This is a genomic window from Porphyromonas endodontalis ATCC 35406, assembly GCF_000174815.1.
GTDB lineage: Bacteria > Bacteroidota > Bacteroidia > Bacteroidales > Porphyromonadaceae > Porphyromonas > Porphyromonas endodontalis.
On record NZ_ACNN01000024.1, the window covers coordinates 1 to 56,932 of the forward strand.

General features: G+C 44.5%; 59 protein-coding genes and 1 tRNA gene (1 of these 60 cut by a window edge). 24 read left to right on the forward strand and 36 right to left on the reverse strand.

What is annotated here, in order from left to right; all coding sequences use genetic code 11:
• Positions 1–70: 70 nt before the first annotated feature.
• Positions 71–931 carry a ferredoxin reductase domain-containing protein gene (locus tag POREN0001_RS09035; RefSeq protein WP_004333993.1) on the reverse strand — a complete coding sequence of 287 codons (861 nt, stop codon included), beginning with the start codon at positions 929–931 and terminating at the stop codon, positions 71–73.
• 447 nt (positions 932–1,378) lie between these two features.
• Between POREN0001_RS09035 and POREN0001_RS05540 the strand changes: the two genes are divergently transcribed.
• The 4 genes from POREN0001_RS05540 (at position 1,379) to POREN0001_RS05555 (ending at position 6,199) form a co-directional block, all read left to right on the forward strand.
• On the forward strand, positions 1,379–1,633 hold the full coding sequence (locus tag POREN0001_RS05540) for a type B 50S ribosomal protein L31 (protein ID WP_004333980.1): 255 nt from the start codon (positions 1,379–1,381) through the stop codon (positions 1,631–1,633).
• Positions 1,634–2,027: 394 nt separating this feature from the next.
• Positions 2,028–3,515 carry a Do family serine endopeptidase gene (locus tag POREN0001_RS05545; RefSeq protein WP_004334013.1) on the forward strand — a complete coding sequence of 496 codons (1,488 nt, stop codon included), beginning with the start codon at positions 2,028–2,030 and terminating at the stop codon, positions 3,513–3,515.
• 270 nt (positions 3,516–3,785) lie between these two features.
• A complete protein-coding gene (locus tag POREN0001_RS05550; RefSeq protein WP_004333914.1) occupies positions 3,786–4,649 on the forward strand; it encodes a sigma-70 family RNA polymerase sigma factor in 864 nt (287 codons plus the stop codon).
• A 353-nt stretch (positions 4,650–5,002) separates the two neighbouring features.
• Positions 5,003–6,199, forward strand: a complete 1,197-nt coding sequence (locus POREN0001_RS05555; RefSeq protein WP_004333976.1) for an ImmA/IrrE family metallo-endopeptidase — start codon at positions 5,003–5,005, stop codon at positions 6,197–6,199.
• Positions 6,200–6,475: 276 nt separating this feature from the next.
• On the opposite strand, the gene aroC is transcribed toward POREN0001_RS05555, so the two are convergent.
• The 10 genes from aroC to POREN0001_RS05605 form a co-directional block, all read right to left on the reverse strand.
• Entirely contained in the window at positions 6,476–7,546 is a 1,071-nt protein-coding gene (gene aroC / locus POREN0001_RS05560) for a chorismate synthase (protein ID WP_004333960.1), read from the reverse strand.
• A gap of 84 nt (positions 7,547–7,630) precedes the next feature.
• Positions 7,631–8,212, reverse strand: coding sequence for an FKBP-type peptidyl-prolyl cis-trans isomerase (locus tag POREN0001_RS05565; RefSeq protein WP_004333892.1), 582 nt, complete (start codon positions 8,210–8,212; stop codon positions 7,631–7,633).
• A 67-nt stretch (positions 8,213–8,279) separates the two neighbouring features.
• The gene (locus tag POREN0001_RS05570; RefSeq protein WP_004333893.1) at positions 8,280–8,729 is read right to left on the reverse strand and encodes a hypothetical protein; all 450 of its coding nucleotides are present in this window, start codon (positions 8,727–8,729) and stop codon (positions 8,280–8,282) included.
• A 13-nt stretch (positions 8,730–8,742) separates the two neighbouring features.
• The gene (locus POREN0001_RS09040) at positions 8,743–9,147 is read right to left on the reverse strand and encodes a hypothetical protein (RefSeq protein ID WP_004334004.1); all 405 of its coding nucleotides are present in this window, start codon (positions 9,145–9,147) and stop codon (positions 8,743–8,745) included.
• 72 nt (positions 9,148–9,219) lie between these two features.
• A complete protein-coding gene (locus POREN0001_RS05580; RefSeq protein ID WP_004333998.1) occupies positions 9,220–9,792 on the reverse strand; it encodes an RNA polymerase sigma factor in 573 nt (190 codons plus the stop codon).
• Positions 9,793–9,916: 124 nt separating this feature from the next.
• Positions 9,917–11,221: an MFS transporter gene (locus POREN0001_RS05585; protein WP_004333995.1), complete on the reverse strand. Its 1,305-nt coding sequence runs from the start codon at positions 11,219–11,221 to the stop codon at positions 9,917–9,919.
• A 321-nt stretch (positions 11,222–11,542) separates the two neighbouring features.
• Positions 11,543–11,689, reverse strand: a complete 147-nt coding sequence (gene rpmH / locus POREN0001_RS05590) for a 50S ribosomal protein L34 (protein WP_004333961.1) — start codon at positions 11,687–11,689, stop codon at positions 11,543–11,545.
• Positions 11,690–11,707: 18 nt separating this feature from the next.
• On the reverse strand, positions 11,708–12,325 hold the full coding sequence (locus POREN0001_RS05595) for a Maf family nucleotide pyrophosphatase (protein ID WP_004333907.1): 618 nt from the start codon (positions 12,323–12,325) through the stop codon (positions 11,708–11,710).
• 28 nt (positions 12,326–12,353) lie between these two features.
• Positions 12,354–12,878 carry a KdsC family phosphatase gene (locus POREN0001_RS05600; RefSeq protein WP_004333899.1) on the reverse strand — a complete coding sequence of 175 codons (525 nt, stop codon included), beginning with the start codon at positions 12,876–12,878 and terminating at the stop codon, positions 12,354–12,356.
• Positions 12,871–13,668: a Rossmann-like and DUF2520 domain-containing protein gene (locus POREN0001_RS05605; protein ID WP_004333888.1), complete on the reverse strand. Its 798-nt coding sequence runs from the start codon at positions 13,666–13,668 to the stop codon at positions 12,871–12,873. The genes POREN0001_RS05600 and POREN0001_RS05605 overlap by 8 nt, the downstream gene beginning before the upstream one ends.
• A 302-nt stretch (positions 13,669–13,970) precedes the next feature.
• Here POREN0001_RS05605 and POREN0001_RS09045 point away from each other — a divergent pair, with 302 nt between their 5' ends.
• The 3 genes from POREN0001_RS09045 (at position 13,971) to POREN0001_RS09380 (ending at position 15,770) form a co-directional block, all read left to right on the forward strand.
• Positions 13,971–14,948, forward strand: coding sequence for a L,D-transpeptidase (locus POREN0001_RS09045; protein ID WP_052296689.1), 978 nt, complete (start codon positions 13,971–13,973; stop codon positions 14,946–14,948).
• Between the two features lie 10 nt (positions 14,949–14,958).
• On the forward strand, positions 14,959–15,534 hold the full coding sequence (locus POREN0001_RS05615; RefSeq protein ID WP_004333943.1) for a hypothetical protein: 576 nt from the start codon (positions 14,959–14,961) through the stop codon (positions 15,532–15,534).
• Between the two features lie 148 nt (positions 15,535–15,682).
• A tRNA-Ser gene (locus POREN0001_RS09380) sits at positions 15,683–15,770 on the forward strand.
• Between the two features lie 62 nt (positions 15,771–15,832).
• Here the strand turns inward: POREN0001_RS09380 and POREN0001_RS05620 are convergent.
• Genes POREN0001_RS05620 through POREN0001_RS05635 form a run of 5 tightly spaced genes read right to left on the reverse strand, consistent with a single transcriptional unit; the run spans position 15,833 to position 23,910 of the window.
• Positions 15,833–17,320, reverse strand: coding sequence for a UvrD-helicase domain-containing protein (locus tag POREN0001_RS05620; protein ID WP_040580899.1), 1,488 nt, complete (start codon positions 17,318–17,320; stop codon positions 15,833–15,835).
• Positions 17,313–18,383 (reverse strand): ATP-dependent nuclease, encoded by a 1,071-nt coding sequence (locus tag POREN0001_RS09050; RefSeq protein WP_004334011.1) that lies wholly within the window; start codon positions 18,381–18,383, stop codon positions 17,313–17,315. The genes POREN0001_RS05620 and POREN0001_RS09050 overlap by 8 nt, the downstream gene beginning before the upstream one ends.
• An 8-nt stretch (positions 18,384–18,391) precedes the next feature.
• Positions 18,392–18,997 (reverse strand): AAA family ATPase, encoded by a 606-nt coding sequence (locus tag POREN0001_RS09055; protein ID WP_004333946.1) that lies wholly within the window; start codon positions 18,995–18,997, stop codon positions 18,392–18,394.
• Between the two features lie 3 nt (positions 18,998–19,000).
• Positions 19,001–22,942, reverse strand: coding sequence for an Eco57I restriction-modification methylase domain-containing protein (locus tag POREN0001_RS05630; protein ID WP_004333927.1), 3,942 nt, complete (start codon positions 22,940–22,942; stop codon positions 19,001–19,003).
• Positions 22,942–23,910: a hypothetical protein gene (locus tag POREN0001_RS05635; protein ID WP_004333982.1), complete on the reverse strand. Its 969-nt coding sequence runs from the start codon at positions 23,908–23,910 to the stop codon at positions 22,942–22,944. Before POREN0001_RS05635 ends, POREN0001_RS05630 begins: the two co-directional genes overlap by 1 nt.
• Positions 23,911–24,590: 680 nt before the next feature.
• Here POREN0001_RS05635 and POREN0001_RS05640 point away from each other — a divergent pair.
• Positions 24,591–25,505 (forward strand): hypothetical protein, encoded by a 915-nt coding sequence (locus POREN0001_RS05640; protein WP_004333931.1) that lies wholly within the window; start codon positions 24,591–24,593, stop codon positions 25,503–25,505.
• Positions 25,492–25,953, forward strand: coding sequence for a hypothetical protein (locus POREN0001_RS05645; RefSeq protein ID WP_040580902.1), 462 nt, complete (start codon positions 25,492–25,494; stop codon positions 25,951–25,953). Before POREN0001_RS05640 ends, POREN0001_RS05645 begins: the two co-directional genes overlap by 14 nt.
• Before the next feature lie 472 nt (positions 25,954–26,425).
• Here POREN0001_RS05645 and tssR read toward each other — a convergent pair whose 3' ends face one another.
• From tssR to POREN0001_RS05715, 14 genes are all read right to left on the reverse strand, one after another.
• Positions 26,426–28,879, reverse strand: coding sequence for a type VI secretion system protein TssR domain-containing protein (gene tssR, locus POREN0001_RS05650; RefSeq protein ID WP_004333937.1), 2,454 nt, complete (start codon positions 28,877–28,879; stop codon positions 26,426–26,428).
• Positions 28,880–28,899: 20 nt separating this feature from the next.
• On the reverse strand, positions 28,900–29,772 hold the full coding sequence (locus POREN0001_RS05655) for a PKD domain-containing protein (RefSeq protein ID WP_004333882.1): 873 nt from the start codon (positions 29,770–29,772) through the stop codon (positions 28,900–28,902).
• 8 nt (positions 29,773–29,780) lie between these two features.
• Positions 29,781–30,281: a type VI secretion system transmembrane protein TssO gene (locus POREN0001_RS05660; RefSeq protein WP_004333923.1), complete on the reverse strand. Its 501-nt coding sequence runs from the start codon at positions 30,279–30,281 to the stop codon at positions 29,781–29,783.
• 5 nt (positions 30,282–30,286) lie between these two features.
• The gene (locus tag POREN0001_RS05665) at positions 30,287–30,736 is read right to left on the reverse strand and encodes a hypothetical protein (RefSeq protein ID WP_083797846.1); all 450 of its coding nucleotides are present in this window, start codon (positions 30,734–30,736) and stop codon (positions 30,287–30,289) included.
• A gap of 59 nt (positions 30,737–30,795) precedes the next feature.
• Positions 30,796–31,752, reverse strand: a complete 957-nt coding sequence (locus tag POREN0001_RS05670; RefSeq protein ID WP_004333952.1) for a type VI secretion system baseplate subunit TssG — start codon at positions 31,750–31,752, stop codon at positions 30,796–30,798.
• A gap of 13 nt (positions 31,753–31,765) precedes the next feature.
• Positions 31,766–32,899 carry a type VI secretion system baseplate subunit TssK gene (tssK, locus tag POREN0001_RS05675; protein WP_004333967.1) on the reverse strand — a complete coding sequence of 378 codons (1,134 nt, stop codon included), beginning with the start codon at positions 32,897–32,899 and terminating at the stop codon, positions 31,766–31,768.
• An 11-nt stretch (positions 32,900–32,910) separates the two neighbouring features.
• Positions 32,911–33,777, reverse strand: coding sequence for a TssN family type VI secretion system protein (locus POREN0001_RS05680; protein WP_004333974.1), 867 nt, complete (start codon positions 33,775–33,777; stop codon positions 32,911–32,913).
• Position 33,778: 1 nt separating this feature from the next.
• Positions 33,779–35,608: a type VI secretion system baseplate subunit TssF gene (locus POREN0001_RS05685; protein WP_004333921.1), complete on the reverse strand. Its 1,830-nt coding sequence runs from the start codon at positions 35,606–35,608 to the stop codon at positions 33,779–33,781.
• 21 nt (positions 35,609–35,629) lie between these two features.
• Positions 35,630–36,073, reverse strand: a complete 444-nt coding sequence (locus tag POREN0001_RS05690) for a GPW/gp25 family protein (RefSeq protein WP_040580907.1) — start codon at positions 36,071–36,073, stop codon at positions 35,630–35,632.
• A gap of 575 nt (positions 36,074–36,648) precedes the next feature.
• Positions 36,649–37,056, reverse strand: coding sequence for a type VI secretion system tube protein TssD (gene tssD, locus POREN0001_RS05695; protein WP_004333897.1), 408 nt, complete (start codon positions 37,054–37,056; stop codon positions 36,649–36,651).
• 20 nt (positions 37,057–37,076) lie between these two features.
• On the reverse strand, positions 37,077–37,502 hold the full coding sequence (gene tssD, locus POREN0001_RS05700; RefSeq protein ID WP_004333887.1) for a type VI secretion system tube protein TssD: 426 nt from the start codon (positions 37,500–37,502) through the stop codon (positions 37,077–37,079).
• Between the two features lie 5 nt (positions 37,503–37,507).
• Positions 37,508–40,003 (reverse strand): ATP-dependent Clp protease ATP-binding subunit, encoded by a 2,496-nt coding sequence (locus tag POREN0001_RS05705; RefSeq protein ID WP_004334000.1) that lies wholly within the window; start codon positions 40,001–40,003, stop codon positions 37,508–37,510.
• Between the two features lie 287 nt (positions 40,004–40,290).
• A complete protein-coding gene (locus tag POREN0001_RS09730) occupies positions 40,291–40,506 on the reverse strand; it encodes a DUF8188 family protein (RefSeq protein ID WP_040580910.1) in 216 nt (71 codons plus the stop codon).
• Between the two features lie 1,003 nt (positions 40,507–41,509).
• Positions 41,510–42,190, reverse strand: a complete 681-nt coding sequence (locus POREN0001_RS05715) for a S24 family peptidase (protein ID WP_004334020.1) — start codon at positions 42,188–42,190, stop codon at positions 41,510–41,512.
• Positions 42,191–42,268: 78 nt separating this feature from the next.
• Between POREN0001_RS05715 and POREN0001_RS05720 the strand changes: the two genes are divergently transcribed.
• The 15 genes from POREN0001_RS05720 (at position 42,269) to POREN0001_RS05790 (ending at position 51,579) form a co-directional block, all read left to right on the forward strand.
• Positions 42,269–42,625, forward strand: coding sequence for a hypothetical protein (locus tag POREN0001_RS05720; protein WP_004333965.1), 357 nt, complete (start codon positions 42,269–42,271; stop codon positions 42,623–42,625).
• Between the two features lie 9 nt (positions 42,626–42,634).
• On the forward strand, positions 42,635–44,653 hold the full coding sequence (locus POREN0001_RS05725; RefSeq protein ID WP_004333949.1) for a hypothetical protein: 2,019 nt from the start codon (positions 42,635–42,637) through the stop codon (positions 44,651–44,653).
• Positions 44,654–44,687: 34 nt separating this feature from the next.
• Positions 44,688–44,900, forward strand: a complete 213-nt coding sequence (locus POREN0001_RS05730; RefSeq protein ID WP_004333883.1) for a hypothetical protein — start codon at positions 44,688–44,690, stop codon at positions 44,898–44,900.
• An 11-nt stretch (positions 44,901–44,911) separates the two neighbouring features.
• Positions 44,912–45,754, forward strand: coding sequence for an AAA family ATPase (locus POREN0001_RS05735; RefSeq protein WP_004334008.1), 843 nt, complete (start codon positions 44,912–44,914; stop codon positions 45,752–45,754).
• A 4-nt stretch (positions 45,755–45,758) separates the two neighbouring features.
• The gene (locus POREN0001_RS05740; RefSeq protein ID WP_004334001.1) at positions 45,759–46,400 is read left to right on the forward strand and encodes a P-loop NTPase family protein; all 642 of its coding nucleotides are present in this window, start codon (positions 45,759–45,761) and stop codon (positions 46,398–46,400) included.
• 2 nt (positions 46,401–46,402) lie between these two features.
• Entirely contained in the window at positions 46,403–46,780 is a 378-nt protein-coding gene (locus POREN0001_RS05745; RefSeq protein ID WP_040580912.1) for an ASCH domain-containing protein, read from the forward strand.
• Between the two features lie 11 nt (positions 46,781–46,791).
• On the forward strand, positions 46,792–47,046 hold the full coding sequence (locus tag POREN0001_RS05750) for a hypothetical protein (protein ID WP_040580916.1): 255 nt from the start codon (positions 46,792–46,794) through the stop codon (positions 47,044–47,046).
• Positions 47,043–47,471 carry a hypothetical protein gene (locus tag POREN0001_RS05755; protein ID WP_004333939.1) on the forward strand — a complete coding sequence of 143 codons (429 nt, stop codon included), beginning with the start codon at positions 47,043–47,045 and terminating at the stop codon, positions 47,469–47,471. The genes POREN0001_RS05750 and POREN0001_RS05755 overlap by 4 nt, the downstream gene beginning before the upstream one ends.
• Positions 47,458–47,901 carry a hypothetical protein gene (locus tag POREN0001_RS05760; protein WP_115321422.1) on the forward strand — a complete coding sequence of 148 codons (444 nt, stop codon included), beginning with the start codon at positions 47,458–47,460 and terminating at the stop codon, positions 47,899–47,901. Before POREN0001_RS05755 ends, POREN0001_RS05760 begins: the two co-directional genes overlap by 14 nt.
• A 197-nt stretch (positions 47,902–48,098) precedes the next feature.
• On the forward strand, positions 48,099–48,530 hold the full coding sequence (locus POREN0001_RS05770) for a DUF4494 family protein (RefSeq protein ID WP_004333884.1): 432 nt from the start codon (positions 48,099–48,101) through the stop codon (positions 48,528–48,530).
• Positions 48,527–48,832, forward strand: a complete 306-nt coding sequence (locus POREN0001_RS05775; protein WP_147286689.1) for a hypothetical protein — start codon at positions 48,527–48,529, stop codon at positions 48,830–48,832. Before POREN0001_RS05770 ends, POREN0001_RS05775 begins: the two co-directional genes overlap by 4 nt.
• Positions 48,833–48,845: 13 nt before the next feature.
• On the forward strand, positions 48,846–49,304 hold the full coding sequence (locus tag POREN0001_RS05780) for a hypothetical protein (protein WP_004333909.1): 459 nt from the start codon (positions 48,846–48,848) through the stop codon (positions 49,302–49,304).
• Between the two features lie 15 nt (positions 49,305–49,319).
• A complete protein-coding gene (locus tag POREN0001_RS05785; protein ID WP_004333889.1) occupies positions 49,320–49,973 on the forward strand; it encodes a DUF3164 family protein in 654 nt (217 codons plus the stop codon).
• Positions 49,970–50,128: a hypothetical protein gene (locus POREN0001_RS09385; RefSeq protein WP_004333985.1), complete on the forward strand. Its 159-nt coding sequence runs from the start codon at positions 49,970–49,972 to the stop codon at positions 50,126–50,128. The genes POREN0001_RS05785 and POREN0001_RS09385 overlap by 4 nt, the downstream gene beginning before the upstream one ends.
• 143 nt (positions 50,129–50,271) lie before the next feature.
• Complete coding sequence (locus tag POREN0001_RS05790; protein WP_169307831.1) at positions 50,272–51,579, forward strand: SNIPE associated domain-containing protein; 1,308 nt, start codon at positions 50,272–50,274, stop codon at positions 51,577–51,579.
• Positions 51,580–51,636: 57 nt separating this feature from the next.
• Here the strand turns inward: POREN0001_RS05790 and POREN0001_RS05795 are convergent, their stop codons facing one another.
• From POREN0001_RS05795 to POREN0001_RS05820, 6 genes are all read right to left on the reverse strand, one after another.
• Positions 51,637–52,134, reverse strand: coding sequence for a phage virion morphogenesis family protein (locus tag POREN0001_RS05795; protein WP_004333997.1), 498 nt, complete (start codon positions 52,132–52,134; stop codon positions 51,637–51,639).
• Between the two features lie 117 nt (positions 52,135–52,251).
• Positions 52,252–53,625, reverse strand: coding sequence for a phage head morphogenesis protein (locus POREN0001_RS09060; protein ID WP_004333911.1), 1,374 nt, complete (start codon positions 53,623–53,625; stop codon positions 52,252–52,254).
• Positions 53,622–54,788 carry a phage portal protein family protein gene (locus POREN0001_RS05805; RefSeq protein ID WP_004333891.1) on the reverse strand — a complete coding sequence of 389 codons (1,167 nt, stop codon included), beginning with the start codon at positions 54,786–54,788 and terminating at the stop codon, positions 53,622–53,624. Before POREN0001_RS05805 ends, POREN0001_RS09060 begins: the two co-directional genes overlap by 4 nt.
• A gap of 18 nt (positions 54,789–54,806) precedes the next feature.
• On the reverse strand, positions 54,807–55,229 hold the full coding sequence (locus POREN0001_RS05810; RefSeq protein WP_004333895.1) for a phage protein Gp36 family protein: 423 nt from the start codon (positions 55,227–55,229) through the stop codon (positions 54,807–54,809).
• 45 nt (positions 55,230–55,274) lie between these two features.
• Positions 55,275–56,804 (reverse strand): hypothetical protein, encoded by a 1,530-nt coding sequence (locus POREN0001_RS05815; protein WP_040580922.1) that lies wholly within the window; start codon positions 56,802–56,804, stop codon positions 55,275–55,277.
• Positions 56,797–56,932, reverse strand: the end of a protein-coding gene (locus POREN0001_RS05820; protein ID WP_004333928.1) for a helix-turn-helix domain-containing protein. It continues 347 nt past the right edge of the window; 136 of the gene's 483 nt are visible here — the last part of the coding sequence; its start codon lies beyond the right edge, outside the window — the gene reads right to left on this strand; it ends in the stop codon at positions 56,797–56,799. Before POREN0001_RS05820 ends, POREN0001_RS05815 begins: the two co-directional genes overlap by 8 nt.

Consider the following 56,932-nt stretch of genomic DNA (forward strand, 5'->3'; position numbering starts at 1 on the left):
AAAAAGTATAGACGAGAGACCGGCCTGCATCGACCGTAAAGAGCGTTTGGGTAAGCAGAGGGCAACGCGCTTAACGGCTAATTTTGTTGATGCGATTGTAGAATACTACGCCGTCTTCTCCTTCGGTTGCCTTTATCTCCACATCCATAGAGCCAATGGGGTTATCCTTGTCTTTAGGGTAGAAGAAGGCTCTGCAGCATTCGTAGATGTCGTCGTAATCCTCTAGGGTATTGGTCTCTATCTCGACGTCAAGTTTGTAGCGAGAGATAACCTCGGGCGGATAGATGGATAAGGGGCCGTTTTTCTCCAATTGCGCTATAAAATTAGGGGTGCCATAAGCCTCTGCGATCTTCTGTAAAGAAGCCTTGTCTACAGATTTCTGTAGGTTTTCATGCGTGTACATGATGTAAAAATCCACGATAAAGTCTGAGTCGTCCAGCGACAAAGGTCGCCGGTATTTCTTAAACTTCCCATCTCTTGAGAACGCGAGAATGAAGTAATTCTCCCCATCTGTTTCCCGGGAGAAAGCCTCCAGAGAGATATATACGGTTGTATTGGTGATCCCCTTGAGATATACGCTGGTCAATTGAAAGTGATTGTCAAGGGATGAGTCTAAGATGCTCGGGGTGATCACCTCTTTATTGAACAGTGTCTTTCCGCTTTTCGAGATGGTGACCAAGAGTTTGCTACCAACCCGACTGTGTTTGGTCTTGATGTCAGTCTCTTGCACAATGACGTGCCAATCGCTATACGTACTATCAACCACCGTCTTCAGTCTCTTGTGGTTTGCCTCCGATCTCTGCAATGTAGTCTGCTCTACCTCCTCTTCCGCAGTTTCCTTGCCCTCTTTCTTATAACTGAGAAGAAGTGCTGCACCCAAAATAGAGAGTGAGAAGAGTATGAACGCTTGTGTCTTAGAGTTGTACTTCATAATCCCTTTTGCTGACTAGATTTTTCTATGGTATGAACTTCCTTCGCTGTAGTCCTTTGTGCAAATGTATTAAAACGAATTGAGATGAGGATGGTTTGGAGATGATTGTGCATTTTCTAGGTCTTGTGACTGCAATTGGATCGTGTCTCTTTGGACCTCAATAAAGATTGATCTTGTCTCTATTCGAAGTTGATGCGCCTGTTTTTTGTTTATCTAAGCGTTGCACTTACAACTGGAAAATACAGTTCCTTTAAGTTTAAGTGGAATTTGTTGGAATCGAAACAATGTAGTACCTTTGCGACTGATATGCGGATAGCTATGCGCCTAGCTCTCCCATCTTGCTTAGATAGCCCTTTGCTTTTTTCATGGGAGTGAGGGGATGAGATCGGCAGACGATGGGCAGGTGAAGCCCCGCAAAAATAGAATAAGTAATAGATAATAAGAGCAATGAAAAAAGGTCTTCACCCCGAAAACTACCGTCCCGTAGTATTCAAAGACATGTCTAACGAAGAGGTGTTTATCACCAAGTCTACCATTCAAGCTAAGGAAACGATTGAAATTGACGGCGTAGAGTATCCCCTCGTAAAGGTCGAAATTTCAAACACTTCGCATCCTTTCTTCACCGGTAAGGCTAAGCTTGTCGATACAGCTGGTCGCGTAGACAAGTTCATGAACCGCTACGGCAATCGTAAGAAGAAATAATACCTTTTGAGGGAGATGTCTTCGATCTCTCCCTTCAAATAAAAGATTTATATACTCCTCCTTTCAGTCCTTTTCTTCCATTTGTGGAGGGAGTGGCTGATGTGAGGAGTCTCTTTGTAGAGAAGAATTGGAGGGTGTGGAAAAACAATCTCTAGTTCTTTTTGTCGTCGCTTTGCAGAGTAGTGGGTATACGAAAAGTGTCGATTCGGTCGTTATAAGGATTGGGGCGGATCTCCTCTTAGACAGAGAGGGAAGGTTCCGATAGATGTAATGATAAAAGGTCTAAGCAACAATTGTCGCACAAAATCGTCTCTATGTTGGAGGTTGTCTCGTTTAGAACGAGAGGATACACTCCAAAGTTGATAGAGAACTTGTAGATAGTATATTTGGATCTATGAAACGAATTCAGAAAATCATTTTAGGGGCTATGGGCGTTGCTCTCCTGAGTGCGTCTGTATCCGCCGGTGTTTACTCTCTAATGGAACGTCGCTCGGAGCGTAGAATGGCTTCGACGGAGGTAGACGGAGGGGCTTTTCGCAATGCCGCTATGGGCTTCGATATGAGCCGTAGCGTGGGCAATGCACCCGATCTTGTGCCGGCAGCAGAGGCTTCGGTGCATTCTGTAGTACATATCAAAGTAGAGGGAGAGCAGCAGATCGATCAGAGCTATATGGATCCTTTCGAATTTTTCTTCGGAGGGGGAAGTGGAAGTTTCGATCGCCCCAGTTCGCGTCCCGTTGTAGGCTACGGTTCCGGAGTAATTATCAGTACCGATGGCTACATCATTACCAATAATCACGTTATTGATAATGCGAATAAGATCTCCGTTACCCTCAACGATAATCGTACCCTCAGTGCCAAACTTATAGGTAGTGACCCGGCTAGCGATATCGCCCTTATCAAGGTGGATGCAGAAGATCTCCCTACCATTCCTTTTGGTAATAGCGATGCGCTTAAAGTTGGAGAGTGGGTTTTGGCCGTAGGTAACCCTTTTAATTTGACCAGTACCGTTACAGCCGGGATTGTAAGTGCTAAGGCTCGCTCCACAGCTTCGGAGGGCGGAAGCAAGATCGGTGGATTTATTCAGACCGATGCTGCCGTAAATCCCGGTAATAGTGGAGGTGCTCTCGTAAACGCAGCCGGCGAATTGGTGGGTATCAATACGATGATTTATTCTCAAACGGGCAACTATGCAGGTTACTCGTTTGCCGTCCCCATCAATAGTGCTGCCAAGGTAGTGGCCGACATCAAAAAGTTTGGTTCTGTACAGCGTGCTGTACTAGGGATCGGAGGCACTGATGTTACGAGCGAAATCAAAGAAAAACTAGGGCTCAAGGTAAACGAAGGTGTAGTTGTAACCACCTTTGCTGAGCGCAGTGGAGCTTTCTCTGCAGGGATGGAAGAGCATGACGTGATTACCGCTGTAGATGGTAAGCCGGTTAAGAATATGGCACAGCTTCAAGATCTCATCAGCATTCGTCGCCCCGGAGATAAGGTAGAAGTAACCGTTAATCGCAAGGGTAGCACTAAAATGCTAAAGGTCACACTCAAAAACGAAGAGGGTGGGGAGCAGATCATCCACAATGATCCCAAGGTGATGCTTGGTGCTCAGCTAAAGGCTCTAACCAATGAACAAAAGCGTGCGTATGGCGTTTCTTATGGTGTAGCCGTGGCCAAAGTGGGTGATGGTAAATTCAAAGACGCAGGCATTAAGGAAGGATTTATCATCCTTTCTGTCAACAATAAACCGGTACGCTCCGTAGAGGAGGCTCGTAGAGCCATCACTCAGGTGCAGCAATCCCGCAGAGGAGATGGTAGCCTACTCCTGAAGGGATTTTACCCCAATGGGCGTACAAAGTATTATGTTATAGACCTATTGTAAAAGGACTGTGGCTCTTGCCTCGTAACGGTCGGATAGGTACCGTAACAGCAAGGTAGGGCGTCGCCGAAGCTATCTAGAGAATAGCATCCCGAAGCCTCCCTTGCCGAGAACAACTAAGAGCAAGACTTGTGGTAGAAGCTCTCCAAAGAAGCAGCATGCCTCTGCATGGGATAGTAGCTGTCACAAGGCTTGTCTTCTTTCGCTAACCTCATCTCCCCAAGCGATGGATGGTGCTGAGAAGCGTAGAGAGAATAGAAGAATGTATTATATATGAGACAACTAAAGATTACTAAGTCCATTACCAATCGTGAGAGCGCGTCTCTCGATAAGTATTTGCAAGAGATTGGTAGAGAAGAGCTTATTGATGTGGATGAAGAGGTGCGCCTTGCACAGGAGATTCGCCGAGGCAATCGCCGTGCTCAAGACAAACTCACACGTGCCAATTTGCGATTCGTAGTGTCAGTGGCGAAGCAGTATCAGAACCAAGGTCTGAGCCTCCCCGACCTCATAGACGAAGGTAATTTAGGCCTTATCAAAGCTGCCGAGAAGTTCGACGAAACCCGCGGTTTTAAGTTTATCTCTTATGCTGTGTGGTGGATCCGTCAATCCATCTTGCAAGCATTGGCAGAGCAGTCTCGTATTGTACGTCTCCCTCTCAATCAGGTTGGTGCTCAAGCTAAGATCAAGAAAGCTATTGAGCAATTTGAGCAAGAAAACGAGCGACGTCCCTCTATTGCGGAACTCGCTATTATCCTTGATCAAAGCGAAGAGAAAGTGGCTGTTACGCTCAAGTCGTTCAGTAAGCATGTCTCTATAGATGCCCCCTTTGTGGATGGCGAGGACAATAGTCTCTTGGATGTACTCGTAAACGAAGATGCTCCCAGCACAGACCGCTCTTTGATGCGCGACTCGCTCAATACAGAGATTGATCGAGTGCTCTCTACACTTTCTGAGCGTGAGGCTGAGATTATAAAGCTCTTCTTCGGGATTGGTCCTAATCCGGAGATGACGCTCGAAGAGATTGGCGATAAGTTCGGACTCACTCGCGAGAGAGTTCGTCAGATTAAGGAAAAGGCAATTCGTAAGTTGCGTGCAGGGAATAAGTGCGATCAGCTCAAGAGTTTTCTCTGCTAAGCGTTACCAATTACTCCGAATACAAAAAAGGCTGAGGGTTTCCCCCAGCCTTTTTTTGTTCTCCCCCTAGTCTCTTCTTCTAAAGAACGAACTAGTGACTATCCGTTATACTCTACTCTCGGCTTGGTCTCCTGACAAAAGTTTGAGGAATGAAGAATCCTCAAATATTAATTCCCATTCAAATATTTCTTTCTAATTTTGAACTAGAGATGCGTTCATACTGAAATGTTTGAAATATTATGATCTACTTTCTAGATAATGGCTTTTGGATTGCAAATGTATGGAAAGAGCTGTATCTTTCCTTAGGTGGATTATGACATATTCAGCAAGGTTAGAGTTAAAGATTAAAGAAGATGCCAGAGACCTCAATTCAACAAGGCGATCGATATGAGGAACATGTCGCCTTATATATTAAACAAGTGTATGAAGGAAGGCCTGGGGTTAGTGTTTATTGTAAAAAGAAATATCTCCAACGCATTCAAGGAGGTAGAGATCTTGAGATAGATATATCTATAGAGGAGAAAATTTTCACTGATAGAGCCTCTGCATATGACAAGCTTACTATAATAGAGTGTAAGGATCATAAGCACCCTGTAAAGAGGGAGGTCATAGATCATCTAATATTGCGAAAAGAGGATGTTAGGGCTAATGATGCAATCTGCTTTTCTACGAATGGTTTTCAACAAGGTGCTATTGATAAAGCTAAAGATGCCGGTATTAAATTGGGTGTTCTTAAACAGGATAATCCCAATCCTGTTTGGTTTACGAGGAAAAATAGCAGAACCAAGTCCTCTATTCGTATAGGGAATATCTTTAAGAGATTAGGGGTTTCTATAGTCTCGAGTCTTAGGGATTTTCAAGATTCCCCTATCTATATTGGAACAGATGTCCTCTATTTGCTAGATGAATTGCATTCTATCGAATTATCTTCTTCAGTCCCTTATATTTCGCCTAAGGAGATAGAGAATGTTGCTCTACAGACCTTGGAAAAGTATAGGGATAATAAGCCGATAAACATTGATCTTCTAAAATCTATAATAAAATCGCTTGGGTATAATATTTTAATAGACAGTAGTTTAGAGCGCCAGCAAATCCTTGGTGTTTGTAATTTTCGAGAGAAACAAGTTCATGTGTCACCATCAATATACGGAGCTAGACAAGCCTTTACCTTAGCTCATGAGTTAGGTCATATCCTTTTGCATTGGAAGTTATTTGAGGAGAATAGGATCCATGAAGCTGAGGAATCAGAATTAAATTATGAAGTAGGGTCTTGCAATACCATTTTTAAGAGTCAATACTTAGAAGTACAAGCTAATAAGTTTGCAGCTTATCTACTAATGCCTCAGTCTTTAATAATGAAGCTTTGGAGAGAATTTAAGATGGAACAATCAATTTGGAAACCAACGTTATACTTAGACTCGCAACGGGTAAATCAAGATTTATTTCGGAAGTTCGTTCTGAATGTAAATGCAGTGACGACTGTTTCGTCTGAAGCTTTGAAATATCGTCTCTTAGAGCTGGGAATACTCAATACTCAAAATATAATCTGAATTTCAATACAAATATTCCCTTTTGCACTTATCCCTTAAAAGCCTGCTCTTTCATGGAATACTTCTATGGATGTAGGGGGAAAGCTTTATATACTATCACCTCAGATCTCTAAATGCCGTTTTCTATCTATTCCACCATAGGGGGATACAATGTCTTGCACAATTCTCCCAGAGGTGACTACCTTACCCAGCAGATCATATACATTGATTCTACTTACTGTTTAATTCTTGCTACACGAAAAGCCTTATTGCCTTGAGAGGAAGCCTTAGTTTGGGTTAGCGGGAGGCTAGGTAGGCGTCGGCTAAGACAAGGGCCGTCATGGCGTGTACCACGCTTACACCGCGTAGAGCTACGCAGGGATCGTGCCGTCCGGTGCCTGCAAAGCGTACTGCCTCTCCCTCTAGGTTGAGCGTCTCTTGCTCCAGTGCAATGGTGGGGGTGGGTTTGAAAGCTACGGCGAAGCGAATTTCGGCTCCTGTAGAGATCCCGCCTTGTATGCCTCCCGAGTGGTTGGTACGAAAGGCTATAGAACCGCATTCGGTGCGCTCCATAACGTCGTTTACATGACTACCCAAGCAACGTGCAAGGGCAAAGCCATCTCCTATCTCAAAGCCCTTTACAGCATTGATGGAGAGCATGGCAAAAGCCAATCGCGCCGAGAATTTATCGTAGAGGGGGCTACCCCAACCAACAGGCACTCCCTGCACTAGACACTCCACAAGTCCACCCACGCTATCACCACGCCGGCGCACTTCGGTAAGGTTGCGCTCTAGTTTAGCCTCCCAAATAGGGTGGGGGCAGCGCACCGAAGAGTGGTATATCTTATCCAAATCAAGATCCGTAAGCGCATCCGAGGGGAGCTGTACTTCTCCAATACCCCTAATATAGGGATAGATTTTCACCCCTAAGGGTTGTAATAATTGCAAGGCCATAGCTCCTGCAGCACAACGCACAGCCGTCTCGCGTGCTGAGGCTCGTCCGCCACCGGGTTGTGGAGGCACTCCGTACTTCTCGTGGTAGGTGAAATCGGCATGAGAGGGGCGATACAGATGCTCCAAAGCCCTATAATCTCCACTGCGAGCATCTTGGTTGGCAATAATAAAGCCTATCGGAGCTCCCGTGCTTGTGCCATCGGGGAGAAGTCCTGACAAGACCTCGACTCTATCCGCCTCTCGGCGTTGTGTAACGCTCAGACTGGAGCCTGGGCGGCGATGATCGAGGAATTTCTGCACCTCTAGAGGGTCAATATGAACCCCGGCAGGCATTCCATCCAGTACACCACCGATAGCTTTTCCGTGCGACTCCCCAAAGGTTGTCAAGCGAAGATGCTGGCCAAATGTATTCATATAGGTGAAAAATAAAACTCCCCTCTTCCACTTTTCTAGAGCGGAGAGGGGAGCTATAGGGATTTACTTTAGGGATAAGGTGGATTAGTGGCATCCTCCACAGCAACCACCTTCGCAACCGCCCTCGCCATCTTCATCGTGGCAACCGCAACCGCAGCTACCTCCGTGAGGATGCAGAAGAGCCTCAATCTCGGCGCGTTCGTCCTCAGAAGCAACATGAGCTTCTAGTATCTTGCCCGAGAAGTGAAGGTGCATACCGGCAAGAGGATGGTTAAAGTCCAAGGTTACTTTTTCGTTGTTCATATCGATCACTTGGCCTTCGATACGTTGTCCATCAGCGGTTTGCATGGGTACGCGAGCACCTACGAATACGTGTTCCTCGTCGAATTTCCCATCCTCGTCACAGAAGATTTTGTAGTCCAGAGGTACTACACGATCGGAGAAACGCTCCCCGTAACCATTTTCGGGAGTAAGCTCAAAATCGAAAGTTTCTCCCTCTTTGAGGCCTTCTAGTTTTTGCTCAAAAGCAGGGAGCATCATCCCAATACCATGTAGGTATTGCATGGGGCTCTCGGGAGTGGCTTGCTCTATAAAGTCTCGTACTTCGTTGGGACCGGCATAGAGGTCGTAGCTGCACGATACAAAGTAGTCTTTTGTTATGCTCATTGGTTCTATTTATACGTTTGAATAATTGTTCCTTGTTTATACCGCCCTCAAAGGTACGGCAAAACAATCATTTGAGGTGTTTTTCTCGCGATAATTCTTGCCCAAAACGCCTCTGTACCTTATCCAATTCGAGAAGTTTGTCAGGGGGGAGTACGTTGGAGAGTTTCAGGTAGTATTCCTCAACAAGCTTGGCATCTTTGATCTTGCATTCGCTCTTTAGCTTTAGATACTGAGCCATCTCCGCCTGTGATGCTTGCGGATTTTTTTTGATCTGCATATGGAGCTGTCCAAAGTCGGCCCAGATATTCATACGCTCCTCATCCATCTGATGTAATATAATGGTTAGCTTGGTGCACTCCTCGTTTGTCAGGCTAAGTTCTTTGCAAACAAACTTATCTCGCCGTGCCGCCAGTGCCCTGCGCTCCGGTATTGAGGGGGGCTCTTGAGCGAAGGCAATAGCTCCGTAGAAAAGCGATAGGCAGGTGATAAAGAAAATACGTAGGGTTGATTGTTTCATTATGGAGAGGTTATTAGTCAGTATAGTTTGCATCCATGAACCAGAGATTTGCCTCTTCGGATTCTTCTGTGTATTCACCGGCAAGTAGTTCGTAGTATCGAGTGTCCTTTTCTTGCTCTAGCTTGGCCTCCTTTTCTATTACAGGGCTTGGGATATGCTGAGAGCGGATGTATCGGAATCCCCTAAACATGCCAATTGTAAGAACGAAAGAGGCTGCCAAATAAACGTAGGGGCGCAGACGTTGCCACACAAGCCGCTTGCCTAGTGGAGGTGTGATTTGCTCTTCTAAGACAACGGGCTCCTCGTCAATACGTGCCATGATACGTTCCTCCAAAGTCTCGAAATACCCTTCGGGAGTTGTGTAGTGGCTGCGACTCTCCTCGGCATCGTAGTTTAGTTGCTCTTTATTAGTTCCCATCTTTTGACGAAATGCTTTTCGATTATAATTCCCATATCTCGTACAATATAGGATAGATTTAGCGGCTAAGGTTTAATGGTGTACCTCAATATAATGTTTTATCTTGGCTACGGCGTGATGATAACTTGCCTTAAGTGCCCCCTCACTTGTGCCTGTAAGTTCTGCAATATCTGAGTAACTCTTCTCCTCATAATAGCGCAGCAAGAAGACCTGTTTTTGCTTGGGAGGGAGTGTGGCTATGGCCTTCTGGAATAGCACCTCGGCGGCGTCTCCATCAAAGTAGGGATCGCCGGAAACATTCTCCACTAGGTAACGATTCTCTTCGGTTATCTCCACAACGTTTTCGCTGCGCTTCTTAGCTTTCCCAGCATAGTTGAGGGCTTCGAAGACGGCGATCCGATAGAGCCAAGTGTAGATTTTCGATTCTCCCCGAAAGGCATCCAGCCCCCTCCACGCCTTGAGAAAGGTCTCCTGTACCAATTCGTCTGCAATAGAGTGGTTTATTACAATACGACGGATTTGCCAATAGAGAGGGCGCGAATACTGCCGAACGAGGGTCGCAAAAGCAGTGCGACGCTTGCTCGGCTCACGAAGAGCGGCTATGAGATCTTGTTCTTCGGGAGGTAGTTCTCGTAATTTTTCCATACCTGCTCGGCAAATATACAGAATCTACTGCAAACCTAGTCTACCGCCTAGAGAAAGGGAAACACTGAGTTACAAAGCCCAACTACGGTAGGGGTTATTCACTCTCCCCGTAACCGAGTCTTTTTCACGCTCTCTTTATCTGTTTGGGTTTATACCCCCAAAGAGCGTAGTAGAGCATGTATACTTCTCCTGCAATGATGAGGAGCCATGTCCAAGTCCAGCTGTGGAATAGGTCGGCAAGCAGCCCTTGCGTAAAGGGAAGTATGGCTCCTCCGACAACGCCCATCAGCAATACTCCTGTAGCGCGTGCTGTGTATTTCCCAAGTCCCTCGAGGGACAAAGAGAAGATAGCTCCCCACATAAGAGAGTGGAAAAGCCCTACCCCAATTAGCAACCAAGGCATCTTGAGGAGGATGGCGAGCACGACCAAAAGCCCTGCACAGAAGGTGCTTACGGCTAGTTGTATGTGGGCTTTGATCATCGAAAGGAAGCTAGAGAAGAAGCGCCCCACTAGCATAGAAAACCAATAGAGAGAAGCCCATTTGACGGCCATTTCGTACGAGATCCCAAGATCCTGCTGTGCGTACAGTACAATATTGCTGCCTACACACACCTCGCAACCAACGTACATAAATATGCCTATAACGCCTAATGTAAGGTGACGGAATGAGAATACGGAGTGCTCTAGATGCTCCCCTTTCGTCTCAGTCGTATTGGGCAATTCGGGCAAATTTGTTGTCCTTACTCCAAAATAGAGTAGACTGACAAAAAGGATCAAGATAGCCATAGGTAAGAAAATGGCACTGACCTCCAGCTCACTCCCTTCTTTGCCACCAAAAATTACCAAGCCGACAAAGAGGGGCACCAAGGTGGTCATGAGAGAATTGCCCGTACCTGCGATATTCTGACGCGTTACCCCCGTGGTATGAGGCACGTTACAGACTACAACGTAGGGATTAACAGACGATTGCAGATAGGTCAGCCCCGTACCCGATACGAACGACCCTATCAAAAACAAAAAGTATCCTAGAGGTAACCGGATGCTCCCAATAGTGATATGATTGAGCGACCCCTCACCAATCCATTGGAAACTGAGGGCTGATAGCTCAAAAACAATGAGCGAAAAAGCAACAACTACGATCCCCTTGAGCAGTGTTTTCTTGTAGCCGCAGCGTTGTAAATAACGAGCACTTACGGGCCCCATCAAGAGATAGGACAAGAAAAAAGAAAAGGTAATAAAGGTGGCAAAGGCGTTCTTGAGCGCACCACTCTCTGCCAAAAAAGTTTCTTTGAGGGGGGCTTGAAATTGTTGATTAAGACTTGTGATAAAACCGATGAGTGCCATCAGTATTACCATAAAAATAAAGGGTCTTAAATGGGTAGGAGCCTTCTCCGAAAGGGATTGTTGCAAAGGGGAGGTATTACTCATATCTCTAAAAATTCTGTTTTCTCTTGTCAAAAGTACAACAAAAGTGCAACAAACCCAATTTAGCTATAGGGTATCGATTTTCTTAGGTTGGGCAACTTTAGCTTGAGAGCAGCCGATCTATCATTTCTTTGTAAACAAGAAAACCTCCCAAACTAGGCTACCTCTTCGTATAAAACGACGGAGACTCTGAGTTTGGGAGGGCTAACAATAGGGGTCTGTTTGGTCAAGTCCTCGCGGCGCTTGCTGCGCCCTGAGTTTGCCCCTGCTTGACCTCGGGACTCTCTCCTTTCAGCGGGAAAGGGCAAGAGAGCCTTGTGTGTTTTAATACTCGTCCGAAACCGTTAGCTTGGCACGACCTTTAGCACGGCGCGAAGCAAGTACACGGCGACCATTTGCCGTTGCCATACGGGCACGGAATCCGTGCTTGTTCTTTCTCTTTCGGTTCGAGGGTTGGAACGTTCTTTTCATCGCTACTTATCCTATAATCTATTTTTTGTCTACTATAACGATGGGCAAAGGTACGAAAATTTTTTCGCATACCTGCCATTTTTGGAGAGTCTGATATACAAGATGCACGGGCAAGCCCATTACGTTGTAAAACGAACCCTCGATTTTTTCTATGGCTACATAGCCAATCCACTCTTGGATGCCGTAGGCTCCGGCCTTGTCATAGGGGTGGTAAGAACGCAAGTAATAGTCGATCTGCTCCTCACTAAGCGATGCAAACCAAACGCGGGTGGTAGCTACAAAAGAGGTGCCTCTGCCATCCGCTCCCATGAGAGCCACTCCGGTAGAGACTTGGTGCTCACGCCCCGAAAGCTCGTGCAGCATAGCCCTCGCCTCCTCGGGGGAATGCGGTTTTCCTAGCACTTTATCTCCCACAATTACCACCGTATCTGCCGTTAGTACTACTTCGTCTTCTGTAAGAGAAGATTGATAGGCAAGAGCCTTTCGCTCTGCTATATATTGGGGGATTTGACGGATGGGAAGTGTGCTCGGATAGCTCTCGTCTATACCCTCAATCAGGCGAATTGTGAAAGGAATATCCAGCCCCGAAAAAAGCTCGTGACGCCGTGGGGATTGAGTTGCTAATACTACTTTCATACGCTTTTTCTAATCCTGTTGCCACTCGTTACCAAGCGAGTCCGGCACCTTCGCTCCCCCATAGCCCCTGGGCGCGGAGAGTTTGTTCTATCACGTCTCGGGCTACCCCTTCGCCACCACAGCAGTGCGAGATATAATGCGCCACGGCCAAAATCTCCGGAGCCGCATCTTGTGGCGCAACAGCGAGTCCAACTCGGCGCATTACGCCCAAGTCGGGAATGTCGTCGCCTACATAGACGACCTCTTGGGACTGGAGCTGATGTTTTTCCATCAGATCTTCTAAGTCTCGCACCTTGTTGCGCGATTGTTGGTAGTAGTCTTCGATACCAAGATGTGCCATCCGAAGCGCCATTGCAGGGGTGTATCCGCCGGTGATAACGCCCACCACGAAGCCCCTTTTTACGGCAAATTGTAGGGCATAACCATCTTTTACGTTTACCGTTCTATGAGGGTTACCCTCCTCGTCGAGGGGGCAGGTGCTACGGCTAATTACTCCGTCTATATCAAAAACAAAGGCTTTAATCTCTTGCAGATTGTAGGGGATACTACTCATGGGATAGGGAAGTCTCGGGGTGATACATTGACCAAATGGATTGTGAGGTCACGTCGTAGAGGGTTCGGATTGCCTCTCTGCTCTCCGCCAGCAAAGCGCGATGGGCTGCCAAGGTAGCAGTATCGCCACGGAATGCGGGCCCCGTCTGTGTATCTCTAGGGTTGAGTGTTATCGCCTTTTGCAACGTCTCTTGGATAAGAGGATGCAGTACCTCCCGAGGGATCTGGTGTTGCTCAAGTAATTCCGAAGCAATGGCCCATTGGTGATTGACAAAGTTGCAAGCAAAGACAGCTGCAACATGGATCTCTTGGCGGAGCGTAAGGGTAGAAGGGCGAGGCTCCATGTGCAATAGGTTTGCCAACTGCTGTATGGCTTGGGCGGCAATCTCACTCCTATGCTCTACAAAAAGAGGGATGCCTTGCCAACTGAGAGGGCGCCCTTTACTAAAGGTATTGAGGGAATAAAAGATACCACTATCGGGGTGATACTGAGTAAGGGTCTCTACGGGTACGCAAGCTGCCGTATGTAACCAAACTCCCGATGTGGAGGGCATCTGAGCTGCACATGAAGCAATGGCCGTATCTGTGACAGCCAAAAGGTAAATATCCGCATTCCGTGGCATCTCCGTCAAGTCATGCAAGATGGTACACTCAGGGACATAGAGATCGCGCAGACGCTCTGCATGCCCTAGTGTAGGGCTTACAATAACTCTTGGAGCAACCCCGGCTTGGGTCAGAGAGAAAACGAGGCTTTCGGCAACACCTCCACTCCCTATTACTACAATATCCATAGCGCAAAGGTACGAGTTTATTAAGGAGAGACCTAATCCCTTTTTCGCTGACTTTGTCGGAATCATTACGAAGGGCTCTCCCTATTCTCTCTAGGAGCGTTTCCTCTCTTTAGAGTGATACTCAAGAAAATCCACGATGCTCCTTTCGTGTCTTAAAGGCTTGATTCTCTGGATTGGTTGTGGCGTAAATGGTGTGCTTAGGATGAGATTTTGTACATTTGCAGGGTATTTTAGAGAGATTACACCTCAACTTTTTGAGGAGGTGAGGGGTAGAATCCTAAAATTACAAGTTTGAAAAACTCATGAAGAAGTATTTATTAGTGGCAATTGCCCCTCTCCTTCTACTCCTAGGGAGCTGTACGGGGTCTTCACAAAAAGAGCAGGAGCAAATCGTTCCTACAGATACAATCGTAGAGCCGGATACGCTCTCTATTGAGCAGCAAGTGGCTGAATGGGAGGCGAACGATACGCTTTACCACGCCTTTCTTGATGCAGACGAGGCTCTCCTCTATATGGAAAAATCGAGCCATGCAAAGCAATATAAGGAGGGAATTTTACCCCGAATGGCTCGCGAGAACCTGCCCTATTGTGAGCGATTGATGAACAATCGATTTGATTATTTCATCGTTGTGGACAAGGCTTCTATGCGCGTGCTCCTCTACAATCGCTACGGAGTCAAGGAGAAGGAGTACACCTGCGCTTGCGCTCGCAACTATGGGCATAAAGCAAAGAAAGGCGACTGCCGTACCCCCGAAGGCTTCTTCTATGCTGGAGAAACATTTGATAGTACCGACTGGCTTTATACGGACGATAACGGCTACACAAGCCCTGTTCGAGGGCAATACGGCCCACGATTTATTCGTATCAAAGGGGATAAGAATCTGCCGGTAGGTATTCATGGAACTTGCGCTCCATGGGCTCTTGGTCGGCGCTGTAGCCATGGGTGTGTTCGTATCCACAACGATAATATCTTAGAACTCGTGAAATACGTTCAGCCCAACATGCCTATTATTATCAATCCCGGTCCTAAGGATATGTGGGTGAATGAATCTGAGGGAAGAGAGATTCCTGTGATTACAATTGATGACAATCCCGTAGTGGCTAAACCTCATACTATTGCTAGACCGGAGGAGTCCAATCCCGCAGTTGCTACGGATACTCTCCCCGAGCAACCTCAGATGATAGAGGAGGATTCGACGGAGAAGACACAACCACAACCTTCTGAAGTAGAGGAGACTCCCGATGAAGATGAGGCCGATTCTTTAGAGAATAACCTATAATGCTGTTCTTATGAAAAGCGTAAACATATTTATTTGTGCTGTGGCATTGTTGCTGTCAGCCTTTTGTCCCCGACCCGATAAGAAGCCTTCGCTACAGGAGTCCATAGGGAAGATGTGGCGGGAGGAGTATGATAAGGAGTTCAAGCCCGAGGAGTATGTTTACAAGCTTGTAGACCTCGACCGGAATGGTTCTCCCGAATTGCTCATCATGAAGGAGAAGGTTAGGCATTATAATTGGTATGGAGTCTACTCCTATGTAGATGGTGTTGTAGAACTGATCTGCGAGCGAATATCCGGTGGGCTTGCTGACTATGCCTACTACTCAGATGGGTTTGTTCGGTACTATGAGGAACACTCGGGCGGACTTAGTTTTCAGGAGGTTTATTATAAATTAGAGGAGGGCAAAGTAGTTGCTTATGTAGAGCATTCCGTGAATCGAAATGGTTGGGATGATGATGAACTAGAAGAGAGTCGGACGCTCACTATTCTAGATAAATCTACTCCTCGAAGTGAAAAGATAGAGGACTACTACCCAAAGGGGAAAGCCTATTCGCTCTACGATATTAAGGATTGGGAGAGCTTCTGACGTCGGAAAGATCTTCATTCCTCTGCGTTGAATGAAGTCCTATCATTTCTTTTACTGCGCGGTTGTGTTTGATGCTGGAATTTATAGGAATCTACAAATCTCGGCTTTCGATTTTCTTTCGTACCTTTGTAGGAAGTTCTAGCAACTAGGAGAGATGCCAGAGTGACCGATTGGGCCGGACTCGAAATCCGGTGAACGGCTTGTCCGTTCCGGGGGTTTGAATCCCTCTCTCTCCGCAAATAAGGGTGTAAATCAGCAAGTTATGCGATTTACACCCTTTTCCACACCCAACAATCTATTACTTATTAAAATGAAGTGTATCACTCGAGGTAAAGATGTGAAGCTCCTTACATGATCGGGAAATAGCTACATAAAAATCTTTCGAAGACGTAATCTGTTCTGCCTCAATTAAAACGACTGTATCAAATTCTAATCCTTTTGTCAGTAAGGTTGTACCAATACATTTCCCCTCTATTTTTCGTCCAATCTGTCTTATTCGATTCTTATGCTTCTTCATTTCTTCTAATATAAGTGTGCCATTTTCATTGGCAGACTTGAGACAGGCAAATACAGATGAAAACACATCAGCTCGCTTGGGTTTCCACTTTAAATGATACTTTAGCACCGTAAACAGCTTTAGAAAGGCACTATAGGATGGCGATTTTATAATAGAACATACAAGATTCGATAGAGCTTCGGACTTGGCTTTCTCTGTGGCATCACGCTTCATGATGATCCTTTTATCTGAGATCCAATTATTTACATCTGACTTTTTGAAAGATAATTCAACCAGTATATCTCGAAGTCTCTTATATGGATTTCGAGATCTAGGAAGCTTTTCTAAAAGGTCGTCTAACGTCTTTGCACACTTATAGTATGAAGAGTCATCTATTGCCTCGATAAGTGTAAATTCATTCCGAACATCAATTTGAGGTTTAGCTGTAGATCGATCGGAGATTGTACCTCGAGGTATTCCCTCGTAATCTATATAACTGGGGAAGATAACAAGTATACTATTACTCCTTTGGCTTAGAGCTGCTAGAAAAGGCCCTAACTCCCTTAAGAAAAACTCTGGTCGCTGTTGTATCTGCGTATTATATATAAAACAGCATGCCTCATTATTTGTAACAAGATTGATACAGCTGTCTTTAGATAAAGATTGTCTCATGCCAAGAATGAGTTGACCTAGATTTTCTTTTCCTGAATTCTTCCATCTCCAAGGAGTTTGAAGGAAATCGTAGCGGTTAAAAGATAATAGGTCTTTCTCAAAATCTACAATGGGTTGAGCAAAATCAAATATGCCTTGTAAAGGGTCTCCTAGTAGATGGGTGGGTAGTTCCTCAGACATTAATATGATGATTTTATGCTGGTCTAATGTACAATCCTGATACTCATCTACATATAGATGAGAGTAGCTTTGAGCGACAATGCGTCTAACCGCAGGTTTAGAGAATATGTGTACAGCAATTTTCTCTATTTGTTGAAAGAAGCTCTCGTTTTCTTGATTAGGGACATCTGTTCTTTTACATAGAGTTAAAACATATCTCTGAATGAATCCACAGATAGTTTCAATGGCGTATTTTTTAGGAGGGATACCTTGTTCTCGGAACTTCTTCTTTAGGGAAGCAATACCTGCATGTGTATGAGTGAGGATTAGTTGAGGCTTGTTTGCTTCAACTGAACTGACCATCTGAGCGATGCTATAAGTTTTTCCGTGTCCAGCAGGAGCAATCAACAGTCCCTTAGGGTCACTTAAAAATTCAAGTAAAACTTCATTGTTATTCATTTATCCAATCAAATAGCATTTTGAGTTCTTTGCGTAATGTTTTATCTTTTTCTATTGTATGCATATGCAAGAACAAAATATTTCCAAGGTGTTCTCCATCTGTAATGGTCTTATACCATCCTTTTTTCTTTGCTTGCTCTCCAAGTTTTTGTCTGACTTCGAGCTGTCGTTCGCCAATTGTATTATTCAATTCAGAGATTGACTGAATACCATTAAGGCAGGAGACGACAGCCTCCTCTGCCAGTATGTCTTTTGCTAATTGAGCTAACTCTATTATAATATTCCAAGGAACATCATTAAATAGTTGTTGTTCAAGTGCATTTCCAGCATCACAAATTGCCATACGAACCCCAGCACAAATTGCCTCCTCCTTAGAGGAAAGAATGTTCTTATTATCATCGTCATTAAAGGTGATAACGTCAAATCCTTTGGAGGTAAGCCAAATTGCATATCGGTAGAAATTATCGCCTCCTTTGGAATCTACAACTGCTATAGATCGAGCAGATAAGCCAAGCTTACCTTCTTTTTGAAGGTGATGATCTAATGCACGAATAATCCCATGCTCTGTGGCTCCTTCACAAAGAATAACTCTCCTTGCAAAGAAGGCCTCAGGTTGAGAACGAAGAAGACCTTGCAATTCTGGTTCAAATTGATGAAAGGAGCTAGAGTCTTTCTTCATTAGATAAATAGAATTGGCTTTACTCTCAACAACAACATCTCTAGAATGAGTTGTTACGAAGATTTGACCCTGATCTACTTGTGAGAGTTTGTTGATAATGGTTCGGATTCTGTCTGGCTCTAGTCCTTGCTCAATTTCATCAATAAGAATAATTCCACCAGCTTTGGCTAAAGTTAGTTGTACAGCGATAGAGAGCAGCCTCTTGCTACCCTTACCATACATTCCCAAAGGTCGATTTTGACCGTCGTGCAGTGTTATATTACTTTCCGTATAAGCATTACCCTTGTATTCCAAAGATGTTTTTAAGTCGTTAAACTCTATACCTAAATGCAATGCTTGTTGTTTAATTTCTGACGCAACTTTCTCAAACTCCTGAAAACTCATGTTAGACGCTATAGATTGGTAGGCTTGGCGAACAACATTTCTATTGTATCAGGTGCATCTAAGCCTTTCTTGAGTAAAGCATACAACGGAGAAAGTTTATTGTACGAGAAATGATTATCAGCATAGTCTGCAATCATAAACATATCAAGAAGAGCTCTATCTCGATGGCTAATCTCAATATCATCTTGCTCTCTTTCGTTTACAACATACCATTTGGGCTGTAGTGTGTCATCTACAACCAGTTTTATAGTTAGAATATCTTCCTCCTCTGCAGATGGCTCTCCTCCACTCTTAGAAATGTCATCTATAATTTCTCTATTGATAAGGAGTCTTTTATAAAGCCCATACTTGGCTTCAGAGAGTAGCTTATCTGGGACACAGCGCAAAGAAACTTCTATTTCTATTGGCTTAGTTGTGTCCAAGTTATAGAAGTCTGTATCTGCAAATGTATTATTCCATGCAGGAGAAAGCACTAAAGAGATTGCCTTGAGTATAGTCGACTTACCAGAGTCACCTCTTCCAATAAGAACAATCAAATTGGTGTCATCGAAGCATTGTTCAAACTGCTCAATACCTCTGAAATGACTAATTTTAAGCTGATGTATCCTTGCCATAATCTATTTCATTTCTTTGATTGAACCCTCGATGAAGGCTATTTCCTCTTTAGATAGTCCATACTTAGCATAGAGTTGCTGATCTATTTCAGGAATAGATTTACTCCAATCGATATCTGACTGTGTCGTAAAATCCTGGAGAGGAACAAATCGATAAGTCTTGCTTGTGGCATCATGGCTTGTTTTGGATAGGCTATGCATAAAGCGAGTAAATTTAGTTCTCAGATAAGCGGAAGCATTTATGGCATGTTTTTCATTCATCTGAAGTCCAATGCCAATGAAGAGATAGGCTTCTGTACATATGCTTTGAGGTGGACAAACTTCTGAGTTTAGATTATCATCATTGAGTTCCGTACCAATGTTATTTGCTCGAGGTACAAGTACCTTCCATAGACCTATTGCCTCCAAATTGTTTGTAACCAAAGAAGAAGGAATGAAGCCTTTACTCAAACCTTTACCGATACAGGATATATCACCATCTTGAATTTCTAAGTGCCAATTAGGGGTCTTAATTATATTACTTTCTATACCAAAAGGTTTTCTCTTTGACATATGTTGAGATAAAGGAATAAAACACATAGCCCCTGTAACCTTCTCCAATATGGAGATTGCCTCTTGATGGCGAACAAACATTTCTAACCCATCAGTTTTGATCGAACGTGCTTGAGATACTATCTCCTTACTCCCTCTGTTAGAGACAACTTCGGGAAGAGTAAGCGTATTGTCAAAGTTATTGTCTCTGACAATAAAGCAAATCCCTCCACGGTTATTCGTATCGGGGAAGACCTCATCAGGACGTTGGTAATCATACAAAAGTTTGATATGCTTATCTGTGAGCATAGAAGCTCTAAATTCATCCAACCCTTTCCCACCAGTATACCATCGAGCAGGCATAATTATAGATGTATAGGTTGTTGATACCTCCTTAGCAATAGTTACAAACTCTTGATATATTGGTTTTGCGCTAGCTGCTGCTCCACCATCAGCTTGTTGATAAGGTGGATTTCCTATTACGAGATCAAAGTTCATGTCTTTGAGTTGTTGTATTAGTGATTCTTTGCGCTCAGGGTTGAGCAGTTCGTATGTTGTAAAGGTTGAAAGGACCTGTTTGGTATCAAGCCCAAGCAAATTGTATACTTTTCTAGTAAACTCATAGCTTACACTTGATGTAGGTAGAGCATAGACATTTCTACCAATGTTTGTGCCATATTGGGAAATAAGTGCCCTAGTAAACTCTCCCTGTTTAGATGCAATATCTAATATTTTAGTTTCACTTGTTATGGTGTCATTGCCTAGAGCATTGAGCATCTCTAGAGCCACTGATTGAGGTGTTACTATTTCAGATGAAGATAGGCGACCAAACTTAGCCATCGCGACTTCTACACGTTTCATTGGTGTGAGTGTTTCATCTCTCATCAAACCATTTAGGTTCTCAATCTTGTAATCAAGACCTCGCAGGGAGAATACGTTGCTCTTCTGTTGCACAAGCTTGAGGATAGACACGTTTAGACCTACATGTCCTGCTATACGCTTGTTCTCCTCACTACTTTCTATAGATGTAATTATAGTTTGAAGTGAGTCAACAAAACTCTCTGAGAGGAAAGCATAGAAGAGTATTTGAGCATAGTAGGTCGCGAGCTTTTTGCCCATTAGATTGTCTGTATTCTCTTCTTCATCCACTTGAGGGATCGGATGTCTATCTGTATCTTCAGGATTATCTTGTTTTTGATCGGGCTCTTTTTCCAAATCTAATTCCACCTCCTCTCCAGTCACAGCCTTAATATTTATTCCCTTAGATGCATCAATAGGATTCAATAAAGATATGGCATTCCGCAACGTCTCATCTGCTAGGAGCATGTAGTCCAATGGAATATCTGATGCTTCGTCCATGACACTGCGATTAGCAGAATAAGCTCGCACAGCATCCATCACATCGGTAGCACTTACACGTTGTAAACCATTACTACCGATGGTTACAATAGGAGAATATTCGAGTTCACATTCGATACGCCTGCGTAGCTCTTCATTTCCACGTTGTTCAGTATTGGCATTGTAGATTTGGGAACGTTGCTCTTGTAAACGGAACATGCGATTGGGATTGAAATCAACAAGAAGTGTCTGTGGCTTCATGTTATACTTGATGCTTTCCCCATTATCACTTACAAGAGTACGGACGTATTGGTTCTGTAAACGGAATACAGCTTGATCGTATTCTTGAGGAGATGCAGAGTCTTTAAGGTATAGCATCGTGTCCCATTCTTTGACGGTACTACCAGTGAGCATCCGGTTGACGGTAAGAGTAATTGTCTTTGTATCATCTTGTTCGTATTGCTCTATTTTGCTTTTTACAGATTCCGTTGTTGGATATAGACGTTCACCTTCAAGACCAGCGATATTAATGACAGCATAGTCTCCAAGGTGATTAAAGTCATGCCTTTTTACCTCAAGTAAAGACTCCATCGCATCACAAGATGCACGATAAGGCAGAACAAATACCATATGCCTACACATCTTACCTTGCTGGATTTCTTTAAGTCCAAGGAAATTCAGAATGTGTACATCTGATTTAGACCCATCAATAGCGTGGAGTAAGTCCAATATCTCTGTTTCGTGAGTAAACTTACGATGTAGTTGCCCCTTTTTGTCTTCTGAAATAGATTGAGGACGCATCAGCTCGGACAAGTTACTCGAAAAACCATCTCTACGCAAAGTTTCCAAACGCTCACGAGAAGATTGATTAGGCAAGAAAGCAAATCGCACCATTTGAGGAAATCCATAGTATGGATTATCCCACTCTTTGAAATCATCTGAGAAGACATGTTCTTGATCCCACTGAGCCTGTGCTTCTACAATGTCTGAGAACTGATAGAATGCAATTATATCGTCTTCGGTAAATTCACTTCCCATCAAGATCCGATAGGGAGTTCCTGATAGATGAATACGCACTCGAGACCTCAACTCTTTGAGTTCTGAGCTTTGCTCATAGGTTTCAGCTGTATCTAAGCCTTTAAGCTCAGCCTCAAGTTCCTTTTTCTTAGATAGATTGAGTACACGACCATACTCTTCTGCTCTTGCTCCATAATGGCTTTCGTCAATAAGAAGCAGGTCTATTTCTCGTTCAAACAACGTTCGGTGCTTAGCCTTAATCTCTTGCCCCATTAGATCTTGTAAGGTCAAGAATACTACCGCTTTCTTATTATGTAGCGTAGTATTTAGAATGCACTCATCCTGCAACAAAGTCTCACTGTCCAAGAATACGTAGTCTACAAACTTGACATGGCTTTCTACTGTACATTTCCATTCTGTCTTTACATCAGCTTTGGCTGATACTACTACTACCAACTTCGCATCTATTTCAAGGGCGCAGCACATTGAAGTAAAACTTTTGCCAAAGCGCATTACGGCATACATCAATAGATTACTTCGTCCCTTAGCTAACGCAGATTTGAATCGTTCGATTGTCTCTAATTGGTTGGGACGAGGCTCGTAAGTTTTGTCACGCTTATAGGTATAGTTAATAGGAATACGCCCATTCTCAAAGGAATAGTAGGTATACTTCTGCAGCCTATCCTTATAAGCTTGTTGAATATCAGAGATTGCTAGTGCAATATCATCTTCCGTTGCGCCTAGAAAGAATTCATTCGAGAAATATAAATCTTGAGTTAGATTATCCCGAAGCAATCTGATACGACCACACTCTGTTTCTAGATATTGATGTACTGCATAATCTCTGAAGTATGTTGACTCATTGACCTTTGCCTTTTCCACATACCGTTTCTCTAGATCAGGGAAATGCCGTCTCCATTCTTCCAAACGCTTCATTACGGGTCTATATGTATCCCCGACCTTTAAATAATTAGGTATGGTGCCTGTCGAAAAAGCATATATGTGTGGCTCTACACGACCAATGATGAGCTGTTGTATTAAAAAAGTAGTATTTTCCATTATTGTTTCTTTGCATAAAGGGAACGAAATTCAATTGTTTCGTGTTTCTCCCAATCCATAATTTTTACAGGTATACCATTATGCTTACTCGGATTATTTGTTTTGCATCCTTCACAAATGACCATTTTTTCTTCGTTGAATAAATCACTATCATCTTTATCGATGACACCATGTCTACAAGAGTTTGGGATAACCATCTTCAAACCATCCATTTGAAATATATTCCAAGAAATAATCTTAGCAATCTCAATTTGCTTATCTATTGAGGGGAATTCTCCCCAACGTTCTTCATAATACTCCAGGAAGCTATAGAAAAGATTCTCTCTTGCTAGTAACACGTTGTCTCCTTGCCAATCATATCCGTAAGTTGTTTGAAAGGACTTAAGAGTCCATGTCATCCAATCACATAGATTTGATACATTTTCATTGACAATCCTAATTTTTCGATCCAGTAATCCGATTCTCTGTGATAATGGGATTAGCTCTCCTGAAGTAGTATCATAGCGACTTACCAAGTATGGAGCTTCTCCACAAGTAATCTCAAGACAATTACGTAAAATATAATCTTGCCAAGTTACTCCTTCGGCAAAGCGTATAGGTTCTGCGCAAGCACACCAAACATGCTTGCCATCTACGTAGTCTGTTTTATTGAAGTTACTATCTTTCGCTCTATAGCGTTCGTCTCCAGCGTTGCACATATCGTTACAGACCCAAGCAGGTGTAAAGATTTCTGCTTTTTCGATGGTACGTTTCTTTTTCTGAGCCTTTGTTTTTAAGATTCGAGGCATAATAACCTGACCATAACTACCAGTTACAGAGTGAGTCTCAATAAAATCATTAACTTCAAAACCCAGTCCTAATTCTGAATAGTCAGATGAAGCCCAAAAGATATTTTTTTCTGTAGTATGATCCTTCAGGAGTTCTGTTAGTATTTCTTTGGGCAATCTATCTTCAAGTATATCTATCATTTATTTATCAAAACCTTGGAAACGTTATGAGTTCAGGGTATTTAATGAGAGGAGTAAGGTTGTCTTTTCAAATAGCAATATTTTATAGCTTACCTCTAAATAGCAATCGAATACCTACCTTCCCTGTCCTCTTCTTCAAGAGGTTCCTCTGGAGATTGCTACACATTCTCTGTAGTCCCTCTTTGTTTTACCTACAAAAATACAAACTAATAGGCAGGAATAAGAATAAATGTAAGAGTTTTTGAGTCAGTGGATAGATTTTCATGAGAAACGCACGTCCATGACAGTCGATTTCACTGTTTTTCTCGCTGTTGGAGTACTGGAGTACTTCACCATTTATCATTATTCATCACTAGACGTTGTGTGTCATCATTCTAACCCATACATTTGCAGTGTCAGAGCCTTTCATTAGGGATCCCAAAGGCTCGCCAAACATCATAAATAACAATGCAACATCGATGCTGGAATCTGCAACCTGCTCTGTGTGATTGAGATTGGAATCTGTATACCACCTTTTTTGTATTTTTGCTGGCGTATTAGAGAGCGTCGGCAGAAACTGAGATTTGCTTCGTTTCTCTGGAGATCATTGAGTGATGAAGAGCTCCCCCTTAACGACGAGTTTTAGTAGACAGGTGCCGAGAAATTCAATCCTCTAACTTAAGAATAATGAGTACAAGTATATGAGCCGAAATCAAGTATATATATCGCAGGAACAATTCGATTTCTTTTGTCAAACCAAGCGACCTTATGAAGGATTTGTAGAGGGAGTTGGGTATGCATTTGTCCAATCCGGGTTTGTCAATCCTTATTCCGATTGTCCTACAAATCCGTTTCTCAAAAGTTACGGCCATGTATTGCCCATCCAACGACAGTTGATAGAGTCCTCGCCAGACCTAATAGCCCAAAGTCTGAAGTGTAACAAGACTACTGATATGCCAGAAGAAGCTCCCGATAGAGACAGTAAATACCTAGGAGAGCGATTTTACACGAAAGACGGTCGATATGTCTATATCGGTAACACGTCCGGTGGATGGAGCTGTTATGACAGGTCAGGAAATAAAGTACTGGAGCAAATGCCCGAAGTTATAGTCTACGGTCAAAAAAAATCCAGCAAAAGTGTAATTGAGGTCGGAAAGGATGTTAGCAATGTCAGTTTGGGTGCGGCATCTACCTATATGGTTTATAAAGGAGGGTACTATAAATGGAATGAAGCTTGGCATCTGACAAAGACACGAGGGATAAGGTATTGCTTTCAGAAACAATGGAAGAACCCGGGGGCTGCTTACTGGCGGAAGGCTCAAACAGGCTCGGTAAGATCCGCACGAAATACAGCCGGAAAATTGACCAAAGTCGGAGGGGTGTTACTCGTTACAGATATCGCCCTATCGGGAGAGTTAAAACCCTCTCATGCCATAAATGCCGTTATGTTGGGTGTTTCCAGCACCGGCGTTGGATCCATCGTCGCGGGAGCTTGGTTTCTCCTCGATTTTGGGACTATGGGTGTAAACTATCTGATCAATGGAGAGGCAAAAGGGTTGAGTGACATGATTGATGAAAGCATCGGAACATTTGAAATGTACGATGGACTTTACTAATAGAATCATTGATTATAGACCTCCGGTAAAGTACCTGTTGTTGGGTATTGGAGCACTCCCCTGTGGTGTATTTATGTTTTTAGGCATGGATAGGGAACGGGTCGTCCTATCAATTAGCCTTGCTCTTTTTGGTGTTGCCACTTTGGCTCTGGCGGTGATCTTCTTGCTGCTTTATTGTAGGCGAACCGGCATTCGGAAGATTATTGTCAGACAAGACCAAATCCTTTTCGAATCATCGGATAATACTACTCAACAGATTTCTCTCGATACTCTGAAATCTGTTGATTTGTACGCCACCTACGACGAAATGATCGAACTTAAAGCTCAACGACAGGCAAGAATTACATTATCAAAAAGCTGGATTAAAAAGAAGGATTATCGGTTCCTTGTGAGCTATTTACAAGATAATTCTGTCACAGTTGGCTATAAATATACTGACCTTCGATAGGCAAATTTCTCAGTAGAAACCATTGCATGCTCTAGGAAGAATGACTCTTCCTAAAATCCTCTCCCCCCTCTCCCATTGTACCTAAGGCTCTTCAGAAGTTCAGGTAGAATCCAATTACCACCCAGTTGAAATCTAATTACCCAATCAGGTGGAAATCAATCACTAACTAGCTGGGATCCAATTACCAATCAGGCAGAAGTCCATAGGCTTTTAGTTGTAAGTTTGTAGCGAATTGCTATCTCTCCTTCTTCCTTTACAGTGGTATACCCCTAAGTTCCACATTTGCAGTATCGGGAAGACGATTCCCGAGATAAAAGTGTGCTATCCCCTGTGATTGTCGACTACTTTGCAAATAAAAATGGCTTCGATAATCTCAAGGAGACTATCGAAGCCAATTATAAGCGTGTGAAAGCAGACTTCTTTTCTAGATTTCGATGAAGAAAGTCAGCCCTCCACCAAGGAGATGAAGGATCTACGGAAGCTTTGTTGCATCTATTTTGTAGAAGACTTCTTCATTGATCTTCATCTGATTTGCAGGAGTGATTTCATCCTCCAGTTCTTTCCTTTTTTTCAATAGATAATCCAGCAAGCGATCCAATTCGACATCAGTAACTATTTTCTTCTTTAGCAAGTCACCAACTTTGATCTTCCTTAAATCGTCTTTAAAAGAAGGCATTGTAAATATCTCCTGCTGTGCCTCAGATAAGCTCAATCGTCTTATGTCATTCTTTTTCATTGGATACACTTTCCCCGAGCGGATCCATTTGCAATAAGCTTTGAAGATAGACTTTCTAACCTTTCTTGTGTTCAGATACGAGGAAGCTTCTTTTGATATTTTGGATTCTGTGTAATACTCTGGGAGGTCTTCGCAAACCTTTACTTTTTTCTTTTTTGTCACCTCCTTACCCGTATACTTATAATCCACTCTCAGACGAGTAAGTTCCTCCATAAATCCTCTCAGATTTTCCAATTCTGACTTATTCAACAAGAGATAATAATCTCCTTTGTTTAAGTCTTCCGTTGGAATTTGAATTGAAAGAGGGAAGTTCGTTTGGGCAGAAAGGAGGGAGAGAGCCCTATGATTTTTCTGTGATAGGCTATAACTTTGAGGTAAATTCTGAGTGCTCAGCCATAAAGAGTCAAGTTTTGTTCTGCCTGTCCCAGTAGTCGTGAATGCAGTTTGAAGACAACAAAGGATATTTTGATTATCCATTTGTATCTCCCTTATAAGAGAATCAGCGGAAGAAACCAACAGATCAACAGGGAGCTCCTGTTTTTTTGAAGGAAAAATAATCCACCCTTGGGTCATACTGTGTTGGGGATAATCAAGTCTGTAGATATTGTCAGATTGCTCTACATATTGATTTGTCGATTTCAATTGTTCTGAATGTACAAGAATATCTTGTTTGTTCTCTGAAATTCTTTTGGCAGACTGCTTAACAAGATGTTCAACCTGAAGAACAAAGTTATTGAAGCTATTCCCATCATCAGAGGTTAATTGACAAGCTAAAATACGACAATTATTGTCTGCTAGATTATCTATCAATGAAGCCCTCATATGCTCTTGCGCATTACCATTCTCACCAATAAGGACAACTAGATTGCTTTCTTTACGATAAGATTTGAACATGTTTATAGAGGACTGAAGGGCATCCCAAGCATCCTCACTATAATGAGCTACCATTTTGTTTTTCCTATCAGAGTAACGTTCTAATTCGGAGAAAACTTCATCAAGATTATCACTCAACTCAATCACTTTTTGGCGCCCATTTGACTTGTCAAAGCCGATTACAGCTCCTACACGGAAAGAGTAATTTGGCGAACGAGACTCCAAGACTCTCTTCATCCCTTGCAAGGAAGATACAAGTTGCTCAAATCGCTTATGGACAGACTGCTGTCCGGAGAATGCAAATACGATATTCATATTTGTCAGATTCTCCTTAATGTCCCTAAGATCCGATTGCCAAATCTTTTTCCCAGATAGGCTATAAACAAAATTGTTGCGATTGTCAATAACTGGTACGGGGAGAACGGTCTCGATTACAGAGAGGCTATCCCCCATTTGGATGTTGGAAACAGAGTTCAAAGAGGAGAGGCTACCTGAGGTATTAGGTTGACTCAGTTGAGTGAACAATTTCTCAGAAATTTGAGTCTCTTCCTTCCTTTGGTTGTAAAACTTAAATGAGTGTATAGGAAGGGACGAATAACTCATGTAGAGGAGCTCTCCGAAAGGCATCAACAAGGAAGAAGGAATCCATCCCGATATTACAGATGATGTGCTGTCCGGATTGATTGACTCAGAAGAAATTATTAGGGTCTTACTTCTGTCTCGAGTCCTCTTTGCTTGATAAATAGGTGTTTGGAAGGGGATCTTTCCAGAAGGCACTAATAACTCCGGATCTTTATAAATGACCAAAGAGTCCGAACTGAAAAAGTATGATGAACGAATCAATGGCTTTTCATTCTTTATCATTGTTATCATCTTAATGCTATTGCCAGTCGCAAGATCTGTTACAGCATGAGACGATAGAAGCAAATTATCCCGATGAATCCAGCCGTAATACTCAGCCTGTTTGCGGTTTTTGATTCGACCATTTTCGATTACTTCAGGGGTATATTTTACTAAGCGAAGATAATCTCCTTTTTGTCCGATAACAACAAAGGGCTCTAAGTAGGAGGCTTTCTTGAGAGGAACTTTCCCTCCCGGATTATAGAAAGTCGTGTTATCGTCTCTGTCCGAGTAGACAAACCATGGACCTTGTTTATATGGGGAATTCGGTATAGCAGCTTCACCACAGCAGTAATTTCGTACATACTCTCGGGGTGTTTTCTTTATCTTCGTCAAACGATTTACAGGAGAACAGGCTGCCAATAGTAGGAAGCATACCCCCACTCCAACAATTATTTGATGTACTTTTATTTTCATGAGTTTTCTTGTTTTTGAGTTTAGCTTTGGCGAATCAAGAGTTTCTTGATACAGTCCGAATTTTTGTCTAGTTCTACAACAACTTCTAGGATTACCATGGAGGACTGACTACCAATAAATTTCAATCCATGGCAATAAGAATAGAAATCATTCTGCTTAGCTCCATTGATTGAGACAAGTACATCGGGTTTATTGCAGAGGTAGTTTTCCAATATATAATTGTAGTTGGAGTTGAAAGATCCCCCATCCACAATATCTTGTAATCGTTCTTTTATATCCATAGCTATGAGAGAAAGGACATCAGAAGAATCATTCTCCGTATATTCTGGGAGTATCTCGATCTTATGGATAATTGGAGTTTCTGTATCCTCAGAAGTCAGATGAACCTCATAAGTTCCAGGCTCTCGATAAGAGTAAGTAGTATTCTTCTCCCTTGAGTCTATATTACCACTCTCTCCAAATTCCCACCTCCACTCTTGAGAAGGGCCTTCTGCAGTAAAGGTTATCAGCTCATTTTGGATTGCCAAAACAGGGGCGATAATGCGAATGGGAGTCTCTATTTGCTTGATTGGTTCTCGAACATTTACAATGAAACGAGTTTCTAGTTTGTCATCCACTTTTAAGCGGATTTGATAACGCCCCGGTTGAGGGAAAACATAGGTTCCGCTTTTCTCCACAGAGACATCTCCATTCCCGAATTCCCACAAGACGCGTTGGGCTCGGTATGTACTATCCGAGAAATGGATAGGAGTTCCCAATTCAACTTCCGATGGAGAGACGAAAGCTCGGATTTCCCTATTGGAAAACCTTATCCGCAGTAACCATGCGATGAGAACACCGGCAACGAGTGCTGCTATTACAATAATCATCCATCGAGTAAAGATTTTATTCATGCTTATTCTTATCTTAAATTATTCTTCTTATTCTCTGTATTATTTCTGCAGCGCTCTAGGTCTGCGTTGAACTTGTCAATGTTTTTCCTTATGCTCCATAGACGTTCCTTATCTGAGACGTAAAACTCATAAAAGGTTGCTATGTGATCAAAAATCTTATAGCGTTCATCCCATTTATTCTGGGTATATACATTTCGTATTTCCCCTAGGATATAGTTAATCTCTCGTTTCTTGTAGGAGGCATTAAGTGCTGGATCTATTTTTGACACCTTCTCTTCCACTTCCTCAACCTTAGGCATTGTCTCCAGTTGAGCTTGTTCAAAACGTTTGATGCGCTCCATTTGCTTTAGTGCAGACTCTTTATCCCCAAGTAAACGATAGTCTGAGTTTGAGAAGAAGAGAATGAAGCTACATAATGTCGTAGTCACAATAAAAAGGATCAAGACATAGAAGAACCCTATTGTCTTTTCCTTTTGGTTCATTGTTTTTGTTTGGCTAGTCTTACTCATAGAAATTATTTTCTATCATAACTAAGACGGCCAACAGATAGCCGACGTGTGACGTTCTTGTTTTCTTCATTGCAGCGGATTAGGTCTGCTCTAACTATATCCTCTGTACGTTTCATCATCGCGATGGAGTCTCGAGTGCGAAGAAAGTTATCCATCTTGGATAGGATATACTGATGTATAAGCACATCTTTACTCGGGAGCGTTTGAATCCTGTTACCGATCTCAAGTTTTTTTGCAGCAATGCTATTCATAAAGAACTCTGGGTTTGTTGTCATTGCTGTTTCTAACGAACGATACGTTTGGAAGATGGCAGAAAAATCATCACTAATAGCCATCTGCTCATTGAAGATTCGTTCACTATCTCCTGTTCTTGCTTTGATTGCAGAGATCTCAATCGATAGAGTCTTGAGAAAAAATCCGATACACAATAACGTCGTTGCTACCAGGTATATCATATACCCAGAAAACCTAAAATAGGATCGCACGACCTCTTTATAGTTTAATGCTTTCATCTTTATAATGAGAGTAGAGTTGTAAAACCAAGTAACGGAGCCTGCTCCGGATTATCCGAAAGAGTAAAGTAAGCCTCCTCCTGAATCGCCTTAAAAGTCAGAAAAATCTCCGCATCTGCAGGGAAAAATAGTTCTAAAACATTTTGGAACTGAAGATGGACAGAACTATCAGAATTGATTAGCTTCCAATGCTTTCGAGGCAAGCCCTCTATCTGTACGTTGAATACAGAAAAGTTGTCTGTCAATTTCCCCCCTATAAAGGTAGTGAGCCCTAATCGCCCATCTCCCAAGTTCCACTGGGTTTCATCCTCGAAATCAATGAGCTTAGACTCCTGCTGTATATGAACAGAACAATCTAGAAATACAGATAAAATTTGAGCAATATGCTCTGCCTCGAGAATCCTGTAACGTTGTGAGAGGAAAGCCAAAATGAACAATGCCTTATCCAAAGGTATATTGCGCAATATCTTCCAATCATTATGAAGTAGGCGAATAAACTCCTTATGTACATCTCGTTTTTCTAAGCATTGCTCATAGAGTTGAACAGAGATAAGCATCCTATCTATAGCCATCTCAAAGGGCTTAAAGAAGAACCGAGCATGAAATTCCTCTTCCCTTGCCTTTCTGATCATATCGACTATACCGGTCTTTCCTCTCTTCTTCTCCGAGACAGATGGATTATGGAATAAGCCTTCTGGCAAAGAGTCGTACAAATCTCTCTTATTGACGTAGACACTCAAATATTCGAGCATTTCGTCTTGAGCATATTCCCACGAGACTTGATCTACCTCTTTAGCATTGCCTCGTTGCGATTTCCCCTTGCGCAGAACTCTGATACTATCAAGCGGAAGCCCTCTATCAATAAGCCCGGCAACGTACAACTCCGCCCTATAGTTTGTATAAAGCGAATTAACGAGGGGCAGTGTATCTTGTCCGGATAGAGGCTTGTATCTCTTCATGATCAGAAATCCTTTAATCTACCAAAGTCCAATTCCTACCATTGGAGGATGTGTCTTGGATTTGTCTTTCTGAAATAACAATACTTTCTTTGTGCTGTCCGATAAATTCCAAACGACTTAACGACACCAACAATTCTTCCAATGCTTCAATTGCTCCGCCAACAGAGACCATTGATTCATTAATCCTACTATGGTTATATCGCTTATTTGTCACTTCATCCAACATCTGCTCAAAGGTTGCAGGAGCTATCCCATTCCACTCGTGAAAGTATTTAAGCATTTCTTCTTTCTCTTTTCTTGAGAGGAATTTAAGTCCACATTGTACAGTTGAAGCAAAGTTTACGAGTAATACCACTATGCGATAAGGAGACATGAAATAAGCATTTCTCCAATCGAAAAATATCGAAGAAGTCATTCGCATCAATTCTTTGCAGAGCAAAAGGATACTATCGGCAACAGAGGTTCTATCGGTCTGCTCCAATGCCTTTTCCACAATTTTGTGCAAAGCGGAATCTATTGTTCTAATCCTTAAGGTAAAGTCGTCTGTATATTTGTGGAGATCCGGATGAGAAGACATACTTAACGCAGGAGGAATGTAATTCCCATCTAAAACATAGTTGGTATCTATTTTCCTCAAAACTCCAACAACCACGCTGAAGACATCATACCCTCCATAATTCCCAGACTTACGGGGGAAGAGACTCAACTTATAAGAAGGTTCAACGTTAGGGTATCGAGGAGGCATTTCTTGAACATCGGGGACACCACAAGGACAACGATCATATGGGGATACCGATAGTACAATATCCCATTCTTCCTCAAGAGAATCTCCATTCACAGGGCATGTACAACTTATCCCCTCGTCCTGCTCTTTCTTGTCAATGAGAATCAAATAGCCTCCCAGAGTGACGCCAAAGTAAGAAAGGAGATGTACTTTGGTATATTCTCCATGACCTGTAACTTTAAGCTCTACACTCTTTCTTCCGTCTTTTTGAGGAAGCAGCCCATATTGAAATGGTTGCTGAAGAGTAGATACAGTTTGAAGGAAATGTTCTAATAATGAGTTTTCTGTAGCGATGAAATGAGAGGAAGACACACTCATCCCTTGCATCCAATTCACGGGAAGATACTCTCTTCTATTGCTCATAATTCACGATTTTATTGAGTTATATAGTCTTGTTTTACTCGTTTCGACACAATTAAATGTCGTTCCTGGAGGTTGTTCTCTCGGAATGATATATCTGGATCAATGTATTTGCGAGGCTTGAAAAACGATGGCTTGACGTAGAAAATCCAACCATAAGGTGATTCTGCATTGAAATAGTCAATAGGGGTTGTAGACTTCTTCTGGTTGTAATCTAGGATAATTAATTCAAACCAATCTCCAAAAATCAACTCTTCTGTAGACTTTGCTTTCAGTCGTATTGGCTTGCGATCATTAGGCGTTTTGTATATTTCGATCTCAAAAACGAGGAACTCTTTTGTATCAATTGGCACCGGGGCATACTCTGTGCTTTTTGTATTGTAGATTCGCATCTTATAAATTTCCACAGGAATCTTCAGGTATACATTGAACGCCTCTTCAAAAAGAGGGAGAACGAATAGAGTCAAGGTACAAGATCCTGCCCATACTCCGTATTGGAAGTCGTTAGTAAGATTAAACCAGACAGAAAAAAGAGACCACCCGATGGCAATTTGAACAAGAAGGAACAAACAGGTAAACCCAAATGCCCTTTCACTCAATCCTTTGGCAAAGTGTAGAAGCAATCGAAGATTGAAAAACCCCATGACCAAATAGAAAATCTGGCAGACAAAATAGCCATAGGGCATAAAGTTGACCCCTAAGTAGCCAAGCAGACCCAATATTGATAGAATGACTCCTGAGAGAAGAAGGTAAAAGATTGCTTTCTTGTCCTGCAACAATTTGTTCTTCTTCGCTACCAATATGACCACAAATCCCATTAAGAATGCGATAATGGGGAACAGAAGATAACCTGTAAATATTTTTCCAACAATAGGATTCATTTCAATCAATAAAGATTCTGTAATTAAATGTCATAGGAGAATGTGCCACCAGCTGATTGTAGATCTCATCCTTCATCTCTTGCAATCTAGAATCATTGCTTACAGGAGAAAGAAGACTCAAATGGACATCAATCGTCCTGATTAAGCCTTGCTTAGAGTGCTTCCCCTGTGCAATTCCCTTTTCTATATGTACATCGGAAACGCTGTCGGCAAACTCTGCTAAGCAAAAACTCCTGATATCACTATTTGTGACAATTCGATTTCTACTCTCCAGTATATGCCTAAACTTTGCTGTCCGTTCTCTGTCGGATGGTGTAGGGCGTCCTCCTATAGAGGGAGTTATCATCGAGACTCGTAGCATATCCCCGTAAGAAGTTTCGGTGGGATTTAGTCGCTGTCCAATCTTTATACCGTTTGCCAAATCTCCCAAGGTTGTCCAATATCGGATGGTAAGCAAGGTCTCAGAAGGCCCTACAAAAAGGTAATGTGTTTTTTCCTTCTGAGAGTGGATATAACGAGACTCTTGCTTCAACCTCTGTATAAGTTGATTTATCAAATAGGTATTTTCTGAGTTGACACCAAGATGAGAAGATGAGAAAATTCCCATTTCGTCTTCCAACAAGTTCTGTAATCGTTGTAAGTAATCAACAGCATCTCGTTCATCAAATGTTTCACATCCTCCTCGTCTAATCGAATAAGTATGTTCAATCCCAGATTTGTGGTACTCTCCAACAGGAGAATAGGTGTTGCCATCACTATCTGTGACTTCGGCAATCCCAAGAAAGCTCTCTTGTTCATTGCTACACAAAGGAATCACCCCAAATGCTTTTCGTGTATCTGTCGTAGCAACATGTAATTCCTTATTGACTACAGGAACGGTATTGATCCCAATCTGAATTTCTGATAGCACCTTGGGTGAGAAGTGTGGAGGGAATTCTATCTCAATCCAAAATAAATTCTCTTTGCACACCTCGAGATAATACTCTTTATCAAGACGTTCATCCTTCTGCATACAAGAGGGAAGAGAACTCTTCAAATAATCAGAGATGGGAATATTGGTACGAATGGTCCTGTAATGCTTTTTGTAATGAGAGAGAATCTCTTCAACAACACGAGATTCGTATTTTTGGGAATCGAAGAACGAGGATAGACTGCTGGGGATGTCCTTATCCGAGGAGAAAATCCCCTCTTCTGTTTTAATTTGCTCCCCGTTGAAACTCCACTTGCAATATGAAAGTAATCGCAGATAGTCGTTCTTTTGAGCAATATTGGGAAAGTCAATGTAGAAAGAAAGAGTGTCAATATTATCTATATCTTCAGCAAAATCCAAGCCCACAAAAACTTTATTGTGATTCTCAGGAGTCAAATCGGAGCGGAGCAATAACTTTTTATGCAACCCCTGAAGAGACTCATAAACTTCGCCCCCGATGATCAGCTTCTTTATTCTGCCTCTGCGTAGAGGTGTTTTGCAAACAGGATAAAACGAGTAGCGTAGTTCATCTTTCCTCCCCGAAAATGGGTCTGTGGCATAAAACCCTTCAAACGGATTTGTCTCCATTTCTTCGAGCAATGTCTCGATATGGACGATGGCATGCGAGGGCTGTGCCAATGAAACCGATTCCGGGAGAAGGACCTCGCTCAAACGTTGCATGGTACGCACCTCTATGTCTGCGATTTCTTCAGACAAAAGATGCAATTGCGCAGCCATCGCCTCTATCAGTAGACGTACGAAAGGATCTAAGTTTTCTATATTTCGGATGTTCCAAAAGTCCAATGCGGTACGGATCATCCGATCCTTAATATCCTCTTTACTTTCTCTATAGTTATTCATTTATAGTTTATAGTCTCGTTTTTATTGTTTCGATAGAGGACCTAAATAGAGCCTGTGGTGAAAGTTTAGTCGCTCTCCACTTGATACAATGGTCGCTTGGAGGTATATGTCCACTCGCTTTCGCACACTAACATTAGCATCGAATACATTCTCGTGCAACACATCTGAAACCTCAAGCATCAGATCGCATTTTTCTATTCTTCTTTCGTATAAGGAAATGGCCTTATGCAGAAACTCTTTGAATTTTGTTTTCCAAGTTTCTAGAGATACAATACGCTCAAAGTCCATATCCCAGATTTCAGAACCAAAGTCTCTATCAAACACATGTTCACCAGGACAGGTGGTTATCAATAATTCGATATGACGATAAATGGATTCTTTCTCGGAACATCGCTCAAGTCTTCCTTGTTCCTCATCAAGCAATGACCCAAAGTCGAATGGAATCTTGTAGTATGTCTTTTTCATACTATATAACGAGGATTGAATTTTCCATTGTCGTCAATGATTGAACTCCTACTTTTAGAGTCGTCTCTTTATGTAGACAAACATTGTCCCCCCAATAAGCTATATAGTCAACCAATCGTCTCATTTCTTTCTCTTGAATAAATACGTAGGATTAAATCTGGATCTGGTTGGACAATATGAGTCCTGTTAGGTGTATAATGTATGGAGAGGGGGCGTAATTCTATCAATCCCATTCTTCGAGAAGGTCCGAATTCAAAAGTCTCTTGCTTTTTACTCCCTATTCTAGTTACTCCCCATTTTCTGTATTCAAATTTTCATCAGATGAAGTATCCAAATGATCCCCAATAGCCACCTCCGATATGATCAAGAGAATAATATCAGCCGTGAAAGCGATCTCCCTGATAATTCACCAGCGGAAGAGAGAGGTCTCATTCACATAGGTATGAGAGGAGGAGCGGTATTATATTGAAGAGGCATATCCCACATCCTTGATGAACCCTTTGTAGAGCACCCTACGATCCATACATGCCGTAAAATCGTCTTCGCTAATATAGGACTTGAGATGTGCTATGTTTTTATTCCACCCAATCGTTGTTCTGTGTGATACCATTCAGAGCTACCTCCTCAGAGGAGATGAGTAGAGAAGTTCTCAAACCACCACTGGTATTATCCACCACTCGTTCAAAATGTACACAATATCCATTTTTGAACGATATTTTAAGTGGGGAGCTTCCTGTCTCCGTAGAAAAGATTACTTCCCCATCTTGTCGCATCCATCGGCTCAATGCCCAATTATAAATTTCGTCTCCCACAGCCTGTCCCAAAGTAATCATCAACTGTCCTCCTCGAATCTCATTTTGAGGCTCACCCTTTTCGTCTGTAGGTTGTGCGAATCCGATATTAAACTGAAAGACCTCATAAGTTTGCCCCATTACCCGGAAAGCGGCACTTATTTCGCTATCCAACATATTTAAAGCCATCATATTATATCCTCCTCTAGGGGTTAGATGTTTTTCCAATCATTTTCCAGTACAGCACTACCAACAAGCAGTTTCTGTGCATGAATGGTTATTTTCGTGCCAGCATAGCTTTTCCCTCGGCGAGTATAACTCAAATTGAGACCAGTGCAAGCTGCTTTCGTGAAAATAATCTTCTCCAATGGTTCGTCGTTCATACCATAAATAACAATTACCCCATCCTTGTACTTGCGAGGATTGAGCATCCAATCAGTAATCTCATCTGAGGGAAGATTGGAGAACGTCATACAAATACGACCTCCTTTTACTTCTCCCTGAGCTTTTCCGTTGCTATCTATGGGCTGACTGAAAGAATATTGGCAATTCTCCAATTCCATTCCATTTGTCAGCAGTCCTTTTATGCTAGCATCTTCTAAAGAGCCAATGCGTAAAAAACATCTATACCCAAACATAATAATTACTTTGTTGTGGAGGGAAGTATATCCCAAACCAATTCTTCAGTTTCGGAGAGGGAGCCATGCAATGTATAGCCCTGCTTCATCTCTCCGGTTAGTATCATACGAGAGATCGGACGGCGGAGATAATTCCTGATGACCCCCGAGACTTGCCTTGCTCCGTACCGAGGCGTAAATCCCTTAAACGCCAACATGTGCTTGGCTTCATCCGTCAATTCCAATTCCATATCCTGAGCATTCAGCAAGCGATAAAGTCCTCGCAGTTGTATTTCCAAGATTTGCAACAGGATGGATTCTCCGATAGGTGCAAATGGAATAATTTCCGAAAGACGTGCCAGAAACTCCGGACGAAAATAACCTCCCATCACCTCCATCATCTGAAGAGTTGTGGGCTGTCTTCCCTCAGATAGTTCCTTTGCAACCCATTCACTCCCAACATTGGAAGTAAAGATGATGATGGCATTGGAGAAATCTCCCTCTTTCCCCAAACGATCGTGGAGCTTCCCTTCGTCCATAATTTGAAGAAATATATCATAGACTGAGGGGTGTGCTTTTTCTATTTCGTCGAAGAGCACCACGGCATAGGGTTGCTGGCGGATTTTGTTTACCAACAATCCTCCTTCTTCATATCCGACATATCCCGGAGGGGCACCGTAGAGCAATGCTGCCGAATGTTCCTCCTTAAACTCAGACATGTCAAAACGGATCATAGCCTTTTCGTCGTTGAAAAGAGCTTCTGCCAAAGTTTTTGCCAATTCTGTTTTCCCCGTCCCTGTAGGCCCTAAGAAGAAGAAAGAACCGATAGGCTGTCCGGGTTTGTTCATTCCACTGCGGGACTCTAGAATGGCATCGGTGACAGAGCGGATTGCATTGTCTTGCCCGACAACCCGTTGGCGCAAAATATCTTCCATATTGAGCAATCGTTCCTTTTCTTCTGCTCGGATTTTCCCAATCGGAATACCCGTTTTTATGGAAACAATTGCCGCAATATGCTCCTCTGTGATGCATTGTATCTTTTCTTTAGAGAAAGCCTCCAGCTGCTCTGCCAATTGGGAAAGTAAATCAAAAAGCCTCTCTGCTCCCATAGAGGCATCTGCCTCAGGAATACCATCCAATTGCATTTGAACAATCGGACTGATTCTACTCATCGCAGATTGTTGCAGACGAATCAGTTTTTCCGCAAAATCTTCTTCAGACAAGGAACTCTTTTCCTGCTCTAAAGCTGCCAATTCTTCGGTTAGCCAAAGGAAATCGGCTTGGGAGGATTCATTTACCATCTTTACGGCAGACATCGTCCGATCCAATAAATCAATAGCAGAGTCTGGGAGTTTGCGATCTTTGACGTATCGTTTAGCCAAATGTACAGATTCTGATAATGCTTTTTCGCTTACCTCTAACTGATGAAATTCTCGATAAGCTTCTAGCATAAACGAAACCATTTGTACTGCATCTTCTGCAACAGGTTCAGAAATCTGAAGGACTTCAAAACGACGACTGAAAGCATGATCAGGCTCTATCAATTTCCGGTATTCGTCTACAGTCGTTGCCCCAATAACTATCAAATTCCCTTTTGAAAGTTCCGGTTTCAAGATATTTACAGCCCCCGAATTCCCCTGTTTGGGGTCAAGTAGGACATGTATCTCATCTATAAACAGAATGACTCGCTCCGATTGTCGCAACTCCTGAATGATATTTTTCAGTCGATCTTCAATCTCTCCTTTGTAAGTGGCACCGGCAATTAGGGCTCCACTGTCCAATTCCCATACGGTTGTGTCTTCTAGAAAAGAGGGAACATTCCCACACACAATGTCGAATGCAAGACCTTCGGCCATGGCCGTCTTCCCAACTCCCGAATCTCCTATGAGCATTACATTGGGTTTCGTCCATCGCCCTAATATCTCTGTCATTTGGCGAACCTCCCGATCTCGACAAACAATGGCATGTAACTTCCCCTCTCGAGCTTCGGCGGTTTTGTCAATGCAGTATTTCAACAGATTCGTTTGAGGGAGAGGCATATCTGCTGCATCACCTTCCATGTTCATTTTCTGAAGCACCTGCCTCTGCATATCTCCTCCTGTGAGGAAAAAATCCAGTATCTCTTTTTCTCTGAAGGGGAATGACTTTAACTGGTCAGAAGAGTACCCAATTTCCGGTTTCGCCAACGCACAGAGCACACATATTGGATTTATCTGCAATAGCCCTAATTTCAGACGCACATTATCCGCTTCTTCGAAAACAGGGGCAATCCGCGGATCCGCTTCTATGTCAGAGACCCCGGATAACTTCTCGCAAGATTCAATGTGAACATCTGCCCATTCTGTAAGGTAAGCAACATCTTTACCCAAAGACTCCACAAACGCAGAAATCCCTACATCTTTGTGAAGTAGGGAGCGTAACAGATGGGAAGGGGTATACACGGCATTCCCATATTCCCGCGCGATTGCCTTTGAAATACGGATCGCCGTGTGAAGAGACTCATCTAGATTCAAAAAATCCATCATCCATCATATCTTGTGACATAGTAACTGTAGTCTCAACTACAACGGCGAAGGTAGAAAAAAATCTGCACATAAGCACACTTAGAACGGTGCAAATCTTGCCTGTGTAATTGTTTTTCTTGGCTCCAAACGATATGACCTTTTTATTATCGAGGCTTCTTGACACTTTTGAGCATGTCACAACCCTTATGGTCATTCGCCTCAATCCTCAGAGTGCGATCCCTTTTACAGTACAAGGCTACCCGTTATAGCAGAGAATCCTTCTTCACCTATTCCCTTCTATAAAGCTACTTCTTTGGGGGCTTAAATCGGGCGTTGAACTCCTCTTTGCTCATCACATAAGTCAGATAACAACGAACATTATGTTCAAATTCGGCCTGAGTAGAATCAAGGCTCTCATAGCCATCATTACCGACAGGAATTATAATAGGTTTAAATACCCTTGTAAGAGAAGATAGGAATGGGGCATCCCTTTGTTCCACATTCCGGATTCGCCGAGTCATCTTATTGCTCAATATCTCTGATACACATAGTTTCTACTGTACCTAATCTTGCCTTGTAGCTCAATATACTGAAGCCCCTCTGTAACAAATTGCTTTCCCATATCCAGCTTATATGGCTCGTCTATATAAGGGGGGAAAAACGAAAAGTACAAGACTAGTAGAGAGTGGAGAGGAGGCTAAGTCGTTATGTTATAGTAGGATGAGGGCGATTTTTAGCTCGTAGTCAGGTAAAACGAAAAGTACATTACGCTTTAAGTTGCTTGAATTTGGCTTTAAGTTTTACCCGAATTGGTAAATGGGCGGTTAAGTTGGTAAATGAATCCGCTTTAATTGGGTTGCATTTGCAGCCCTTTTTTGTGCCCTTTTATCTCGATTGATCGCATGGTGTGTAGAGGGTGTATTTTGCCCTCCAGGGGCTTTATGCAGCGTCGGTGGCGCATATATCGGCAGAAGCCCCTAGAGCGCGTAATAGCGGCGTTTGTAGGCGTTACAGGGGGCAGATGGATAGATCGCATACCTCCGCGCTGCCATCGAGCTAAAATGAGGGGTATTTATGGCTCCCTGCGCGTGTCTTATGGTGTTGGATTTAGCGGCCGTTTAGGATGCGGTAAACGCCTGGTAAATGGGTGGTAAATGATCGGAGCTTAAGGGGCATATTTACCGCCTTTTGGCTCCCTTTTTACCTCTTTTACTCTCCTTTTTGCGTGTTAAAATAGCGTTAAAAACGGCAATGCCGTTACGAATGCCGTTACAGATGGAGTTACAGCCTTAGTTGTTGATAACTACGTTTGTAGTTCTAATGCCGTTACAACTTGATACCCCTATAGAGTGAGAATCTCCCCCCCCCTATTGCCCTTTTTAGACGCTAAAACGCCCAAAAATCGCGAGAAACTACCCCCCTATTACCTTATATATTTTTATCGGCATTGTGTGTAACCCCTTGTATTGCAACGTGTTACAAATATATTGTAGCAGCTTACGAATTCGAAATCCATTTTTTGTGCTACTCAGCTCTTATTACGCCTTGTACTATAGCTATGTTGTAGATCTGATCCTTGCGGAGCTCGAAAGGCTCGTACTCTGGATTTTCGGAGACGAGGGTAATCGTCTCCTCAGAGGAACCTCGTCTTACCTTCTTGAGTAGTGATCCTTGGTTGGTATCTATAATATAGACCTTGCCCCACTGGAACCATAGATCGGATAAGAAAACCTTACGACACGCCACGATATCGCCAGAGTAATATTTAGGTGTCATAGAATCGCCCCTTACGGTAATAAGAAAATCGGCATCCTGGAATGATGGCACTACATATCGCTCGCACTCATACTCCATTATGCTGTAATCCTCTCCGCTTAGTGCTCCAGCCCATGCCTCTATTGGTATTAAGGGGATGCCCTCTTGGGGTGTATGGCTTGGTATTATTTCTTTTTTGGGGTCATTGGCAGCTTGCTTGGAGGGATCTCTGAGCATCTCTCCCTCTCCTAACATGAGCCACTCTGGAGACAGTTCAGGATACTCGGTCAATATTTTGACCACAAGATCAGATCCAATACTAGATTTTTTTCCTACTCCTTTGAAATTGGATGGGGATATTCCTACCTTATTGAAAAACAATGATTTAGAGATTCCTTTTTCATCAAGAAACTGTAGTATTCTTTCTTTTACAGTCAAAATAAAGTCCATAATGCTTGTACAGGTCGGATTTTTGTCCTAAGTTTGCAGCCGTAAATACAAAAACAGCGTACACAAAGATACGGAAAAATGGAACCAAAAAGAAGAATAGAGTACACGCCTTTTGTACGGCGTAAGATTGAGGAGGCTATCGGATGCAGCCCCGCGATGATTAGTCAGTCGCTTAATTACAAGCGTAAGACATCGCTCGCTAATGCTATCCGCAACGAGGCTCTACGAGTTGGGGCTAAAGAGATCATTACGGCAGATGCCGACAAGGTGCTACTTATTGAGGGGGATACCCTTATATGGCAGTATGGCAGCTGTAAGGTGATCATCGATCTTGCACGCAAGACTATTATTACCAAGGATGACGAAAAAGAGATGAAATCTAGGCTGTCTGCAATGGCAGATCTAGTATCATTTATCAAGGAGCTGGAAGCGTAATAAGTTGCTATGGAGTATCAAGGTAAGACTATAGGAATAACAAGTAGAGAATTAGATGGTATCATATCAGACGGCTATCTAAGACTGCTTGTAGTGCGTGGGCAACTGCGTCAAGTCCGTCGTGCCTGTAAGGATACTCCTGCTCTGTATGATCTAGACAGCCTCCCTTGGAGGTATAAGGTGCAAGTGTACGAGCGTTACCCTGACCTCAAGGAGAGAGAAGAGAGTAAAATGTTTGTCGACGAGATCGAGCTAGATATGGCAGCGGTACAGTACTATGCTGAGTACCTCTTGTCGGACGGGCGGCACTTACCGCTCGATAAGCAGTCGGAGTACGCTAACAATGCATCAATACTCAATGCGTATCACAGGCTAATAACGGAGGCGGACGGAGAGCGAATCAAGCAGAGTCAACCACGCCTCCCCCGGGCGGATTTTTGGCGGAGGGCGGCAGAGGCACTCCCCCGCATCGAGGGGCGATGGGCGAATAGCCTCCCTCGCAAGGATCGGAGCCTGCAGCGCAAGTACAACGAGTACAACAAGCGCGGATATGAGGCTCTTGTGAGTGCAAAATTCGCAAACCGCAACGCTCTTAAGATAGAGGGCGAAGAGCAAGAGGGGCTATTGCTTAGCCTTATCGGTCACTACAACAACCTAGACGACACGGCGGTAGCTGCTCTCTACAATAAGATTGCAGAGGGCAATAGCTGGGAGGCTATCTCGGCGGCTACGGTGCGGGTATGGCGTCGCAAGCACAACAATCTTATCATGATTGGGCGTAAGGGCGTGCGTCAGCATCGGGCTCATCGACAGATGACCGTTAAGCGTAGCAAACCCACTGCCGCTTGCTATATATGGAGCATGGACGGATGGACTGCCGAGCTCTTATACAAGGATAAGCCCAGGAGCGGAGGTGCAACTACCTACCACAAGCGTAAGACCGTGGTAGTGGTGCTTGACCCCTGCTGTAATTACCCTGTTGGGTATGCGGTGGGTGACCACGAGAGCCCGGCTCTCATCAAGGCGGCGTTGCGTAATGCGATCCTACACATCAAGTCGCTGACGGGTACGCTCCTGCGCGTCAATCAGCTACAGACGGACAACTACGCAATTAAGAGCCTTACGCCCCTGTATGCTGCCATCGCGGCACGTGTTACCCCTGCGAGCGTGGGCAACGCTAAGGCAAAGCCGGTTGAGTCCTATTTTGACTACCTCAACACGCACTACTGCCAAACGCAGGTAAACTGGGCAGGTAAGGGGGTTACCTCCCGAGGGGGTAAGCAACCCAACCAAGAGGCACTTAACCTGCACCGCAAGTATTTCCCAACCTCGCAGGAGGTGGTAGAGCAGATTGCGGCGATCATCGAGGAGGAGCGCAGGCAAAAGCTCGAGGAGTACAAGGGTTACCTCAATGCTCTCTCAGACGAGTATCGACTAGAGATGCCCCGAGATCGTTATCTCCTGCATTTTGGTCTTGACACAGGTAAGACGATCGCTCTCGAGGCTAACGGATTTCGCCCGACGCTGCTCGGGGCTCGTAGGGATTACGATTGCTTCGATCCCACCCTCCGTGAGTGCAGCATCTCCGAAAAGTGGACAATTAAGTACGACCCGGACGACCTCGGTACCGCCCTTGCGGTCAATGCGGACGGCTCGCGTCAGTACCTCCTCGAGGCTAAGGAGGTGCAACCGATGGCACTTGTGGAGCGTAAGCCCGGCGACGCTGCTAAGCTGGCACGCATCGAGGCGTACAATAAGGAGCTGGAGCGTAAGCAGGTAGCGCGTCTTACTGACTGTCACGATATAGCGGCAGGGGTGATTGATCAAGCTAAGATTAAGGGCTTTTTAGGGGGCTGCCTGCTCGTGGATAGCAAGGGACAACACAAGGATCAACGGAGTAAGGAGATCGGGACAATGAGTGAGGAGGTAGACTATGAGGAGGACTACGAGGAGATTGTAACCTCACAGGTAAAGGATGAGGGCGATACCGCTCTCGAAAGAGAAAGAAAATGGCTAAAAAAACTATGATTAAACGGCGTTTAATCGAGGGTTAAACAGAGATATGAGACGGAGAGAGATTGTATTAGACACTATCAAGACGGTATGGATCTTGATTACGGGGCTGTCTTTGATGGCAGAGCCTCGCGAGGACTTGAGTGCGCTTGCCCTTGCCCTCTATTACCTAGTAGTGATGGGCAACTTTGTGGCTGCATGGAGCTACTTTGCGCGACACTCACTGCCGCGCTGGATCGAAAGAAAGAGACGAAACAACTAATAACTATCAATATGGATAAGCGAGAAATAACGGAACAACTCAGAGCGTATGTCGCTCTCAAGGGCTCTCAGAAAAAGGCGGCAAACAGCCTCGTAGGCGTATCTAGCGCGACGATTAACAAGATCCTCAACTCGACGGACTTAGAGAGCATCTCGGAGGAGATGTGGCGCAGCATCGAGAAGCAGACACGACGCAAGGAGTCGGGGTGGGTGCTGGCCGAGACGCAGGCATATCAAGAGATGACCTTTTTGCTCTCGTCTGCGCAGCGTGATAGCCTTGTGGCAGCGGTGGTAGGCGAGGCCGGAAGCGGTAAGACAGAGGCCTGCAGGGACTACGCCTCGAGGGGCAGGAGTATCTACCATCTTGTGTGTAGCGAGCATTGGAACCGCCGCACTTTTGTTGCTAAGCTGCTCAAATCGATGGGGGCGAACGTGGCCGGATGCACGATTAACGAGATGATGGAGGACGTGGTGGAGACGCTGAGTAAGACGGATAGCCCCCTCCTTATCCTCGACGAGGCGGATAAGCTGAGCGATCAAGTGCTCTACTTTTTTATCACGCTTTATAACCAGCTGGAGGGGCGGTGCGGGATTGTCCTTTGTGCTACCTCTTACCTCGAGAGTCGTGTTAGACGGGGGCTGCGTCTTGGTAAACGAGGCTATCAGGAGATATACAGCCGCATCGGTCGCCGCTTTGTCGCCCTTGAGGGTATCAGCGAGGAGGATGTAGCGGTAGTGTGTCGCGCTAACGGCATCGAGAGCGATCGCAAGATACGCGAGATCAGTAAGGAGAGCGAGGGCGACCTGCGTCGAGTTAAGCGGGCTATATACGTAGCTAAGAGCGAGGCGGCATAGGGTTATGGCTAAGACTTACTCTAATAGTAACGTGCTTACCGCACAGTTTACCTTGGCGGATTTCGGGGGCGCATGGCTCGCCCATCTCGGGCGGCCGGCTCTACGGGGTATGTGGTTTGTGTACGGTAAGAGCGGGAGCGGTAAGACCATGTATTGCCTTAAGCTCGCTAAGTATCTCACAGAGTTTGTACGCAAGGTGGCGTACAACTCACTCGAGCAAGGTCTGTCGCCTGCTATGCAGCAGGCATGGCGTCGAGCCGGGATGGCAGAGTGCGGTAATCATATTATGCTGCTTGACCGAGAGCCGCTCCCCGAGCTCCGCAAGCGGCTATCGAAGAAGAAATCCCCCGATGTGGTCTTTGTAGACTCTGTGATGTATCTCGAGGACGCACCGGCAAGCGAGCTCATTGCCTTGCGGCACGAGTACCCCTCCAAGCTGTTTGTATTGATTGGTCAAGAGCGCAACGGGGACGCTTACAATAGCAAACAAATCAAGCTCAAGCACGACGCGGATATCAAGGTGAGAGTGGTAGGAGGGGTCGCACGATGCGAAACTCGCTACTCGACAGAGGATGGCTACGGAGGGGCGGATTACATAGCCTTTGAGGCGCGAAAAAAGAAGTTTAACGCAGAAATGGATGAATAGGTATGAAGATTTTATTGTCGATTAAGCCCGTTTTTGTTGAAGAGATTATGCGAGGGAAGAAACTCTTTGAATACAGGAAGACCATTTATAAGAATCGCAATATAAGTAGGATTGTTGTCTACTCCTCAAACCCTGTTTGTCGTGTCGTTGGAGAGATCGACGTGAAAGACGTCTTGTGTGATACCCCTGAAAGGCTTTGGGAACGGACGGCACTACAATCGGGCATCTCTAAAGACTGCTTCGACGAATATTTTGGGGGTAAATCCGTTGGGTATGCTATACAGATAGGCTCATTTAGTCCATACCCTAGACCTAGACTGCTACAAGAGGCTTATCCAGGGATCACTCCTCCTCAGTCATTTTGCTATGTTGAATACTAAATAAAGAAGAAATGGGACAAATCAGAATTGAAGGCATACGCTGGTCGTCGTATGATCAGCGTACATGGCTCGGGACAACACCCTACATGGTCTACATGATAGAGCCTCGAGGGCGTGAATGGGTGCTCGACGCAGGAGGGGGTAAGGAGACCTACCCCACCATCGACGCGGCAAAGCAGCGCGCGCTCGAAGACCATGTAAGCAGGGCTAAGCAAGCACTCAGGATTAAGGGATGGAAATACGAAGAAAGGATAGGAGGAGTATGATTGCGGATAGGTATGTGTTAGCTCTCGAGCATATGAGAGAGGCTATTAGACAGCATCTAGATAAGATGTTTAATGATAATAAGGAGAGGAAAATTGTAAATGAGGTCTTATCCGCTGTCCGTGCTGCGGAAGATATCGTGTTTGAGGATATGCACAAGAGCGTTAAGTGTGATATCATCTACGATATTGAGTTAGGATGGCGTCAGGTCAATAATACAGACACCTTTGCGCTTGCTTGTCGCACTCCGCTTGTTACATATGTAATCTTGATCAAGGATAATGTGTGTGTCCTCAAGAGAGATTATAAGGAGATAATTGGTAAGTATTACGACCTCTCGGAGGCTCAAGAGGCAGCGCGTAAGCACCTACAAGAGGCTATAAAAGAGACACTTGGAATAAAACTACAAGACTATGAAAGAGACTAAGGTAATGGATAAGATCCACAAGGATCTCGTAAAGAAGTATCATACCCTCGCTGGGCAGCTGGGTATGACGGATGAGGACAAGCGAGCTCTCCTCTCTCAGTACAACGTAGAGAGCAGTGTCGACCTCTCGCAGCATCAGCTTATTGACGTGTGCGCTTGCCTTGCGCGTGAGCTCGACAAGCGAGACGGACGCGACTCAATGGATGCGCTGCGTAAGCGGTTGATCGCGGTTGTCGGTAAGTTTTTGTTGATGTGTGGCAAGGGAGAGGTTACGATATCATACATCAAGGCAACAGCCTGCAGGTCGTGTGGGATACGCGAGTTTAATCGCATCCCTCGTCAGCGGTTGAGGAGCTTGTGTTTTGCTTATAACGATAAGATTAAGGACATGATCGCAGTAGAAAAACAATATCAAAAGCTGAGGAGATGATGATACTAATTATACTAGGCGTGCTCGTGTTACTCGTGCACTCATGGATATGCGGATTGCTTGTATTAGGCCTTGTTAAGAGTTTTAGGCGTGATGACAAATGGGGCAGGGCAGGAGATGTATTTATCGGGACGAGCTTAATTGGCTCGGCTGTGCTCGATGCTGTAGGTATATACAAATTAATAACACTATAAATTATGACTACAAAACTGCATTATGAGGTCAAGGTACGCTATGAGCGTATAGACGACCTCGGCAAGGCTAAAAAAGTAACAGAGGTCTACATCGTCTCTGCTTACATGTCGCATGAGGCTGAGATCGCAATGCTTAGCGAGCTTAGCTCTTATCGAGATGTAGAGATACTAAGTATCAAGCAGGTCAAGATAGAGCAAGTTGTTGCCTCTTATGATCGCGATAAGCACCGCGACAAGTGGTATCGTGCGCGATGCGCAGTGCTGGAGTATGACAACGCAAGGGATCGTACTCGCAAGGTGACAATATCAGTAATAATCAATGCAGACGACTTTGATGAGGCTGCGTCAGATCTGCAGACGTGGCGAGGTATGATGACAAGGGATATAGAGCTACTCAGCCTATCACTTAGCTCTATAAAGGGATGGTTGATATGATAAAAGGGCAAGAAAAAGAATCTCATGAGGAGTGGTGGTTTGTTACCATTTTTACCACACAGGCAAAAAACAAGTTAGAATCTCAGCTACAGACCCTCGCCGAGGGATACAAACATCAACTCCTTACTGACCATGAGGTCGAACAAATCAAGAGCGAGGCACAGCAGATTATAGACAACTATGACGGACGAGTTAAGAAAAAACCAAAAGTAGATCTCTACCATGCGCCTTGGCATAGTGGCTTGCGTCTGTGCGAGAGTTGTCATATCAATCTAACCCTAGCAATTAGATATAATCGTTAAAATAAGTAGTAATATGGAAGCAGAAAAAGTAAAAGTAGACCCCAGGGTCTGTAACATCAAAGTCTATGTGAATGGCAAGAGTGCCGAACTCCAGAAAAAACTATTTGCATTAGGGTGTAAGTGGTATGATGGAACAAGATATATACTAAATACTGACTTCCCCTTTTTGTATGTCAATCAAGAGGGAATGATCCTGGAGGGGCATTGGATGGACGTTTTTGTTAGTGACTCGAGTCGCGAGGAGAATATCAATAAAATCCTCGAAATGATCCCTGTCTCAGAGCGAGATGAAGCATGCCAATTTAAGGCTTATGAACGTGTACTCGGTCGCGACAGAGAAGATCAAGAATGGAATGTTGATCTCTTTGCGAGCAAGGAAGAAGAACCATATAAATATAGGTGTTTTAGGTACACCTATAAATATTGTATACCATATGCTGGAAATGAGCATCTTGCCGGTAAGATTAACTAAGATGAAATAAAGATTATGGAAGAACAAGTAACCATGACGCCCGAGGAGCGGGCTGAGTACGAAGAATTTAGAGCACAAAAAGCCCGCGAGCGGGAGGAAGCAGCGCGCAAGGCGCAGCGTGAAGAATACGCTCGTCTTGTCGACGATGAGGTAGCTGCAGCGGTCGACCAACTCAAGGAGCTCTCTGAGCAGATGACAACAATAAAAAAGACCATCTTTGACAATTTTGATACGATTATCAGAATGAAGCGAGAGGTTATGAGCTTATGTAAGCCTGATGGTCAATACACGCACACCTTTACCAGCTCCGACTCACGGTGTCGTATCACGCTCGGTAACCGAATGGTGGACGACTATCGCGACACGGTGGAGGATGGTATCGCGATGGTTAAGGACTATATTACAAGTCTAGCTAAGGATGAGGATAGCGCGCAACTTGTTGGTCTGATCATGAGCCTCCTCGAGCGCAATAAGAGCGGAGCTTTGCAGCCCTCGCGAGTGATCCGCTTACGACAGCTCGCTGATAAGCGACAAGATCCGCGCCTCCTCGAGGGGGTAAAAATCATCGAGGACAGCTATCAGCCTTACGCCTCCAGCACCTTTGTTCAAGCGGAGATTAAGGGTGCCACGGGCTGGATGACAATCCCTCTAAATATATCTGCAGTATGAGTGTTGAGTTTGCTAAGTGTGGTCGCGGTTACGCGGCTATTGTGCGGACTGTCGGGACGAGCAATCGACGCTCCTCGGTCGTACGCAAGGAGTGCATGATGGAGGGCGGATTGCGTTTTGTACTCGAGCTCACTGAGCGAGAGTACAAAATATAAAGGTGCTCTCAGAGGGAGCAGTACCTGAGGGTTAGTTAGTTTCTTATTTTTAGTTTGTTGGGGTGCTACGTCGGGAGATGCAGCACCCCTTTTTTATCACACTAGAATTGTACCTTTGTACAATAATATGTAACATGGGAATTATGGGACTATTCAACAAGAAAGAACTTGCAAAAATTGCCGAACTTGAACGAGAAAATACTTTACTCAAACAACGCATTGAGGCTCTATCTCCATTTGAACCAATACTTAACGTAACAACAGAGCTTAATCTCTTACGAGAAGAATATGATTCATTACGAAAGCAGTATTCTATTGCCCTTAATGTTTTTCAGAATCTACGTACAGAGATTTCTGCATATGAGGAATACTCTGAAATGATTGAATATGGATTGTATAAACCACATTTTAAATTTGAAACTTCGGAAAAATTCAAGGACGAAATTGCGAAGGTTAGGGATAAGCAAAAAGAGATGATTAAAGATGGTCTTGCCGCTATTGGTGGAGACCGAATCACATGGAATGATAGCTTAGCTCAAGGAGCTGCAATGGTCAAAAGAGAAAAACAACTCATGTTAAGGGCGTTTAATGGAGAATGTGACAGCTTCATTGCTAGTGTGGATTGGAATAATATTCTTCGAATGGAGGACCGTATTGAAAAGTCTTTTAATGCTATTAATAGAGTGTATAAGACGCAAGGTGTTTCATTGTCTCCTCGCTACAAATCTTTGAAACTTGATGAGTTACGTCTAACACATGAATATCATGTAAAACGCCATGAAGAGCAGGAAGAGCAACGTGCTATCAGAGAGCAGATGAGGGAAGAGGAAAAGGCAATGAGAGATGCTGAACGGGCTAGGCAAAAAGCAGAGAAAGAACAACAAACCTATATGTTGGCTCTCGAAAAGGCAAGAAAGGAACTTGGTACAGCAGCTGGAGAACAACAAGAAAAATTGTTGTCTCGGATTGCAGAATTAGAAGCTGGTCTTGTGGATGCCGAAACTCTCAAACAAAAAGCTATATCAATGGCTCAACAGACAAAAATGGGGTATGTCTATGTAATATCGAATATTGGTTCTTTTGGGGAGGATGTCTACAAGATCGGAATGACAAGAAGATTAGAACCGATGGATCGTGTTCGAGAGCTAGGAGATGCGTCTGTACCATTCCCATTTGATGTTCATGCTATGATCTTTTCAGAGGATGCCCCAGCCATGGAGTCTGCCTTGCATAATAAGTTTGATGATATGAGGGTAAATATGATAAATCCGCGCAAAGAATTTTTCCATGTCCCATTACACATGATTGAGAAAGAAGCTAAGAAAATGGGAGCTACTATCGAATTTACATTGTTAGCTGAAGCGATGGAATATCGAGAAACGCAGCAGGTTTTAAGTAGTAAAAATGCAAAGGAGTCTGTTCCCCCTTCAAAATTCCCTTCGTCAATATAGAATAGGGTGTTAGCACAAGTAAAAGAGGGGAATATCTACTTGTATTCCCCTCTTTTGTTATCGGATTTTTGCCTTGATCACTCCGATTAGGTCTAGGCTCTTGAGTCGGAGGTCGACCGACTCTCTCCATTTTTTGCGCGTATGACGCGTAACACCAGCAAACTGACGCTTAGGTATACGGATGGTAAGCTGCGTGCGCTTAGTGATGGCAAGCGCCTTGTATTTAGGGTCTTTTGTGCTTTTATACATCGCCCAAAAATATTTTCGCATTTTGGTTGTGACGGGGACTTGTACAACCCCTCCCTCGTTGTGTATATGAGCATAGAGAGTGCTGCTGTTGATAACTACCTGGTTGCCATCCGCCTCGACCGTGATACTCCGCCTCAGTGCTCCGCTGCGCAGCATAAGAGAGCCGATGCCATCCTCGTGCTTGCGTGGAGGCCACGCTTTACCGTCCCACTCCTTACGCACAAATGCCTCAGCGGTCTCCTCCTGCATGATGACGAGTAGGTCGTTCGCTAACAAGCGCTCAAGGTCTTGCTTATCTAGTTCCATGATTTGTTTATTCCGATTTTATTATTATCTTTGCGTCAAAGATTGGTGAGCTAGGGTGTTCCCTAGCACACCACGAGGATCTCCGCCAGGGTTTTTTAGACTTTGGCGGTTCTTTTTTTATAGGGTGTAGTCTTGACTTATTATCTGCTCTCTCGTAATCTCAATATCTCGTTCGTAGTTGATGATAAAACGTATAGTTTTTATGTTTGGATATTTTAGGGTGCGCCATCCTATGGTATCTTTGATTATTTTTTCATCGTACTCTCCCTTAATAACCAACACAAGGTGATCCGCTTGTTTTGCTCCGGTTTGTATGTTTTTGTCGAAAGCATTTTTTGAGTTGCTCTCAATGTGTTTATATTCGACTAATCGATTCTCTGTTATGTTACGGCTATCTGCAGTGTTACCATCTCCCGTTGCTTTGTATAATACGATTTCGTGAGCGTACCTCTCCGCAAGCCATCCCGCTGTATAAAGGTTTTTGAAACGCTCGTCTTTTTGGATGCCGGGGTTAATTGTTACACCACCCTCTCCAAATTTTATGTATTTTGTACCATCATCTCGTTTGGGAGTCTCTTCTAATAGCTTCCTCGCTTGACTTTCTTCTTCCGCATATTTAGAGTCCGTTTTGTTGCTGCTATTAATATTCTTCTCAATAGCTTCCCTTTCTTTATTTCCATTTTTCCCGTAATAGGGATGACGAGGTGGGATAAGTCGCCCCTCTTTCCCGGGATTAAACCTAAAAATCTCCTGCTTACCGGGGGTCATCTCCTCCATGAGGTCGACTACCTCCTTGCTCTCAGAGCGAGGGTGTGTCCCCGGGATTACCTGTATTACATCGCACCGACACCCCCAGCCATTAGGGGGAAAACAGGTGTCCCACGCGGGGTCGCTAAAGGGGAGACACATACCATTGAGGCGGGCATGGTCGGCGCGTACTCTCTCGTCGCCTGCCGTCTTATATAAGAGGTCGTACGCGTCGCCCCATTGGGCAAATCGCTCCCACTTGGCCGCCATTTGGGCGGATGCTTGGACAAAGGCGTACTCAGCCTTGAGCCAGCTCTTATTGTACTTGTCGTCAATCTTAGCCGTGTCGACTACAAACTCTTGCCAACTCTTTAGGGTGCCGTCGGCGTTGCGCGACCGGCCGGCCACCTCCTGCAGATGGTGGTATGTCTTAAAGCCGGCAAAGGTGTGCAGGTCTTGACGCAGGGCACGCTGCGTCGAGTTAGATAGGTCTCGTATGATGGGGTCTACCTTAGCGGTGTACCCTCGAGCACTCACCTCAATAGCTTTGCGGATGGGCTTCTCGCGTAGCATCTTGGGGGTCATCTTGCCCCCCTGCTCAAGCACAAACTTTTTGGCGCGATTAAAGGCCTTGCGGAGGCGGCCGCTCTTGTCGGGGTCGTCATCCCCCTTGAGCTCGACGCGGATAGGGGTGTATAGCCCCTCGAGGATAGAGGTTAATCGCTCATACCTCGAGGGGGTCACCCGAAAAAAGGATCGGAGGCGGTGAGTTGATTAGCCTCTCCGAGGGTGGCACGCTTGCCGGTCACGGCCACCCCGAATTTGTCCTCGATCCACTTTTCGTCGACCTCGTAATAAGGGAGGATGTCCTTCGTGCGCTGCCATAGTGCGCTCTTGTCCTCCTCCTCGGGATACTCAAAGCGGAGGCCTGATGGGATATGTCCGAGTGCGGCAAGAGCAGGCAGGATGGTCGAGTTCATTGTTTTTTCGACGAGACCTCTGTCTTTTGCGCATTTCGCGTCGAGGAGCTTAAGAGAGGATTCCTCCTTGCTGTAGTTACCGTTAGCCGTATCCTCTCCGATTGTACACCCGAGTATCTTAATCGAGATGTCTTGCTTACACGCCCATATGAGGCGCTCGAAGATGTCGCCATTGCCGGCGACACCGGTCGCAAATGACATCTCCTCGTTGCTGTCGATAATTGCCCAGTTAGCGCGTCCCATCCGCGTCATCATCTCCTCCGCTCGAGCAAGCGCCTCTTGGTCGTCGGTGTCGATTTTGAGGGTGCGAGGGGGTATGCCAAACGTCTCAGCAAACTCGCTCCAGGCGCTGAGGGCATAGCGCTTAAAAATGGTGTTGGGACAACAGTCAAAGAGGATACCTAGGTCGCTCGGAGCGCCTACCTCGAGGATGGAGGTGCCGTACCGGCTATCCGCGCGGTAGTCGATCCCCTTTGTGTCGGCCACGTCGGGGAGGAGGAGTCCCAACCCAGGCACAACATGGCGACGAGGGAGCAACGAGACGGTAAAGAGGTCCGTCGAGGAGGGGGTAAGCTCAAGGAGCGAGTGCCCCCAGTAGGGCGTCTCAAATAGGATAGTAAGGAGCTCATTAAAAGCGATGGAGTCGCTAAGGAGCTTTGTTACCTCCTCGTTTGTCGTGCCCTTAGCGTCAAGGATGGCAAAGGGCTTGTTCAGCGACCGGTCCCTTCTGAGCTCCATCTTGGAGGCGAGGTAGAGGTCGTGCAGCATATCGTCGATAATATCGACAAGGCGCGTGCGGCGCGGAAAATCGGGCTTGGTTGCCTCCTTTTTAGCGTCGCGCCAGGAGCGCATGTCGCGCGAGGTCTGCGAGGCTTGTTTTTGTATGATTTTTTCGAGGAGTGATTCGGTGGCTTTGTGTAGTGCCATGGCTAGATTAGGTTAGGGTTAGTACTCAAAATCGACTTTAGGGCGCGAGCCCATCGTGAGGTGGGATACGATCCGCCCGTCCTCGGTCTTGCGAAGTGGGAGTCCTACGATGCCGAGGGTGCCTGTCGCTATTCCTTTTAGGTACTCTTGGTGCAGCTTGTAGGCCTCGACAACTCGCTCAAAGGCGATATCTACGTTGTGTCTCCGCATGATATAGTAGAGGGCTATATCCTTGATCATCTCCTTAATGTCGGCAAGGCAAGGGGCGTCAGAGGGCATGGCTTGTATCGCGGTGATGTCGTACTTAGCGGATAGGTAACTAAGCACCCGCGCCTCAGAGGCACGGAGGCAGGTGAGGGTGATATCGGGGGTATTGTCAGTCATCTCCTCGAGCTTGTAGGCATCGACGACGGTAAGCATCTCTTGTTGTTGTACGAGCATAATCGGTATTGGTTAAGTGGTAGTTAATCACAAGTTAAACGGCGGTTAATAGTGTCGGTCGGGACGCTTGGAGGTCGTATAGTTACGCTGGTCTGACCCTACCTTGTTGAGCATCCATATCGCGGACTCGAGGGCGTCGGGGGCGTCGTCGTGGAGACGGCTCCCCTTTTCGGTCGCGAGCAGCTGGTCGATGAGTATTTTTAGTCCCTCACTATCGCGCTCCTCCTCATTAAAGAGGACAAATCCCCTCTCAAAAAGAGGCTGCATCGTCTCAATACGCGAGTACTTGTCGGGTTTCTTGCGCTTGTCGGGCGTGATGGGGATTTGTCGCCCTCCTCGGGCAATACCCTCATCCTTAAACTCTTTGAGTAGGAGGTCTTGGATAAAGTTCGCCTCCATGTAGTAGCGGGGCGGCTTGCGCCCTTTTTTGCGCGCAATCCACGCCTCGATATCGTAGTGCCAAGCCACCATCTCAGCGACAGAGCATTGCCCTGCGTAGGCCTTTAGGACGTGGTAATACCCCTCTTTGGTCTTACCGACGAGCATTGTTGCCTTGTAGTCGTTAGCCTTTGTCGACTTAAAGGAGGGGTCGGTATAGGCTATGATCTTGACGTACTCCTTGAGAGGTAGGATCTTGGTGTATCGCATCCACTCGGGCTTAAAGACGGCTCCCTCCTCAATCGGATTGTTAAGGTACTCACGGGCAAAGCTGATCTCCCCTTGCTCATCGCGCATCGCTTGTATATCCTCGCGTGAGTAATACCCCCACGAGGGATTGCCCTTGCTGTCTATGATGTTAACACGGGTATGGTATATGTCTTTGATGTTGGCAAAGTGCGCGAGGATCATGTTTTTTGCAAATCGATTGCCCACCATGATAAGGCGCCCACGCCCCCCGGCCATGGTACCGTATAGTGGCCCCATCACCCAGTTATAAGCCTTGCGGACGCGGCTCTCGTTATTGCTGAGTTGGTCTTCGTCGATATCGTCGATAAGGATATAGTCAGGGCGCTGCCCGTTTTTTTTGAGACCTCGGGGGCTTTGGCCACGACCGATGGCCACAAACGTGGTGCCATCGGCCAAGGAAAACTTGCCCGAGGTCCACTCGGTACCCTTGTCTGCCTTGATTCCAAAGTCTTGGATATAGGCCTCGTTGTTGGCAAGCTCCGCTTGGAGGTCGGCTAGCAGCCCCTTGGCGTTGTCGTTGCTGCTGGATACCAGCACAATAAACCGAAACAAATTTTCGCCTCGTGCGAGGATCCACAAGGGGATAAGGCAGCCCATGTGCGTAGACTTAGCGTGCCCGCGCGCCCACTCGAAGAGGGCGCGTGCCCTCGGATGTCCTGCAATATATTTGGCCGCGTCAAGGTGAAATTTAGCGGAGTCGCAAGGCGCGATATGCGAAAAATAGGTACGGACGAAGTAGTTGTAGTCCTCCTTGGCGCGCCGTACGCGCTCCTCCTTGGTCTCCTCACACTCCCCGAGGTCAAAGGTTGTTCGGGTGATGAGGGACACCCGCTCATCCCAACGCTTGAGGAGCTCCACCGATACTTGTCTTTTGGGTCGCTTAATCATCTGCTTGCTGTGTTAGTAGGTTGTCGCGCTCAATGAGCTGATGGATATAGATGTCCTGCAATCGCGTAAGCTCTTGTACAAACTCGCGACTTGTCTTGAGCCGCTTACCCTCTGCAACGAGCCAATCT

Coding starts and splice junctions, on each gene's coding strand:
- POREN0001_RS05740 (WP_004334001.1), top strand. CDS start 45,759: ATGGCTAAGACTTACTCTAATAGTAACGTGCTTACCGCACAGTTTACC.
- POREN0001_RS05550 (WP_004333914.1), top strand. CDS start 3,786: ATGAGACAACTAAAGATTACTAAGTCCATTACCAATCGTGAGAGCGCG.
- POREN0001_RS09040 (WP_004334004.1), bottom strand. CDS start 9,147: ATGGGAACTAATAAAGAGCAACTAAACTACGATGCCGAGGAGAGTCGC.
- POREN0001_RS05735 (WP_004334008.1), top strand. CDS start 44,912: ATGGATAAGCGAGAAATAACGGAACAACTCAGAGCGTATGTCGCTCTC.
- POREN0001_RS05665 (WP_083797846.1), bottom strand. CDS start 30,736: ATGATATACCTGGTAGCAACGACGTTATTGTGTATCGGATTTTTTCTC.
- POREN0001_RS09035 (WP_004333993.1), bottom strand. CDS start 931: ATGAAGTACAACTCTAAGACACAAGCGTTCATACTCTTCTCACTCTCT.
- POREN0001_RS05640 (WP_004333931.1), top strand. CDS start 24,591: ATGAGCCGAAATCAAGTATATATATCGCAGGAACAATTCGATTTCTTT.
- POREN0001_RS05585 (WP_004333995.1), bottom strand. CDS start 11,221: ATGAGTAATACCTCCCCTTTGCAACAATCCCTTTCGGAGAAGGCTCCT.
- POREN0001_RS05555 (WP_004333976.1), top strand. CDS start 5,003: ATGCCAGAGACCTCAATTCAACAAGGCGATCGATATGAGGAACATGTC.
- POREN0001_RS05755 (WP_004333939.1), top strand. CDS start 47,043: ATGATTGCGGATAGGTATGTGTTAGCTCTCGAGCATATGAGAGAGGCT.
- POREN0001_RS05600 (WP_004333899.1), bottom strand. CDS start 12,878: ATGAGTAGTATCCCCTACAATCTGCAAGAGATTAAAGCCTTTGTTTTT.
- POREN0001_RS05715 (WP_004334020.1), bottom strand. CDS start 42,190: ATGGACTTTATTTTGACTGTAAAAGAAAGAATACTACAGTTTCTTGAT.
- POREN0001_RS05780 (WP_004333909.1), top strand. CDS start 48,846: ATGGAAGCAGAAAAAGTAAAAGTAGACCCCAGGGTCTGTAACATCAAA.
- POREN0001_RS05770 (WP_004333884.1), top strand. CDS start 48,099: ATGACTACAAAACTGCATTATGAGGTCAAGGTACGCTATGAGCGTATA.
- POREN0001_RS05815 (WP_040580922.1), bottom strand. CDS start 56,804: ATGATTAAGCGACCCAAAAGACAAGTATCGGTGGAGCTCCTCAAGCGT.
- tssR (WP_004333937.1), bottom strand. CDS start 28,879: ATGAAAATAAAAGTACATCAAATAATTGTTGGAGTGGGGGTATGCTTC.
- POREN0001_RS05720 (WP_004333965.1), top strand. CDS start 42,269: ATGGAACCAAAAAGAAGAATAGAGTACACGCCTTTTGTACGGCGTAAG.
- POREN0001_RS05810 (WP_004333895.1), bottom strand. CDS start 55,229: ATGCTCGTACAACAACAAGAGATGCTTACCGTCGTCGATGCCTACAAG.
- POREN0001_RS05635 (WP_004333982.1), bottom strand. CDS start 23,910: ATGATAGATATACTTGAAGATAGATTGCCCAAAGAAATACTAACAGAA.
- POREN0001_RS05760 (WP_115321422.1), top strand. CDS start 47,458: ATGAAAGAGACTAAGGTAATGGATAAGATCCACAAGGATCTCGTAAAG.
- POREN0001_RS05620 (WP_040580899.1), bottom strand. CDS start 17,320: ATGAATAACAATGAAGTTTTACTTGAATTTTTAAGTGACCCTAAGGGA.
- POREN0001_RS05680 (WP_004333974.1), bottom strand. CDS start 33,777: ATGAATCCTATTGTTGGAAAAATATTTACAGGTTATCTTCTGTTCCCC.
- POREN0001_RS09050 (WP_004334011.1), bottom strand. CDS start 18,383: ATGAGTTTTCAGGAGTTTGAGAAAGTTGCGTCAGAAATTAAACAACAA.
- POREN0001_RS09385 (WP_004333985.1), top strand. CDS start 49,970: ATGAGTGTTGAGTTTGCTAAGTGTGGTCGCGGTTACGCGGCTATTGTG.
- tssD (WP_004333897.1), bottom strand. CDS start 37,056: ATGATGGCTTTAAATATGTTGGATAGCGAAATAAGTGCCGCTTTCCGG.
- POREN0001_RS05705 (WP_004334000.1), bottom strand. CDS start 40,003: ATGGATTTTTTGAATCTAGATGAGTCTCTTCACACGGCGATCCGTATT.
- POREN0001_RS05725 (WP_004333949.1), top strand. CDS start 42,635: ATGGAGTATCAAGGTAAGACTATAGGAATAACAAGTAGAGAATTAGAT.
- POREN0001_RS05570 (WP_004333893.1), bottom strand. CDS start 8,729: ATGAAACAATCAACCCTACGTATTTTCTTTATCACCTGCCTATCGCTT.
- tssK (WP_004333967.1), bottom strand. CDS start 32,899: ATGAGCAATAGAAGAGAGTATCTTCCCGTGAATTGGATGCAAGGGATG.
- tssD (WP_004333887.1), bottom strand. CDS start 37,502: ATGTTTGGGTATAGATGTTTTTTACGCATTGGCTCTTTAGAAGATGCT.
- POREN0001_RS05790 (WP_169307831.1), top strand. CDS start 50,272: ATGGGACTATTCAACAAGAAAGAACTTGCAAAAATTGCCGAACTTGAA.
- POREN0001_RS09730 (WP_040580910.1), bottom strand. CDS start 40,506: ATGACTCGGCGAATCCGGAATGTGGAACAAAGGGATGCCCCATTCCTA.
- POREN0001_RS05750 (WP_040580916.1), top strand. CDS start 46,792: ATGGGACAAATCAGAATTGAAGGCATACGCTGGTCGTCGTATGATCAG.
- POREN0001_RS09045 (WP_052296689.1), top strand. CDS start 13,971: ATGAAGAAGTATTTATTAGTGGCAATTGCCCCTCTCCTTCTACTCCTA.
- rpmH (WP_004333961.1), bottom strand. CDS start 11,689: ATGAAAAGAACGTTCCAACCCTCGAACCGAAAGAGAAAGAACAAGCAC.
- POREN0001_RS05545 (WP_004334013.1), top strand. CDS start 2,028: ATGAAACGAATTCAGAAAATCATTTTAGGGGCTATGGGCGTTGCTCTC.
- POREN0001_RS05690 (WP_040580907.1), bottom strand. CDS start 36,073: ATGAAAAAGACATACTACAAGATTCCATTCGACTTTGGGTCATTGCTT.
- POREN0001_RS05775 (WP_147286689.1), top strand. CDS start 48,527: ATGATAAAAGGGCAAGAAAAAGAATCTCATGAGGAGTGGTGGTTTGTT.
- POREN0001_RS05670 (WP_004333952.1), bottom strand. CDS start 31,752: ATGAAGAGATACAAGCCTCTATCCGGACAAGATACACTGCCCCTCGTT.
- POREN0001_RS05785 (WP_004333889.1), top strand. CDS start 49,320: ATGGAAGAACAAGTAACCATGACGCCCGAGGAGCGGGCTGAGTACGAA.
- POREN0001_RS05645 (WP_040580902.1), top strand. CDS start 25,492: ATGGACTTTACTAATAGAATCATTGATTATAGACCTCCGGTAAAGTAC.
- POREN0001_RS05795 (WP_004333997.1), bottom strand. CDS start 52,134: ATGGAACTAGATAAGCAAGACCTTGAGCGCTTGTTAGCGAACGACCTA.
- POREN0001_RS05660 (WP_004333923.1), bottom strand. CDS start 30,281: ATGAGTAAGACTAGCCAAACAAAAACAATGAACCAAAAGGAAAAGACA.
- POREN0001_RS05615 (WP_004333943.1), top strand. CDS start 14,959: ATGAAAAGCGTAAACATATTTATTTGTGCTGTGGCATTGTTGCTGTCA.
- POREN0001_RS05540 (WP_004333980.1), top strand. CDS start 1,379: ATGAAAAAAGGTCTTCACCCCGAAAACTACCGTCCCGTAGTATTCAAA.
- POREN0001_RS05630 (WP_004333927.1), bottom strand. CDS start 22,942: ATGGAAAATACTACTTTTTTAATACAACAGCTCATCATTGGTCGTGTA.
- POREN0001_RS05745 (WP_040580912.1), top strand. CDS start 46,403: ATGAAGATTTTATTGTCGATTAAGCCCGTTTTTGTTGAAGAGATTATG.
- POREN0001_RS05805 (WP_004333891.1), bottom strand. CDS start 54,788: ATGGCACTACACAAAGCCACCGAATCACTCCTCGAAAAAATCATACAA.
- POREN0001_RS09055 (WP_004333946.1), bottom strand. CDS start 18,997: ATGGCAAGGATACATCAGCTTAAAATTAGTCATTTCAGAGGTATTGAG.
- POREN0001_RS05685 (WP_004333921.1), bottom strand. CDS start 35,608: ATGAATAACTATAGAGAAAGTAAAGAGGATATTAAGGATCGGATGATC.
- POREN0001_RS05595 (WP_004333907.1), bottom strand. CDS start 12,325: ATGAAAGTAGTATTAGCAACTCAATCCCCACGGCGTCACGAGCTTTTT.
- POREN0001_RS05605 (WP_004333888.1), bottom strand. CDS start 13,668: ATGGATATTGTAGTAATAGGGAGTGGAGGTGTTGCCGAAAGCCTCGTT.
- POREN0001_RS05565 (WP_004333892.1), bottom strand. CDS start 8,212: ATGAGCATAACAAAAGACTACTTTGTATCGTGCAGCTACGACCTCTAT.
- POREN0001_RS05730 (WP_004333883.1), top strand. CDS start 44,688: ATGAGACGGAGAGAGATTGTATTAGACACTATCAAGACGGTATGGATC.
- POREN0001_RS05580 (WP_004333998.1), bottom strand. CDS start 9,792: ATGGAAAAATTACGAGAACTACCTCCCGAAGAACAAGATCTCATAGCC.
- aroC (WP_004333960.1), bottom strand. CDS start 7,546: ATGAATACATTTGGCCAGCATCTTCGCTTGACAACCTTTGGGGAGTCG.
- POREN0001_RS05655 (WP_004333882.1), bottom strand. CDS start 29,772: ATGAATAAAATCTTTACTCGATGGATGATTATTGTAATAGCAGCACTC.